The sequence below is a fragment of the Stenotrophomonas sp. S39 genome, from assembly GCF_016624665.1.
Classification (GTDB): Bacteria; Pseudomonadota; Gammaproteobacteria; order Xanthomonadales; family Xanthomonadaceae; genus Stenotrophomonas.
This window is the reverse complement of record NZ_JACVTT010000018.1, coordinates 1-54224: the sequence shown is the minus strand read 5'-3', so window position 1 is coordinate 54224 and position 54224 is coordinate 1. Positions and strand designations below refer to the sequence as shown.

31 protein-coding genes are annotated in these 54224 nt (G+C 68.6%); 23 read left to right on the top strand and 8 right to left on the bottom strand.

Going from position 1 to position 54224, the window contains the following annotated elements:
- Nucleotides 1-182 precede the first annotated feature (182 nt).
- From queF to IAE41_RS07165, 11 genes are all read left to right on the top strand, one after another.
- Complete coding sequence (gene queF / locus IAE41_RS07215; RefSeq protein ID WP_200732602.1) at nt 183-1001, top strand: NADPH-dependent 7-cyano-7-deazaguanine reductase QueF; 819 nt, start codon at nt 183-185, stop codon at nt 999-1001.
- Between the two features lie 240 nt (nt 1002-1241).
- Complete coding sequence (locus IAE41_RS07210; protein WP_200732601.1) at nt 1242-1535, top strand: LysM peptidoglycan-binding domain-containing protein; 294 nt, start codon at nt 1242-1244, stop codon at nt 1533-1535.
- A gap of 59 nt (nt 1536-1594) precedes the next feature.
- Nucleotides 1595-2104, top strand: a complete 510-nt coding sequence (locus tag IAE41_RS07205) for a hypothetical protein (protein ID WP_200732600.1) — start codon at nt 1595-1597, stop codon at nt 2102-2104.
- A 349-nt stretch (nt 2105-2453) separates the two neighbouring features.
- Nucleotides 2454-4676, top strand: coding sequence for an NADP-dependent isocitrate dehydrogenase (locus tag IAE41_RS07200; RefSeq protein WP_200732599.1), 2223 nt, complete (start codon nt 2454-2456; stop codon nt 4674-4676).
- A 251-nt stretch (nt 4677-4927) separates the two neighbouring features.
- Nucleotides 4928-5872 carry a hypothetical protein gene (locus IAE41_RS07195; RefSeq protein ID WP_200732598.1) on the top strand — a complete coding sequence of 315 codons (945 nt, stop codon included), beginning with the start codon at nt 4928-4930 and terminating at the stop codon, nt 5870-5872.
- Nucleotides 5865-6413, top strand: coding sequence for an ATP/GTP-binding protein (locus IAE41_RS07190; RefSeq protein WP_200732597.1), 549 nt, complete (start codon nt 5865-5867; stop codon nt 6411-6413). Before IAE41_RS07195 ends, IAE41_RS07190 begins: the two co-directional genes overlap by 8 nt.
- Complete coding sequence (locus IAE41_RS07185; protein ID WP_079223819.1) at nt 6406-6822, top strand: roadblock/LC7 domain-containing protein; 417 nt, start codon at nt 6406-6408, stop codon at nt 6820-6822. The genes IAE41_RS07190 and IAE41_RS07185 overlap by 8 nt, the downstream gene beginning before the upstream one ends.
- 54 nt (nt 6823-6876) lie before the next feature.
- A complete protein-coding gene (locus IAE41_RS07180) occupies nt 6877-7236 on the top strand; it encodes a hypothetical protein (protein ID WP_079223818.1) in 360 nt (119 codons plus the stop codon).
- Between the two features lie 180 nt (nt 7237-7416).
- The gene (gene aceK / locus IAE41_RS07175; protein WP_200732596.1) at nt 7417-9147 is read left to right on the top strand and encodes a bifunctional isocitrate dehydrogenase kinase/phosphatase; all 1731 of its coding nucleotides are present in this window, start codon (nt 7417-7419) and stop codon (nt 9145-9147) included.
- Nucleotides 9148-9219: 72 nt separating this feature from the next.
- Entirely contained in the window at nt 9220-10104 is an 885-nt protein-coding gene (locus IAE41_RS07170) for an energy transducer TonB (RefSeq protein ID WP_200732595.1), read from the top strand.
- Between the two features lie 91 nt (nt 10105-10195).
- Nucleotides 10196-11068 (top strand): energy transducer TonB, encoded by an 873-nt coding sequence (locus IAE41_RS07165; protein ID WP_234458358.1) that lies wholly within the window; start codon nt 10196-10198, stop codon nt 11066-11068.
- 51 nt (nt 11069-11119) lie between these two features.
- Here the strand turns inward: IAE41_RS07165 and IAE41_RS07160 are convergent, their stop codons facing one another.
- The 3 genes from IAE41_RS07160 to IAE41_RS07150 form a co-directional block, all read right to left on the bottom strand.
- Complete coding sequence (locus IAE41_RS07160) at nt 11120-12694, bottom strand: sensor domain-containing diguanylate cyclase (protein WP_200732593.1); 1575 nt, start codon at nt 12692-12694, stop codon at nt 11120-11122.
- A 108-nt stretch (nt 12695-12802) separates the two neighbouring features.
- Nucleotides 12803-13819 carry a cupin-like domain-containing protein gene (locus IAE41_RS07155; protein ID WP_200732592.1) on the bottom strand — a complete coding sequence of 339 codons (1017 nt, stop codon included), beginning with the start codon at nt 13817-13819 and terminating at the stop codon, nt 12803-12805.
- Nucleotides 13820-13930: 111 nt separating this feature from the next.
- Nucleotides 13931-16918 carry a TonB-dependent receptor gene (locus IAE41_RS07150; RefSeq protein ID WP_200732591.1) on the bottom strand — a complete coding sequence of 996 codons (2988 nt, stop codon included), beginning with the start codon at nt 16916-16918 and terminating at the stop codon, nt 13931-13933.
- Here IAE41_RS07150 and IAE41_RS07145 point away from each other — a divergent pair.
- Complete coding sequence (locus tag IAE41_RS07145) at nt 16917-17306, top strand: hypothetical protein (RefSeq protein WP_200732590.1); 390 nt, start codon at nt 16917-16919, stop codon at nt 17304-17306. The two genes, IAE41_RS07150 and IAE41_RS07145, sit on opposite strands and share 2 nt — an antisense overlap.
- A 101-nt stretch (nt 17307-17407) precedes the next feature.
- On the opposite strand, the gene IAE41_RS07140 is transcribed toward IAE41_RS07145, so the two are convergent.
- Nucleotides 17408-18415, bottom strand: coding sequence for a LacI family DNA-binding transcriptional regulator (locus tag IAE41_RS07140; protein ID WP_200732589.1), 1008 nt, complete (start codon nt 18413-18415; stop codon nt 17408-17410).
- Nucleotides 18416-18756: 341 nt separating this feature from the next.
- On the opposite strand from IAE41_RS07140, the gene IAE41_RS07135 reads away from it, so the two are divergent.
- A complete protein-coding gene (locus IAE41_RS07135) occupies nt 18757-21288 on the top strand; it encodes a glycoside hydrolase family 3 protein (RefSeq protein WP_200732588.1) in 2532 nt (843 codons plus the stop codon).
- Between the two features lie 139 nt (nt 21289-21427).
- Nucleotides 21428-22495 (top strand): hypothetical protein, encoded by a 1068-nt coding sequence (locus IAE41_RS07130; RefSeq protein ID WP_200732587.1) that lies wholly within the window; start codon nt 21428-21430, stop codon nt 22493-22495.
- A 144-nt stretch (nt 22496-22639) separates the two neighbouring features.
- Here IAE41_RS07130 and rho read toward each other — a convergent pair whose 3' ends face one another.
- Both rho and trxA read right to left on the bottom strand, forming a co-directional pair.
- Nucleotides 22640-24400: a transcription termination factor Rho gene (gene rho, locus IAE41_RS07125; protein WP_200732586.1), complete on the bottom strand. Its 1761-nt coding sequence runs from the start codon at nt 24398-24400 to the stop codon at nt 22640-22642.
- 227 nt (nt 24401-24627) lie between these two features.
- The gene (gene trxA, locus IAE41_RS07120; RefSeq protein ID WP_025878607.1) at nt 24628-24957 is read right to left on the bottom strand and encodes a thioredoxin; all 330 of its coding nucleotides are present in this window, start codon (nt 24955-24957) and stop codon (nt 24628-24630) included.
- A 523-nt stretch (nt 24958-25480) separates the two neighbouring features.
- On the opposite strand from trxA, the gene rhlB reads away from it, so the two are divergent.
- The 5 genes from rhlB to ung all read left to right on the top strand — a co-directional run bounded on the left by rhlB (nt 25481) and on the right by ung (nt 30605).
- The gene (gene rhlB, locus IAE41_RS07115; protein WP_200732585.1) at nt 25481-27220 is read left to right on the top strand and encodes an ATP-dependent RNA helicase RhlB; all 1740 of its coding nucleotides are present in this window, start codon (nt 25481-25483) and stop codon (nt 27218-27220) included.
- A 173-nt stretch (nt 27221-27393) separates the two neighbouring features.
- Nucleotides 27394-28080, top strand: a complete 687-nt coding sequence (gene ftsE / locus IAE41_RS07110; RefSeq protein WP_079223801.1) for a cell division ATP-binding protein FtsE — start codon at nt 27394-27396, stop codon at nt 28078-28080.
- Nucleotides 28081-28083: 3 nt separating this feature from the next.
- A complete protein-coding gene (gene ftsX, locus IAE41_RS07105; protein ID WP_079223799.1) occupies nt 28084-29031 on the top strand; it encodes a permease-like cell division protein FtsX in 948 nt (315 codons plus the stop codon).
- A gap of 7 nt (nt 29032-29038) precedes the next feature.
- The gene (locus IAE41_RS07100; protein WP_108747506.1) at nt 29039-29881 is read left to right on the top strand and encodes a response regulator; all 843 of its coding nucleotides are present in this window, start codon (nt 29039-29041) and stop codon (nt 29879-29881) included.
- A gap of 10 nt (nt 29882-29891) precedes the next feature.
- On the top strand, nt 29892-30605 hold the full coding sequence (gene ung, locus IAE41_RS07095) for a uracil-DNA glycosylase (RefSeq protein WP_079223795.1): 714 nt from the start codon (nt 29892-29894) through the stop codon (nt 30603-30605).
- An 18-nt stretch (nt 30606-30623) separates the two neighbouring features.
- On the opposite strand, the gene IAE41_RS07090 is transcribed toward ung, so the two are convergent.
- On the bottom strand, nt 30624-30986 hold the full coding sequence (locus IAE41_RS07090; RefSeq protein ID WP_200732584.1) for a helix-turn-helix transcriptional regulator: 363 nt from the start codon (nt 30984-30986) through the stop codon (nt 30624-30626).
- 314 nt (nt 30987-31300) lie between these two features.
- On the opposite strand from IAE41_RS07090, the gene IAE41_RS07085 reads away from it, so the two are divergent.
- The 4 genes from IAE41_RS07085 (at nt 31301) to rpoH (ending at nt 53512) form a co-directional block, all read left to right on the top strand.
- Entirely contained in the window at nt 31301-33457 is a 2157-nt protein-coding gene (locus tag IAE41_RS07085) for a DUF11 domain-containing protein (protein ID WP_200732583.1), read from the top strand.
- 109 nt (nt 33458-33566) lie between these two features.
- Nucleotides 33567-48617 carry an Ig-like domain-containing protein gene (locus IAE41_RS07080; protein ID WP_200732582.1) on the top strand — a complete coding sequence of 5017 codons (15051 nt, stop codon included), beginning with the start codon at nt 33567-33569 and terminating at the stop codon, nt 48615-48617.
- Nucleotide 48618: 1 nt separating this feature from the next.
- Nucleotides 48619-52317 carry a TonB-dependent receptor gene (locus tag IAE41_RS07075; protein ID WP_234458357.1) on the top strand — a complete coding sequence of 1233 codons (3699 nt, stop codon included), beginning with the start codon at nt 48619-48621 and terminating at the stop codon, nt 52315-52317.
- A 319-nt stretch (nt 52318-52636) separates the two neighbouring features.
- On the top strand, nt 52637-53512 hold the full coding sequence (gene rpoH / locus IAE41_RS07070; protein WP_079223786.1) for an RNA polymerase sigma factor RpoH: 876 nt from the start codon (nt 52637-52639) through the stop codon (nt 53510-53512).
- Between the two features lie 197 nt (nt 53513-53709).
- Here the strand turns inward: rpoH and IAE41_RS07065 are convergent, their stop codons facing one another.
- Entirely contained in the window at nt 53710-54147 is a 438-nt protein-coding gene (locus tag IAE41_RS07065) for a hypothetical protein (protein WP_200732581.1), read from the bottom strand.
- Between the last annotated feature and the right edge of the window lie 77 nt (nt 54148-54224).

The following is a 54224-nucleotide window of genomic DNA, read 5'->3' as shown; positions in this document are numbered from 1 at the left end:
GGGGGGCGTGAGCCGCATGGATGCGGCGACCGAGCCTCCATGGACGGGTTCACGGCGTCCCCCAGCCAACCCACCCTCCCGGCCAACCCTCAGTCCCCAGGCTTTCAGCACCCACCACGGAGGGGCTCCGCCGTTGGCCGACCCGGCCGAAGGCCCGCCCCCGCCGCGATACAATGGCACCCATGAACACCCCCCAGGACTCCAGCCTCGGTCGCGAGGTCAGTTACCCGTCGCAGTACGATCCCGGCCTGCTGTTTCCCATTCCCCGCATCGGGGCCCGCACCGAGATCGGTCTCGATGACGCCGCGCTGCCGTTCGTCGGCCACGACCGCTGGCATGCCTTCGAACTGAGCTGGCTCGACCCGCGCGGCAAGCCGCAGGTGGCCGTGGCCACCGTGCAGGTGCCCTGCACGTCGCCGCGCCTGATCGAATCGAAGTCGTTCAAGCTCTATCTGAACTCCCTCAACAGCACCCGCATGGAAAGCGCCGAGGCACTGCGCGAACGCCTGGTGGCCGATCTGTCGGCCTGCGCGGGCGCGCCGGTGCAGGTGCAGTTCGGCCTGCCGCAGCTTGTCGAGTCGCCGCTGGGCGAGTCCATCGATGGGCTGGACGTGGAGATCGACTGCTACGGCCCGCCGCAGGCCGATTATCTCGCTGCCGATGCCGGGCAGGTGGTGGAAGAGACGCTGGTCTCGGCGCTGCTGAAATCCAACTGCCCGGTCACCGGCCAGCCGGACTGGGCGACGGTCAGCCTGCGTTACCGCGGCCCGAAGATCGACCGTGCCGGCCTGCTGCGCTACCTGGTCAGCTACCGCGAGCATGCCGAGTTCCACGAGCAGTGCGTCGAGCGCATCTTCAGCGAGGTCTCCACGCGCTGCCAGCCGCAGTGGCTGGAAGTGGAAGCGCGCTACACCCGCCGTGGCGGCCTGGACATCAATCCGTGGCGCGCCAGCCACGGGATCGCCGCCCCGGCCGCGACCGTCCGCGAGCTGCGCCAGTAACCGCCGCAGGCGGTTACGGGTAGCGCCGGGCCACGCCCGGCGAGCGCAGCGGCCAGAGCAGAAGCCGCCGGCCAGCGGCCGGCGCTACCGTGGTTCGCAGACGGTTACGGGTCGTGCCGGCCGCTCTGGGCCCCGATTGTTCAGCCGCCCCCCGTGGCGGCTTCACATCTGCACCATCCCCATTTAACAACCATCATGTCACCGTGCCATCCACGTAGTCATGCAGACGGGAGTGTGTGGATGAGCACCGAGAAGAAGGCCGATTTCTCCGGCGTCACCGCCAGCGTCGACAGTACCGCCGAGCTGGTACCCAAGGCGGACTTCTCCGGCGTCACGTCATCGGTGGACAGCACCGCCGATGTGGTCAGTGTCGGCACGTACACCGTGCAGAAGGGCGATTCGCTGTCGAAGATCGCCAAGCAGCACCTGGGCGATGCCAATGCCTGGAAGAAGATCTTCGAGGCCAACCGTGATGTCCTCGACGACCCGGACAGGATTTTCCCGGGCCAGACCCTGAAGCTGCCGCCGAAATGACCGGCCCGCGCCCAGCGGCGCACGAAGGCCGTCCGACAATCCCTGGGAGGAATACCCGAATGATCAAGACCAACCCGCTTCATGCCGCCCTGATCGCCGCCCTGCTGGGCAGCGTTGCCCTGGTCGGTTGCAAGAAGAACGAAGAATCCACCAACAACAACGCCGCCCCGGCGGCGACGACCCCGGCCGAGCCGGCACCGGCACCCATGACCGGCGCGCCGCCGCCGATGGCTGAAGCCGCCGCGGTCGCCGTATCGGCCGTCACCGTGGGCAAGACCGCTGCCGCTGACAAGTCGGTGGCCCCGGCCGCACTGTTCGCGCCGAAGGACGATGTGATCGTCTCGGTGCGTACCGATGCCGCCGCGAACAACGTCACCGTCGGTGCCAAGTTGACCTTCCAGGATGGCCAGGTGGCCGGCGAGCAGAACGCTACGCTGAACGCTTCCGGTGCCGAGACGACCAACATCACCTTCAAGAACGCCAATGGCTGGCCGGCAGGCAAGTACCGCGCCGAAGTCATGGTCGACGGCAAGGCGGCCGGAACGCCGCAGGAGTTCGAGGTCAAGTAAGTCCCGCCGACTCTCTCCCGGTTGGACTCACGATGGGCGCAGCCGCGAGGCTGCGTCTTTTTTGTTTGTGGCTCCTGGGAAAGCTCCATCCACGCATGGCGTGGATCTACTGGCGGGCACGGCGGGCATGGTTGCATCCGATACCACGCAGCTGGATCACAGCGTTGCCGTGGTGCAGTACCGCAGCGTATGGGATGGCTTTGCCCCGCGCGGCTGAAAACGCGACAATGCAGGGGTTTCCCCGCCGCGCGCCCACCCTGACGGCGACGGGGGAAAGTGACACGGTTGCACGTGGCACGGCGCCTGCGCCGGCCTTCCCCTGAGAACCGCTACAGAGTCCAAGTCCCCCATGTCCAAGATCCTCTACACGCTGACCGACGAAGCACCGTTCCTGGCTACCCAGTCGCTGCTGCCGATCGTCGACGCCTACACCGCCACCGCCGGCATCGTGGTGGAAACCCGTGACATCTCGCTGTCCGGCCGCATCCTGTCGCTGTTCCCGGAACTGCTCAGCGACGCGCAGAAGGTCAGCGACGACCTGGCCGAGCTGGGCCAGCTGGCGACCACCCCGGACGCCAACATCATCAAGCTGCCGAACATCTCCGCCTCGGTGCCGCAGCTGAAGGCGGCCATCAAGGAACTGCAGGACCAGGGCTACCCGCTGCCGGATTACCCGGAAACCCCGGCCGACGACCAGCAGCGCGACTACAAGGCGCGCTACGACAAGGTCAAGGGCAGTGCGGTGAACCCGGTGCTGCGCGAAGGCAACTCCGACCGCCGCGCACCGCTGTCGGTGAAGAACTACGCACGCAAGCACCCGCACCGCATGGGCGCCTGGGCGGCCGACTCGAAGTCGCACGTCGCGCACATGGCTGCCGGTGATTTCTACGGCAGCGAGAAGTCGGCCACCGTGGCCAACGCCGGTTCGCTGAAGATCACCTTCCACGGCAAGGACGGCAGCGCCGTCGTGCTGAAGGAAAAGACCGCGGTCAAGGCCGGCGAGATCGTCGATGCCGCCGTGATGAGCCGCAAGGCACTGGCCGCCTTCATCGGCGAGCAGATCGCTGATGCCAAGGCCCAGGGCGTGCTGTTCTCGCTGCACCTGAAGGCGACCATGATGAAGGTCTCCGACCCGATCATGTTCGGCGTGGCCGTCAACGAGTTCTACAAGGACGTGCTGGCCAAGCATGCCGACGTGCTGAAGCAGGCCGGTTTCGATGCCAACAACGGCATCGGTGACCTGGCCGCGCGCCTGCCGTCGCTGCCCGAAGCCACCCGCGCCGCCATCGAAGCCGACCTGGCTGCCGAGTACGCGCAGCGTCCGGGCGTGGCCATGGTCAACTCGGACAAGGGCATCACCAACCTGCACGTGCCGAGCGACGTCATCGTCGACGCCTCGATGCCGGCGATGATCCGCGACTCCGGCAAGATGTGGAATGCCGAAGGCAAGCTGCAGGACACCAAGGCCGTCATCCCCGACCGCTGCTACGCTGGCGTCTACCAGGCCGTCATCGACGACTGCAAGGCCAACGGTGCCTTCAACCCGGCCACCATGGGCTCGGTGCCGAACGTCGGCCTGATGGCGCAGAAGGCCGAAGAGTACGGCTCGCACGACAAGACCTTCCAGATCTCTGCCGATGGCGTGGTCAAGGTCACCGACGAGGCCGGTACCGTGGTGTTCGAGCACGCCGTGGAAGCCGGTGACATCTGGCGCATGTGCCAGACCAAGGACGCGCCGATCCAGGACTGGGTGAAGCTGGCCGTCGAGCGCGCCCGCCTGAGCAGCACCCCGGCCGTGTTCTGGCTGGATGCCGCCCGCGCCCACGACGCGCAGGTCATCGCCAAGGTCGAGCAGTACCTGAAAGACCACGACACCAACGGCCTGGACATCCGCATCCTGCCGCCGGTGGAAGCGACCGCCTTCTCGCTGGACCGCATCCGCAAGGGTGAGGACACCATTTCGGTGACCGGCAACGTGCTGCGCGACTATCTGACCGACCTGTTCCCGATCATGGAACTGGGCACCAGCGCCAAGATGCTGTCGATCGTGCCGCTGATGGCCGGTGGTGGCCTGTTCGAGACCGGCGCCGGTGGTTCGGCCCCGAAGCACGTCCAGCAGTTCGTCGAAGAGGACTACCTGCGCTGGGATTCGCTGGGTGAATTCCTGGCCCTGGCCGCGTCGCTGGAACACCTGGGCAACCGCTACGACAACGCCGCTGCCCGCGTGCTGGCCAAGGCGCTGGACGAAGCCAACGGCCAGTTCCTGGACAATGACAAGTCGCCTTCGCGCAAGCTGGGTGGCATCGACAACCGCGGCAGCCACTTCTACATCGCGCTGTACTGGGCCCAGGCCCTGGCCGCGCAGGACGAAGACGCCGCAATGAAGGCCCGCTTCGCCCCGCTGGCCAAGGCACTGACCGACAACGAGCAGAAGATCGTCGACGAGCTGGCCGCGGTGCAGGGCAAGGCCGTGGACATCGGCGGCTACTACCGCCCGGACGTGGCCAAGGCCAGCAAGGCCATGCGCCCGAGCGCGACCTTCAACGCCGCGCTGGAGCAGCTGCGCGGCTGATCCATCGCCCGCAGCAGGTGACATCGAAACCCGCGCTCCGGCGCGGGTTTCTTTTTTCCTGTGGATCCGACCCCATTTCCCGGAACCGTCAATACGGCATGAAACTTGCCCACGATGGCCGTCGCAGAACGGATCAGTGCGTACCTGCGGTCGCCGTCGATCTGAGCAGTCGATCACGACGGCCGCGCGTGGCGATGCCCTAGCCTTGGCGACGCGAGACCGCCGGGGAGGCGGTCGCCCGGGGAACACGGATGGCACGCGTGCTGGTGGTGGGAACCGATCTGCAGGGCGAACAGGCCCTGCTGCAGCGGCTGCGCCTGGCCTCGGCCCTGCCCGATGGGCAGGTGTGCCGCAGCCAGGACCTGGACGACTGCGACCTGCTGGTGGTGCGCGATACGCCGGCGCTGCGCAATGCCGCGCTGCGCATGCGCGAGCAGCGGCCGCGCCTGCAGTGCTGGATCGAAGGCATCGGCGGCCAGCTGCGCGAGGGCCATGGCCGCCAGGACGTACTTGATGATGGAGCCATCGGCCGCGCGCTGCGTGGCATGCAGGGCAGCGCCGAACCCGCGCCGGTGCGCCTGGCCGACGGCGCCCATGCCATCACCCGCCTGCTGCGCGAGCGCCTGCCGCTGCGCCAGGGCCATGCACTGCTGGGCGAGAGCGGGCAGCCGTTGCTGCTGCTGGATCTGGAACAGGACCAGGCCGTACTCCTGCAGGAACCGGCCACCGTGCTGGTGGAACGCCTGGCCCAGGGCTTCGAACATCTCCATCTGGACGCGCTGACGCCGGCGCAGTTCCGGGCGCTGGCAGGCAACCGCGCGCGCCAGCCGTTGCGGCCGCTGCTGTGGCAATGGGCGCAGCGCAGCCGGCACTGGCACGCACTGGACGAGCGCCTGCGCGGTGCGGCGGTGAAGCTGCTGCGCTGGCCCGATTTCCGCGTGCTCGGCCATGACCACGATGGGTTCCGCCTGTGCTCGCTGCTGCTCAAGCGCGCGTGCACGGTGGACGAGTGCGCGGCGTTGCTGGAGCTGCCGCCGGCCGCCGTGCGTGATTTCATCCATGCCGCCTACCTGTGCGGCTACGCGCAGCTGCAGGCTGCCGCGCCGGTAGCTGCCGCGGCGCGGGGCAGCAGCGCCGACCATGGCCTGCTGGCACGCCTCTGGCGCAGCCTGCGCGGGAGCGAGCGCAATGCGTGAGCACAAGGTGGTGGTGCTTGGCGGCATGGGCAGTGGCAAGTCGACCCTGGTACGCAGCATCGCGGCCGGTGCGGTCATCGACACCGACGTCGCCAACAGCGACCGTGCGGGCGCGGACAAGGCCTCGACCACGGTCGCCCTGGATTACGCCGACATCGACCTGCCCAACGGTGAGCGCCTGCGCCTGTACGGCACGCCCGGCCAGCAGCGCTTCGACTTCCTGTGGCCGATCCTGCTGCAGGGTGCGCGTGGCGCGGTGCTGCTGCTGGATGCGCGCCGCGCCGGCGTCGCTGACGAACTGGATGCCTACCTGCAGGCGCTGCGGCCGTTTGCCGGCACGCTGGCGCTGGTGGTGGCGGTGACCCACCTGGACCAGGTGCCCGATGCGGAGCTGGACGACTGGGCCAGCCGTGCGTGCCTGGATGACCAGCCGCTGCCCCTGCTGCCCGTGGATGCGCGGGACCGCGCGCAGGGGCTGCTGCTGATGGATGTGCTGATGAGCGAAATGGAAGCACACGCACTGGTGGCCCTGCATGGCTGATGGACAGGTGGCGACGCTGCCCGATGCCGGCCAGCGCGAGCGCCTGCAGCCACTGCTGCAGGACCTGCAGCGGCGCGTGGAAGGGGTGCGCACGGTGGTGCTGGCCAGTGTCGATGGCTTCGCCCTGGTCAGTGCCGGTGCCGAAGGGCGCGGCGAGCGGCTGGCCGCGATGACCAGCGCGATGCTGGCCCTGGCGGCGGCGGTGGGTCGCGAACTGGCGCTGGGCGATCTGCAGACGCTGATGCTGGAAGCACTGGGCGGCAAGGTGCTGATGCTGGCGATCCAGGCCGAAGGCCGCGCGCCGCTGCTGCTGATGGCGGCCTGTGACCAGCGCAGCGTGATCGGCCAGGTGCTGTGGCAGAGCAGGGAATGTGGCCAGGCGATCCTGGCCGAACTCAGCGGATCGTGAGCCCGGCCGCAGGGGAACGAGGGGCTCGAACCAACACTGACAAGGGGATACGACGTGGCTGGACTGACCGAATCGCTGAATGCACTGATGGGTATCGACGGCGCGCAGGCCGTGGCGCTGGTCGACTACGAGAGCGGCATGCTGCTGGGTGAAGCCGGCGCGGGCATGGACATGGAAGTGGCCGCCGCAGGCAACACCGAAGTGATCCGCGCGAAGATGAAGACCGCCGCCTCGCTCAACCTCAATGACAGCATCGAGGACATCCTCATCTCGCTGGGCAAGGCGTACCACATCATGCGCCCGGTGGCGAAGAAGCGGGGCCTGTTCTTCTACATCGTGCTGGACCGCGCGAAGAGCAACCTCGCCCTGGCCCGGCGCAAGGTGCAGGACGTGGAATCCGAGCTGGCGATCTGAGCCACCGGCTCGGCTGCTTCTGCTCCGGCCTTTCGTAGAGTCGAGCTTGCTCGACTTCTGCCAGAAGCAGTCGAGCAAGCTCGACTCTACAGAAGCGAAGCAGCCGAGCATGGGCCCGGCTCTACACAACCCACCCCACGCCGGCGTATGGTGGATGCCCGTCTCCCTGCCGAGCCGTGCATGTCCCAGCCTGACATCGCCGCCGACCTGGCACCGCGCATCGCCGTGGCCATCCGCGATGGCTTCGAGGACTACCACGCCCGTTTTGCCGCGATCACGGCGCGGGCGCGGCTGCGCTTCGAGCAGCGCGACTGGACCGCCGCGCGGCAGGATGCGGTCGAGCGCATCGCCCTGTACGACCTGTGCATCGCCGAGCGCATGGACGCGCTGCGGCGCATGGCCGGCGATGCCATCGGCGTGCGCGCGCTGTGGCTGCAGGTGCACGCGCACTACAGCGCGCTGCTGCAGGGGCTGATCGACGCCGAGCTGTACAAGACCTTCTACAACACCTTGGCGCGGCGCCTGTTCGCGACCCGGGGCGTCGACCCGGCGCTGGAGTTCATCGCGTTCGACATCGAACCCTCCGATGCGATCACCCACCCGGTGGCGCGCCACACCTATGCGGTGTCGCCCACGCGCCCGGTGGAAGCGCTGCAGCGGGTGCTGGCCGACTACCGCTTCGACGTGCCGTATGCACACCAGCTGCGCTGCGCAGCGGCCATCGCCATCCGCCTGCAGGATGACCTCGCGCACTGGGGCGACACCCCGGTGCGCAGCATCGAGCTGCTCGACACCGTGTTCTACCGCGAACGCCGTGCCTACCTGGTCGGCCGTGTGTTCGGCGAACACCGCTTTTCGCCCTGCATCATCGCCCTGGTCAACGACGAACAGGGCCTGCGTGCCGACGCGGTGCTGACCCGCCGCCGTGACGTCGCCCATCTGTTCGGTGTCTCGCGCAGCTATTTCCAGGCCGGCCTGGCCACGGTCGGTGACGCGGTGGTGTTCCTGCGCAGCCTGCTGCCGGGCAAGCCCATCGACGAGATCTACACCGTGCTGGGCCGTGCCAAGCAGGGCAAGACCGAGCGCTACCGCACCTTCTTCCGCCACTTCAACGAACACCCGCACGAGCGCCTGGTGCACGCCGAGGGCACCCCGGGCATGGTCATGGCGGTGTTCACCCTGCCCAGCTACCCGCTGGTGTTCAAGCTGATCCGCGACCGCTTCGCCTGGCCCAAGGCAATGTCGCGGCAGCAGGTGGAAGAGAAGTACGCGCTGGTGTTCAACCTGGATCGCGTTGGCCGCCTGCTCGATGCACAGCCGTACCGTCACCTGCGGTTCCCGCGCGAGCGCTTCGCCCCGGCACTGCTGGACGAGCTGTTGCAGCAGTGCGCGCAGAGCGTGCGCGTGCAGGGCGATGAGATCGAGATCGCCCTGTGCTACGTGCAACGCCGTTTCCGTCCGCTGAACCTGTACCTGCGCGAGCAGGGCGCGCCGGCCGTGCGCGCGGCCGCGCTGGACTACGCGCAGGCGATCACCGACATGGCCCGCAACAACATTTTTCCCGGTGACATGCTGCCGAAGAACTTCGGTGTGTCACGGCATGGTCGCGCGGTGTTCTATGACTACGACGAGCTGTGCCTGGTCAGTGACTGCGTGTTCCGCGCCTGGCCGCAGCCGCGCACGCCGGAAGAAGCCCTTGCCGACGAGCCGTGGTTCCATGTCGGCCCGCGCGATGTGTTCCCCGAGCGCTTCGGGCCGTTCATGGGGCTGCCGGCGCAGGAGCTGGCCGCGGTACGCGAGCACTACCGCCACCTGTTCGATCCCGCTTGGTGGCAAGGCCTGCAGGCCCGCTTCGCCAGTGGCGATTACCCTGACACGCCACCGTATGCCGCCGATCATCGATTGGCCTGACCGACCCGGCCACTGGCCCTGCGGCGCGAAACTCGGTTAGGCTGGACCATCATTGCCAAGGATCCGGTACCGATGCGCTCATCCCTTTGTCTTGCCCTTGCCCTGGCGGTCGGCAGCGTTGCCGCCATCACCGCTTTTGATGCCCCTGCGCAGACCACGAAGGCGGTGCGCGCCACCGCCGAGGCCAGCATGGTGCTGACCGGCACCATCGAGGTGGCCACAGACGGCTCGGTCAGCAATCTCGTACTGGACCAGCGCGAGCGTTTGACGCCCACGATCGCTGGTTTCGTCGATGGCACCATCCGCAGCTGGCGCTTCGAACCGACCGTGCAGGACGGACGTGCGGTGTCGGTGACGGCACCGATCCGCGTGCGCCTGCTCGGCAAGCCTGCCGCTGACGGCACGATGGAAGTACGCATGACGGGCGTCAACTTCAACGTGTACAGCGACAAGGATACCGACACCGTGACGCGGCGCGAGATGGGGCCGCCGAGCTATCCGCAGCAGGCGTTCCGCAACGGCGTGCAGGGCGAGGTGGTGCTGCTGATCAGGGTGGACCGGAACGGCAATGCAGCCGACGTCGCCACCGAGCAGGTGAACCTGGGGGTCGTGGGGCCCGAGCGCTCCATGCGGCAGATGCGTGATCTGTTTGCCAATGCCAGCACCGCCGCCGCCCGCAAGTGGACCTTTGCACCGCCGACCACCGGCAAGGACAAGGACGCTGCCGAGTGGACGGTCCGTACGGTGGTCAGCTACACGATGAGTGACGGGCCGGGCGTCCAGCCAACGCCCTACGGCGTCTGGAAGCCCTTCATCCCGGGCCCGCGCCAGTCGGCGCCGTGGCGCCAGCAGGATGTCGCGCAGGAGGGTAGTGACCTGCTGCCGGCCGGCGGCGTGTACATGGTGGATGGTGCCAATCGTGGCCTGCGTCTGCTGACGGCACTGGCAAAGGACTGAGTCCCATCCGGTCCCTCGTGTTCCAGGGCTGCGTGGCATGCCGCGCGCTGGCAACGAGGGACCTGTCTTTCAAGCACAAGGAGTGAGTGTGATGCGATCTTCCCTTTTCCTGGCGCTGGCGCTGGCCCTCGGCGGCGGTGCCGCCTGCATCGGCAGCGCAGATGCGCAGAGCGTGCGCGAGGTGCGCAAGCAGATGGAGGCCAGCATGACGCTCAGCGGCGTCATCAACATCGGCCGCGAAGGCCAGGTCGAAGGCTTCCAGCTGGACCACCGTGACAAGGTGGCCGCCGACGTGGCGCGCCTGGTCGAGGGCACGGTCAACAGCTGGCGCTTCGAACCGGTGCTGGTCGACGGCAAGGCCGTGCGCGCGCGGACCGATGTCCGCCTGCGGCTGCTGGCGGACAGCCTGACCGGCACCACCATGCAGGTCCGCGTGGCCGATGCGAACTTCGGCCCGGTCGATGAAGAGAACACGCTGTCCAGCGACAACGTCAGGGCACTGAAGATGCGCCCGCCGGTCTACCCGGAACGGGCGGCGGCCATCCGCGGCCAGGGTGAGGTGACGCTGCTGGTCAAGGTCGGGCGCGATGGCAAGGTGGCCGACGTGGTTGCCGAGCGTACCAACCTGACCGTGGTGGCGCCGGAGCGCCAGATGCAGATGCTGCGCGACGTGCTGGCCAAGGCCAGCGTGAGTACTGCCCGCAGCTGGACGTTCAGCATTCCGACCACCGGCGAGTACAAGGACGACGAATTCTGGACCGTGCGCGTGCCGGTCAACTACGCCTTCGACGCCCGGTCGGAGCGTTACGGCCGCTGGTCGGCCTACATCCCGGGCCCGCGCCAGCAGGCACCGTGGAAGACCGGCGAAGACGAAAAGGCCACCGGTAGCGACCTGCTGCCCGAAGGCGGCGTCTACATGGTCGGCCGCAACGACGGCCCGCGCCTGCTGACCCCACTGGGCTGAGCGGCGCGGTGACGACAGCGCCGAGTATCGCCCGGCGCTTCCGTATGCAGGTCACTCCGCGTGCGGGTACACCACCACGCGGTTGCGGCCTTGTTCCTTGGCCAGGTACAGCGCCTTGTCGGCCAGCCGCAGCGCCTGTTCCACATCGGCATGGAACGTGGGGAAGTGGGCCACGCCCAGCGACACGGTGATGCTGCCGACCGGTGCGAACGGCTGCCCGGCAATCGCCTGGCGCAGGCGCTCGGCGGTCTGCTGCGCCGCCGTTACGCCGACGCCCGGCAGCAGCACCAGGAATTCCTCGCCGCCGGCGCGGCACAGCACGTCGGTTTCGCGCGAATGGCGGCGCATCTGCTCGGCGATATGGACGATGGCGGCATCGCCGACGTCGTGGCCGTGGCCGTCGTTGATCGACTTGAAGCGGTCGATATCCAGCGCCACGATCGCGAACGGCTGGCCCTGCGCCTGCAGCATCTCCAGCGCGTTCTGCAGCCCGCGGCGGTTCAGCAGCCCGGTCATCGGATCGGTGCGGCTGGCGCGGTTGAGGGTACCGATGCGGTCCTGCAGTGCGTTGAAGCTGTACAGCACCGCCTGCTTCAGCTGCGCCACTTCGAAGTACCACGCGCGGATGCCGGTGACGTGATTGATCGCATTGCCGGTGTCTTCGCCTTCCTGCACGTTGCGCGCCAGCTGCCACAGCGGCATCGAGATGCGCCGCGCGAACCACCAGGTGATCAGCAGCGACAGCACGCCCAGCGGGATCGCGTTCCAGATGACCGAGGACATCAGGCGCGACAGCGGCTGCAGGGTCGCCTCGGCCGGGCGCTGGGCGATGATGCCCCAGCCGGTGACCGGCACCGGGGCATAGCCGGACAGCTGGGCCACGCCATGGTTGTTGACCAGCTGCTGGCTGCCGGAACGACCGCCCATCACCGCCTTCACCGCCGCGTTGTCCAGCGCGTAGGTGCCCACTTCCTTCGGGTTGTTGTGGTAGATGATGCGGCCGTTGTGGTCGACCACGTACAGGTAGGACCCGTCGCGGTAGTAGTGCTTGCCCAGCAGCGTGTGCAGCGCGCTGCGCTGGCGCAGGTACAGCGTGCCGCTGACGTAGCCGAGGTAGGTGCCCTGGCGGTCGAATACCGGGTGCGACAGCGAGATCAGCAGCTTGCCGGTGGCCGATTGGTAGGGATCGCTGATCAACGGCTGGCGGCGCGCCAGTGCCTGGTTGCTGCCGAAGCTCTTGAGCACTTCGCCCTGCAGCTGCAGGGTCTGTGGTGAGGTGGCGATGACCAGGCCGCTGGCATTGACCACCAGCGAGGAGTTGAAGCTGCTGGACTGCAGCTGCAGGCGGCTGGCTTCGTCCTGCGCGTGGCCGGCATCCAGCCCGCTCTCGCCGAGCCGGGTGGCAGCGTAGGCCAGCTGCTGCTGCGCGGACAGCAGGAAGGTCTGCGTCGTTTCGGCCAGCTTGCTGGTGTAGACGCGGTTGGCTTCCAGGGTGTTGCCCACCAGTTGGTCGCGCTGCACGCGGTAGCTGGCCAGCAATGTGTTGCCGAGGGCGATGAGCGTACTCAGCAGGGCCAGCGCAAGAATCAGCTTGCCCAGGTTGAGGCGGTTGGAGATGGGTGGCATGCAGCGACTGCGCCCACTGCTGCGGCAACGCAGCCGGGCACGAACGGTGGGGGAGCCGCCATTATGGGCACATTCGCCCGCCGCAGGGACAGGCCCGGTGTCCCGGTGTCAGCGTTGCAGGCGCCGCCGCAGCGTATCGCGCACGCGCTCGGCGCCCGCCGCATCCAGCGGCGCGAGCACGCCACGCGCATCCTGCGGCACATGCGTGGCCGTATGTTCGCCCGCTTCGAACACATAGTGGTCGAGCATCGTGCGCCAGTGCGCGCGCTGTTCCGGCGGCAGGTCGCGCAGGGCGAGGATGGCCAGCATCAGCGCGTTCATCGGCGAATCCATCCACGCCGGCACCGGCCGCCACCAGCTGTTGACCAGCACGTTGAACGGTTCCAGGCCTTCCATGTGGTGCCACCACAGCGAGGGAATGAACACCGCATCGCCTGGTTCCAGCTCGGCCACCAGGGCCTGCTCCCACGCCTGGGCGAAGCGCGGGAAGCGCTGCAGGTCCGGTGCATGGAAATCGACCAGGCTGATGGCCTGCCCGGCGGGGGTGAAATCCAGCGGCCCGACATACAGGTTCTCGACCTGTGCGGGGGCGAACAGGGTGACGCGGCGGCGACCGGCCGCCACGCACGCCAGGTTGTCCGGCACGTCCTGGTGGGCGGCGATGCGCGAGCGGTTGCCGATCCAGATGCTGGCCAGCGGATCGGCGACGCCCAGGTGCAACGGGTTGGCCTGGCTGAAGCCGGGCAGGAAGCTGTCCAGCGTGGTCGAGGCGACGTAGATCGACGGCGGCGCGGGATCGCTGGCGTACTTCAGCAGGGTGGCCAGCACCACCTTCAGCGGGATCTGTTCGCGGCGGAAATTGAAGCCGCTCATGTCCTCGTTGTAGAACAGCCGCCCGTGCGTGTCGGGTGCGGCGGTGGTCGCCGTCACCGGCATCTGCCCGTGGTCGAAGCCGGCCAGGTGGGCCACCGCCTCGGCGGCGGACCGGCGCGCGGCCCTCACCAGTGGCCAGTGCGCCACCAGCCCACGGATCACCTTCGGCGTGGTCCAGGTGGGCAGCTGCGCGTGCAGCTGCGCCGGGTCCAGGCCGTGGATCTCTTCGATGGGGCGGGGCGGAGGCAACATGCGCGGGTATCCGGAGCGGAGTGGAGCCGAGCATGGGCTCGGCTCTACAGCAGTGCACAAGCCGATCCTGTAGAGCCGAGCCCACGCTCGGCTCCACAGTACTGCAGCCGGTCAGAACTTGTAACGCACGCCGAACATGTAGCGCGGGCCGGTCTGGGTGGCGTAGCGCAGCATGTTGGTGTGGCGCGAGTAGGTGCGCATGGTCTCGTCGGTCAGGTTGATCGCTTCCAGGCTCAGGGTCAGCTGCTCGCTCACCGCGTAGCTGATGTTCAGATCGAGCTGGCCGTACGCCGCGGTGTAGTTCGGGTTCGGGCCCTGGCCGCCGATGCCGTTGAGGAACTTGTCGCGCCAGTTGTAGGCCGCGCGCACCTGCCAGGCGTTCTTGTCGTAGAACGCGACCAGGTTGGCCGAGTCGCTCAGGCCGATCATCGGGTACTGGTCGCCCAGGCTGAGGTTGTTGAAGGTCAGCCCGGACTTCACCTTGGTGTAGTTGGCCGCCACGCCGAAGCCGGATTGGCCGAACAGGTGCTGCACCGCCACTTCCCAGCCATCCAGGTGGTCCGAGTGCTGGTTGGCCGGCACGGTGATGTCGAAGCCGGCGATCGGATCGGTCGGCAGACCTTCGATGGTGCCGGTCAGCTGGCCGGCCGAGTTGACGCCGGTGAAGTTCACGCCGGGGTCGCCGGCATGGTTGGTGAAGATGTAATCGCGGATGCAGGGCATGTCGGTGCCGCCGCACGACGCCAGTGCCTCGTTCCAGTAGGCACCGCCGACGGGCGTGTGCAGGTTGCCGCTGTTCTCGCGCACCACGGTGTCGCTGATGAAGTTCTTGACGTTCTTGCGGAAGAAGCCGGCCGAGGCGTAGCTGGCCTCGCCGTAGTACCACTCCAGCGAGAGGTCGAAGTTGTCCGAGATCAGCGGCTCCAGGCTGGGGTTGCCGCGGCTGCCGCTGCCACCCTGGGTGCGCACGATGTCGGCCAGCGACTGGCCGCTCTGGATCTGCGTCCAGCTCGGGCGGCCCAGCGTGCGGCTGTAGCTGCCGCGCAGTGCCAGCGATTCGCTCAGGTCCAGCTTAAGATCGACGTTGGGCAGCACGTAGTCGTACTTGCCGCGGCCGCCGATGAAGCTGCTTTCCGGCGCGTAGACGATGTTCAGCTCGTTGGCCGAGCCCCAGCTGATGCCGGTCGGCACGCGCACCATCGCGTTGGATTCCACTTCGGTCTGCTCGTAACGCACGCCGGCCGCCACGTGCAGTGGCATCGACCAGTCAAAGGTGGTGCGGTACTGCAGGAAGGCGCTGCGCGTCTTCTCGGTGGTGCGGATGTCTTCGGAGTACTCGCTCGGTGCGTAGTAGCAGGTCGGGCAGGCCGGATCGGCAGCGGTACCGACCTGGGCGGCGCGGTCGATCAGGCGGTCGAAATCGAACACCAGGAACTGGCCGGTCAGGCGCGGATCGCTGTGCCCGGAGAAGGCCTTGAAGTACTTGGCCATGTTGTCGGCGTACCAGATGTCATCGGCATAGTCGGCCGGCGAGCCGAGGCCGCCCCAGGTATTGCGCTGCATGATGGCCGAGGCCGAGCGGTTCTCCACCTGGGTGTGGCCGATGCCGAAATCCAGCGCCGAATAGTCGGCGAAGCGGAACGTACCGCGGCCCTGGTACTGCTGCACCTCGGACTTGTTGTAGCTGTTCTGGAACACCGAGCCGGTGACCAGCGCATCGGAGGCCTGCACGCCGCCCGGGGGCAGGGCGATGTTGATGATCGGCAGGTCACCGCTGTAGTCGACGGTGGTCTTGCCGCGCACGAAGGCAGCCACGCCAAGCACGCCGGCCGAGCCGTAAGGGCTGTCCGGCTGCGATTCGGCGGTGGAGTTGTGCGCATCGAACGACAGGTCCAGGGCGTCGTTCACTTCCCAGTCCACGTTGAAGCCCAGCGAGTGCATGCCGGTCTTGGTGGCCAGCCGCGCGCCGCCCATCGACACGTCCGAATTGGTCATGTCTTCGCTATAGATGATCGGTGCAGCCACCGGGCCATTGGTCCAGGTGCTGTCGCCCGGGCCGTAGTTGAACCACACCGACAGTTCGCTGCGCTGCTGCTGCACCTTGTTCTCGACATAGGTGTAGTCCAGCGTGGTGGTGACATTGTCGGTCGGCTTCCACTGGAACGTGGCCTGCGCGTTGGTGCGCTGGCGCTGCACGCCGTTGACGTTGTAGGCGGTGTTCTGCGGCCGCCCATACACATCGTTCGGGCCCGGCCGGTTGGTGATGCGGTCCGAATAACCCTGGCCCGGCTGCGGCAGGGTGCGCCCATCGGTGGTGTTGTTGCCGTAGAACGTCGCCCAGCCCTCGGCCACGGTGGCCTGGTTGAAGCCGGAATCGCGCTCCTGGTGGCTGGCACTGAAGGCCATGCCGAAGCGGTCGTCGGCATAGCGCTGGCTGAAGATGCCCGACAGTTCGCCGGTGACGTTCGACCCCTGCAGCGTGCGCGGCAGGTTGTCGTTGGAGGAATCGTTGACCGCCTTCAGGCCGAGGCTGATCACCGGCTCCGATTCCAGCGGCCGCAGGGTCTTGATGTTGATGGTGGCGCCGATGCCACCGGCCGGGTTGTCGGCGCGGCTGGTCTTGTACACCTCCACCGCGGAGATCGATTCGGAAGCGAGGTTGGCGAAGTCGAACGAGCGCGAACCGTTCAGGCCGGCACCGCCGTTGCCGAGGTTGGACGCGGGCATCTGGCGGCCGTTCAACAGCACCAGGTTGTAGTCGGGGCCGATGCCGCGCACGGTCACCTTGGAACCTTCGCCGCTGGAGGTGCGGTCGATCGACACGCCGCTGATGCGCTGCAGCGATTCGGCCAGGTTGGTATCCGGGAACTTGCCGATGTCCTCGGCGACGATGCCATCGACCACGCCCTGGCTGTCGCGCTTGAGGTTCATCGACGACTGCAGGCTGCCGCGGATACCGGTGACCTGCACGGTATCGAGCGTGGCCGGGTCGGGCGTGTCGCCGGCAGGTGCGTCCTGCGCCCATGCCGGTGCGGCGAGCGCTGCGAGCAGCGCGGAAGTGAGCATCGTCTTGCGAGGTACTGCCTTGTACGTCTTCATGGAAGCTCCCTCCCCAGGGAATTCGGTTGTGTCGTTGCGGCGTTGTCTCGATCGCGGGTTACTGCACGTGGCCGGATTGGAGCGACGGTTGACAGCGTTGTCAACAAACTGCCATCAAGTGCGCCTGGCCAACGCCTGCGTGGGCCGCGATGTAACCGTTGCCATGCACCTGCTCACGCCGATGAATTGCCTTTGGCTGCGGCATCTGCAGCGTTTTTTCAGGCATGACAGCGCTGCCAATCGATCGGCGGAAAAACGTTGTGCGGTGCAGAACGAAACTGCGCGGATGCCGCGCCAGGGCGCTTCAGCATGGAGGGAGGAGAGGACTGACAGCGCTGGACAACGGCAATGGCCGGTGGATGTCGTGCATGTCCACTGGATGGCTTGAATCACTGACCGGGAGGACAGGTTCTGGACATGGTGACGACTGTCAGCGGACAGCGCGTGCGGCGAAGCCACAACGGGCGCGTTGGCCCGCTGCGGCAGGGCTCAGCGTCGGCGCGGCGCGGCGGTAGACTCGCGTTCCAGCACCGCGTGCTCGACGGTGATCATGCGCCCGGCCGCATCGGCGCGGATGTGCTCGATCAGCTGCTCGGTGGCCAGCCGGCCCATGTGCGCGGTCGGCTGGCGCACGGTGGTCAGTGCCGGGTAGATGTGCCCGGCAATCGGCGTGTCGTCGAAGCCGCACACCGACAGATCGCGCGGCACGCGCAGCCCGCGCTCGCCGGCCACGCGGTAGACCGCAGCGGCCATGTCATCGTTGGCCGCGAAGATCGCCGTCGGCGGATCGTCGAGGTCGAGCAGGACGTTGGCCGCGTCCACGCCGGACTCGAACGAGAACTGGCCGTTGGCCACCAGCTGCGGATCGTAGGCAATGCCGGCCTCGCGCAGCGCCTGCCGGTAGCCGGCGTGGCGCCACTGGCAGGCACCATGCGCGCGTGGCCCCTTGATGTGGCCGATGCGGCGGTGGCCCTGCGCAACCAGGTGTCCGATCAGTTCGACCACGGCGGTGGTTTCATCCATGCGCACGCCGATGCGGCCTTCCGGATGGCGTGGCGCGATGCAGGCGAAGGGAATCTCCTGTTCTTCCAGCCAGGACAGCACCACCTCGTCATCGGTCAGCGGCGGGATCAGCACCACGCCGTCGGGGCGCGAATTCTCGAACAGCGCGGCCAGGTCGGGCAGGGTGCGGCGGCCGGTGCCGACCGGGCCCAGGATCAGGTTGTAGTGCTGCGCATGACAGGCTTCCAGCATGCCGCTCTGGATTTCCATCAGGTAGTTGCGCGAGGGATTGTTGTAGACCAGCGCCAGTGCGTACGAGCGCTGGCCCGCCAGGCTGCGCGCGGACAGGTTCGGCTTGTAGCCCAGCCGTGCCACGGCCGCCAGCACGCGCTCGCGCGTCTGCTCGCGCACGTTCGGCTCGTGGTTGAGCACGCGGGACACGGTCTTGATCGAAACCCCGGCAACGGCGGCGACATCCTCGATTCGACTGCGCATGGTGCGATGGTTCCTCCTGGAAGGCGGCGGGCACGCGGCGATGGTAGTGCGTGCTGGCCCGGTCGATGTTGCCGAAGCAGGCGGATGGTGCCACGACAGGAGGGGCGCTGGCACGTCCCGATTCCGTGTCGCGATGCAGCACCCGCGCACTGCGATGGCGCGTCGATGATGCGCCAGGCCCCGTGGTTGCGGGACGCCCGGCACGTTGCCCGCCAACAACGATTGACAGCAGCGGGGTCGCCTTATATGACAGCGCTGTCAGGAGCGGTGCGCAAGCGCCCATGCCGGCGTGCGGTCGCAGACACGCGCGCCAGGAATTTCATCCACGGAGGTAGAGCCCAGTGAATCGCCCCACCCAGACCCTTCTTGCCAGCTGCCTGTTGGCCGCCCTTGTCGCGCCCGTCGGTGCCGCACCGGCCAGCGGCGAACGTCTGCAGGACTGGCCGCGCGTGCACAGCGCGATCACCCCCGACGCGCAGATCGAAAGCCGCGTGCAGCAGATCCTTTCGCAGATGACGCTGGCGCAGAAGATCGGGCAGATGACCCAGGCCGAGATCAAGACGATCACGCCGGAGCAGGTGCGCCGCTACTACATCGGCTCGGTGCTCAATGGCGGCGGCTCGTGGCCGGGCATGGACAAGCACGCCAGCGTGCAGGCGTGGCTGGAGCTGGCCGATGCCTACCATGCCGCCTCGCTGGCCACCGATGCGAAGACGCCGGTGCCGGTGATCTGGGGCACCGATGCGGTACACGGCCACAACAACGTGCTGGGCGCGACCCTGTTCCCGCACAACATCGGCCTGGGCGCCGCCGGTGATCCCGAACTGATCGAGCGCATCGGCGAGGCGACCGCGCGGTCGGTGCGCGCCACCGGCATCGGCTGGGTCTTCGCGCCCACCCTGGCCGTGGCCCACGACCCGCGCTGGGGCCGCACCTACGAAAGCTATTCGTCCGACCCGGCAGTGATCCGCAGCTTCGCCCACGCCTACGTGAAGGGCGCGCAGGGCGCCTTCAAGGATGACGGCAACGTAATCACCACCGCCAAGCACTACCTGGGCGACGGCGCCACCGACAGCGGCCGCGACCAGGGCGAGGCGCTGGTCGACAAGGCGACGATGATCAACGTGCATGCGCAGGGCTACTACGGCGCGCTGGCCGAAGGCGCGCAGACCGTGATGGCCTCCTTCAACAGCTGGAACGACCGCGCGGGCGGTGTCGACTACGGCAAGATGCACGGCAGCAAGGCGCTGCTGACCGATGCGCTGAAGGACAAGATGGGCTTCGACGGCTTCGTCGTCTCCGACTGGAACGGCATTGCCCAGGTGCCGGGCTGCCGCAACGACAGCTGCGCGCAGGCCATCAACGCCGGCATCGACATGGTGATGGTGCCCGATGACTGGAAGGCCTTCATCGACAACACCACCGCGCAGGTGCAGAAGGGAGAGATCCCGATGGCGCGCATCGATGACGCAGTGACGCGCATCCTGCGGGTGAAGCTGCGTGCCGGGCTGTTCGAACACAAGCCGTCTGACAGCCGCTACGCCGGGGATGCCACCGCCGTGCAGCACCGCGAGCTGGCGCGGCGTGCGGTGCGCGAATCGCTGGTGCTGCTGAAGAACGAAGGCAAGGTGCTGCCGCTGCGCCGCGATGCGCGCGTGCTGGTGGTCGGCAAGGGCGCCGACAACATCGGTGACCAGTCCGGTGGCTGGTCGCTGACCTGGCAGGGCACCGAGAACAGGAATGCCGACTTCCCCAACGCAGATTCGGTGCTGGGCGCGCTGCGCGCCGAACTGGGTACGGACAAGGTCAGCTTCAGTGCCGATGGCCAGGGCATCGATCCGAAGGCGTTCGACGTGGTGCTGGCGGTGATCGGCGAGACGCCGTATGCGGAAACCAACGGCGACATCCTCGCCTCGGACACGGTGAGCCACAGCCGCGCCTATCCGCAGGACCTGGCCGTGCTGAAGGCCGCCGCAGCGGCCGGCAAACCGGTGGTGACGGTCTATATGTCCGGCCGGCCGATGTACACCAACGACCTGCTGAACCTGTCCAGCGCCTTCGTCGCGGCCTGGCTGCCGGGCACCGAAGGCAAGGGCGTGACCGACGTGCTGGTGGCGGGCAAGGGCGGCAAGCCCGCGCACGACTTCCGTGGCCGCCTCAGCTTCCCGTGGCCGGGCGTGCCGTGCCCGGCACCGATCGACCAGCCCGATGCGAAGAAGCCGTCGCTGTTTGCGCTGGGCTATGGCCTGAGCTACGCCAAGGGCGGCAAGGTCGCGCGCCTGGACGAAGCCAACCCGGACAGCTGCGGTGAAGTGACCGTACTGCCGATCTTCAACCGTGCCGACACGCCGCCGTTCGCCCTGCACGTGGCCGCCGCGGGTGCGACCCAGCCGCTGGGCAGCGATCTGAACGCCACGCTGCGCTGGCCCACCGCCAAGCCGGTGGTGCAGGTGCGTACCGTGCAGGTGAACACGCAGCAGGACGCCAAGGAAGTGACCTGGCTGGCCCCCGCGCAGCTGATCGCACGCAGCACCTCGCGCCGCAACCTGGGCGCACTGGCGCGCAGCAACGGCGCGCTGCAGTTCGATGTGCAGCTGGTGAAGCGACCGGCCTCGCCGGTGAAGGTGACCATGCAGTGCGGCAGTGGCTGCGAGGGCGGGGTGGATATCGCGCCGCTGCTGGGCAAGCTCTCGCCCGGCCAGAAGCAGACGGTGACCGTGCCGCTGGCGTGCTTCGCCAAGCAGGGCGTGGCACTGGGCGCGGTGGAAGCCCCGTTCGTGGTGACCGCCGACACGCCGTTCGCTGCGGCGTTCACCCAGGTCAAGCTGACCGCCAATACGGCCAATGCCGAAGGTGCGGTGGCCTGCCCGTAAGCCACGCGGTTGCGCCGGGTGATGGCCGGCGAGCGGATCAAAGCTTGATGTCGTTCCGTCCACGTGTCCTGGTGCGCCGTTAAACTGGCGCACCAGGAAGCGATCCGCGTGTCGTGCGGATCCACAGACAAGGACGACCATGCGCCGTTTACTCCAGAGCGTGAGGCTGCAGCCTCATGGTTCCACCATCGATGTCACCTGCGTCACCGACGCACGCGCGCTGCTTGAGCTGGTACGGCAGGGCGCGTACGCGCAGGCTTCGGCGATGATGGCCGGGATCCACGAAGGCAGCCAGGTGGATTTCTACGCCTACCTCGGCAAGCAGGTGCAGGCGCCTGCGCTCGCCGCGCAATGGCACGCACACGCGCCCGATTCCATCGATGCTGCACTGCTGCTGGCCTTTGCCGAGCTGGGCGAAGGCTGGCGCCTGCGCGGCGAGACCTACTTTCATGAAATCCCCGAAGCGCGCCGGCGCGCCTTCCCGCTGAAGTTCCAGGCGGCGCAGCGGCTGTTCAAGGCACTGGCCGAGCGTGCGGACGCACCGCCGCTGGCGTTCTATGGCCTGCTGCACTGTGACGTGGTGTGCGACATCGAACGTGAGGCGCGCAGCGAGCGCTTCGCGCACGTGATGGCGCTGGCGCCGTACCACGCACCCTCGGTCTACATGCTGGCCAAGGCCAGCATGGAAAAGTGGGACGGCAGTGACGAGGAGATGTGGGCGTACCTGCGCTGGATCAGTGACAACGCCCCGCCCGGCCGCGATGCCCATGCGGCGATCGCGGCGCACGTGGTGGAATGGACCTACCCGTGGATGGACGAGTGCGATGCGCCGCTGGAGATCGTCGGGGTGGTGCGTACCGCCAACGTGCCCGGCCTGGCCGACCTGGTGCGCAAGGCGCTGCTGGACTGGCTGGACGTGCAGCCCGCCGGCCTGGAGCGCGCGCTGGCGGCCTGCACCTCATCGCGTGAGCGCCGCCATCGGGCCGAGTTCGCCCTGGCCCTCTACCTTGTTGGTGCCTGGGACGAGGCGCGCGTGGTGATGAAGGCGCAGGGCGGCAAGGTGCCGGTCGAACCGTGGTGCTACCTGGCCTATCGCGGCAGCAGCATGCTCAGCGAAATGCTGGGCGGCACGCTGCGCTGTGCCGGCCTTGCCCACGACCGCATCTGCCGGGACCTCGGCCTGGACCCGCGCGAGGTCTGCGCGTAGAGGCCTGCCGCCGGGCATGGCCCGGCGCTACCGGTAGATCCACGCCGCCGGGCATGGCGCGGCGAACGAAGTAGATCCACGCCATGCGTGGATGCCTGCCGCCGCGAAAGCCAAAAAAAAGCCCCGCAGTGCGGGGCTTTCTTCTTATCGCTTCATGGAACCGAAGAACTCGTCGTTGGACTTGGTGTTCTTCATCTTGTCCAGCAGGAATTCCATCGCGGCCATTTCATCCATCGGATGCAGCAGCTTGCGCAGGATCCAGATCTTCTGCAGCAGTTCCGGTTCGATCAGCAGGTCTTCGCGGCGGGTGCCCGAACGATTGATGTCGATGGCCGGGAACACGCGCTTTTCAGCGATGCGACGGCTCAGGTGCACCTCGCTGTTGCCGGTGCCCTTGAACTCTTCGTAGATCACCTCGTCCATCTTCGAGCCGGTGTCGACCAGCGCGGTGGCGATGATGGTCAGGCTGCCGCCTTCTTCCACGTTGCGCGCGGCACCGAAGAAGCGCTTCGGGCGGTGCAGGGCGTTGGCGTCCACGCCGCCGGTCAGCACCTTGCCCGAGCTCGGCACCACGTTGTTGTAGGCGCGGGCCAGGCGGGTGATGGAGTCCAGCAGGATCACCACGTCCTTCTTGTGCTCGACCAGGCGCTTGGCGCGCTCGATGACCATTTCGGCCACCTGCACGTGGCGCGCGGCCGGCTCGTCGAAGGTCGAGCTGATGACCTCGCCGCGCACGGTGCGCTGCATTTCGGTCACTTCTTCCGGGCGCTCGTCGATCAGCAGCACGATCAGGTGCACGTCCGGGTGGTTGGTGGTGATGGCCGTGGCCACCTGCTGCATCATCATCGTCTTGCCGGCCTTCGGCTGGGAAACGATGAGCGAGCGCTGGCCCTTGCCCTGCGGCGCCATCAGGTCGAGGATGCGGCCGGTGATGTCTTCCGACGAACCGTTGCCGCGCTCCAGGGTGAAGCGGCGACGCGGGAACAGCGGAGTCAGGTTCTCGAACAGCACCTTGTTCTTCGACGCTTCGATCGGCTCACCGTTGATGGTGTCGACGATGTTCAGCGCGAAGTAGCGCTCGCCGTCCTTCGGGAAGCGGATGCGGCCGGAGATGTGGTCGCCGGTGCGCAGGTTGAAGCGGCGGATCTGGCTGGGCGAGATGTAGGTGTCGTCCGGGCCGGCCAGGTAGCTGGCCTCGGCCGCGCGCAGGAAGCCGAAGCCGTCGGGCAGGATTTCCAGCACGCCGTCGGCGGCGACGCCGTCACCGTGGCGGGTCAGCACCTTCAGCAGGGCGAAAATGACGTCCTGCTTGCGGGCGCGGGCGACGCCTTCGGAGATCTGCAGCTGCTCGGCGATTTCCAGCAGCTTCTGCGCCGGCATGCGCTTGAGGTCGCTCAGCGAGTAGACCGGGAAGCCTTCCGGCACGTTGGCGTGCGGGCGCGGCACGAAGGGCTGCTGCTCGCCACCGTCCTGCGGCATGCCGTCTTCGCGGCCACGGCCACCACGGTCGCGGTCGCGACGGTTGCGGAAGCGGTCACGGCGGTTGCCCTGGCCCTGATGGCCGTTCTGGCCACCCTGGTTGTAGGGATTGTTGTTCTGGCCCTGGTTCTGGCCGCCACCCTGACCACCCTGGTGGTTCTGCTGGCGGGGCTGGCCGGATTCGCGGCCTTCGCCGCCATCACCGCCGCCGGAGGCGGGGGCTTCAGCAGCGGGCGCGCTCGGCGCGGGGGCGGCTGCGGCCGGAGCCGGCGCTTCGGGCGCGGGTGCCAGCGGCAGGGTCGGCTGCGCGGGCGCAGCGCTGGTTTCGGCGGCGGCCGGAGCGGCTGCCTTGCTCACGCGGGGCTTGCGCACGCGCTTTTCGGCGGGCGCATCGGCGCTGCCGGTTTCGGGAGTGTTATCGGACAAGAGCGTTATTCCTCGCTTGAAGGTGCGAGCGCCCGGCTGGGGCGGCGAACGTTGGGAATGGGTCTGGAAGAAACTGCGTCCAGAGGGTGCGGCACGCGAACGCGGCCGGATATGCCGACACTATCATCGGCCAGCGGCGCCGTGCAAGGGTCACCGGGTATTGCATTCATGCGGGCGCCGGGCGCCCAGCGGCAGCCGCGGTCAGCGGCTGCCGTGGAACAGCAGGATCAGGCCAGGGCCTTGTCCAGCAGGCCGGCCAGCTGGGCCTTGCCCACCGCACCGATCTGCTCGCCGACCTTTTCGCCGTCCTTGAAGACGACCAGGTACGGGATCGAACGCACGTGGTACTTGGCGGCCAGCGCGCGGTTGTTGTCGACGTTGACCTTGGCGATCTTGGCGCGCCCCTGGTAGGCGTCGGCCAGTTCGTCCAGCGCGGGGGCGATCATCTTGCAGGGGCCGCACCACTCTGCCCAGAAATCGACCAGCACCGGTTCCTTGGAATTCAGCACGGCGCTATCAAAGTCGGCATCGCCGACGTGTACAACCTTGTCGCTCATCTTGGTTTCTCGTCTTGGATTGCACCCGGCCAGGCCGGAGGTGGGTGAACTGGGCCATGCCCGGTGGCGCGACCCTCGTCGTTGCCTCGCAGCGGTCTGCCGCGGTGCGTTCGGCGCGATGCCTGGACGCTCACGGCCGGCAGTGTACCCCTATCGCGCGGCGGGGACAGTTGCTGGCTGGAACCCAGCGTATCGTGATCGTGTCCCAGCCCGGTATGTGTCGGATTTCACTGTCTTCGAGGAGATGGGGGTGGCACCGGGGCAGGGCCAGTGGCCGGCACAGGGCCGTTCAAGTGGCGTGTGGCTGGGTGAAGGCCCCGTGCGGGCGCGCCGTCTCCCGGTCCCTTGAGACGGGCGGTTCCGGTTTGCCGGCCCGAGTGCGTTAAACTGGGGCATTGTGCGGCGTGCGGACCGGGTGGTCCCCGCCTGCCAACCCGCCGCAGGGGCCGCAGTTTGCGACGGTGCCCCTAGACGATGAAGTGCCAGCCGCCCCGTGGGCCGGCGGCCATACCAAGACGGACTCATGAGCGACAAACCGCTGACCGATTTGACCTTCTCCTCCTTCGAGCTGCATCCGGCCCTCCAGGCCGGCCTTGAAGGAGCCGGATTCACCCGCTGCACCCCGATCCAGGCGCTGACCCTGCCGGTCGCGCTGCCCGGCGGTGATGTTGCCGGCCAGGCGCAGACCGGCACCGGCAAGACGCTGGCCTTCCTGGTCGCTGTCGTGAACCGCCTGCTGACGCGTCCGGCACTGGCCGACCGCAAGCCGGAAGACCCGCGCGCCCTGATCCTGGCACCGACCCGCGAACTGGCCATCCAGATCCACAAGGATGCGGTGAAGTTCGGTTCCGACCTGGGCCTGCGTTTCGCCCTGGTCTACGGCGGCGTCGATTACGACAAGCAGCGCGAACTGCTGCAGCAGGGCGTGGACGTGATCATCGCCACCCCGGGCCGCCTGATCGACTACGTGAAGCAGCACAAGGTGGTTTCGCTGCACGCCTGCGAGATCTGCGTGCTGGACGAAGCCGACCGCATGTTCGACCTGGGCTTCATCAAGGACATCCGCTTCCTGCTGCGCCGCATGCCCGAGCGCACCACCCGCCAGACCCTGCTGTTCAGCGCCACCCTCAGCCACCGCGTGCTGGAGCTGGCCTACGAGCACATGAACGAGCCGCAGAAGCTGGTGGTCGAAGCCGAGACCATCACTGCCGCGCGCGTGCGCCAGCGCATCTACTTCCCGGCCGATGACGAGAAGATCCCGCTGCTGCTGGGCCTGCTGTCGCGCAGCGAAGGCGCGCGCACCATGGTCTTCGTCAACACCAAGGTGTTCGTCGAGCGCGTGGCGCGTTCGCTGGAAAAGGCCGGCTACCGCGTCGGCGTGCTGTCCGGCGACGTGCCGCAGAAGAAGCGCGAGAGCCTGCTCAACCGCTTCCAGAAGGGCCAGCTGGAAATCCTGGTGGCCACCGATGTGGCGGCCCGCGGCCTGCACATCGATGGCATCAAGTACGTCTACAACTACGACCTGCCGTTCGACGCCGAAGACTACGTGCACCGCATCGGCCGTACCGCGCGCCTGGGCGAAGAGGGTGATGCGATCAGCTTCGCCTGCGAGCGCTACGCGATGGGCCTGCCGGACATCGAGGCCTACATCGAGCAGAAGATTCCGTCCGAGCCGGTCACCAAGGAACTGATGACCCCGCTGCCGCGCCCGGAACGCCCGGCCCCGGCCGAAGGCGAGGAAGGCGACGACAACGAAAGCGTCGGCCAGATCTTCCGCGAAGCGCGCGAAGCCCGCGCCGCCGAGGAAGAGCGTCGTGGCGGTGGCCGCAGTGGCGGTGGCCGCAGTGGCGGCCGTTCCGGCAGCGGCGGCGGTGGCCGTGGTGGCCGCGACGGTGAGCGCAGTGGCGAACGCCGCCCGCGTGGCCCGCGCAAGCCGCGCGTGGAAGGCGAGCAGGCTGCTGCGCCGGTCGCCGGTGCCGAAGGCGCCGCTGCCCAGGCCCCGCGCCCGCCGCGCCCGCCGCGTGCAGAAGGCGCACCGGAAGGTGCCGCCGATGGCGAGCACAAGACGCGCAAGCGTCGTCGTCGTCGCCACGGCCGTCCGGTCGAAGGCGCCGAGGGCGTGCAGAACACCGCAGGCAATGGCGCCAGCCCGGTCACCCCGGTGCAGGTGGTGGCCAAGCCGGTGCGTACCGCCGCCGACACCGGTGATTCGTTCCTGACCCGTATCGGCCGCAAGATCCGCCGGATGCTGTCGGGCAGCTGATCGGCGCTGCCGATCAGCGGGTAGCACCCGACCGTTGGTCGGGTGGCTTTAACGGCGTGCCGACCAACGGTCGGCACCCACCACCAACGGTCGGCACCCACCGGACCGGAAGGTTTTCGTCGGGCATGGCCCGGCGCTACCGATCCGTCGCGTCGGTCCTGCATAATCGGGGCATGAGTGTCCTGCGCTTCGACAATGTCAGCAAACAGTACGCCGGTGGCCACGAAGCCCTGACCGATGTCAGCTTCGAAGTAGCCCCCGGCGAAATGCTGTTCGTCACCGGCCATTCCGGGGCGGGCAAAAGCACCCTGCTCAAGTTGATCCACCTGGACGAGCGGCCCAGCCGCGGCGCGGTGGTGTTCGACGAGCGCAACCTGCTGAAGGTGCGCGGCGGTGACATCCCGCGCCATCGGCGCGCGGTGGGCGCGGTCTACCAGGATCACCGCCTGCTGATGGACCGCTCCATCGCCGAGAACGTGGCGTTGCCGCTGATCCTGCGCGGCACCCGCCGCGGCGATATCGCCAAGCGCGTGCGCTCGGTGCTGGAACGCATGGGCCTGGGCCACCGCGAAAAGGCACTGCCCTCGCAGTTGTCGGCCGGTGAGCAGCAGCGCGTGGGCATCGCCCGCGCGATCGTCGGCGAACCCAAGCTGCTGGTGGCCGACGAGCCGACCGGCAACCTCGACCCGACCCTGGCGGCGGAGATCATGGCCCTGTTCGCCGAGCTGCCCTCGCGCGGCACCAGCGTGCTGGTGGTCAGCCACGACCTGCCGCTGCTGCGCCGCATGCGCAAGCGCGTGCTGATCCTCGACCATGGCCGGCTGGCGGACGACATCTCGCCGCAGGACCTGGCGGAGTAACGCATGGGCAAGAACGAAAACAGCGAAGCCGCCGCACCGTCGCGCCTGGGCGTGTGGTTCCACCACCACGCCCACAGCGTGGTGTTCAGCCTGGGCCGCGCCTGCCGCAAGCCGTGGGCCACCCTGCTGACGGTGATGGTCATGGCGCTGGCGCTGGCATTGCCGCTGGGCCTGTCCATCGCCCTGGACAACCTCAAGCAGTTCGCCGGCAGCGTGCAGCAGTCGCGCGACATCAACGTGTTCCTCAAGGCCGATGTCGATGGCCCCGGCGCGCTGCGCCTGGCGGGCGAGCTGCGCGACCGCCAGGACGTGGCCAACGTGACCGTGCGCACGCCCGAACAGGGCCTGCAGGAACTGCGCGACGCCGGCCTCGGCGAAGCCATCGACGCACTCAACGACAACCCGCTGCCGTCGCTGCTGGTGGTCACCCCGGGCCAGGGGCAGGATGACGCCCGCCTGGCGCGCGCGCTGGAAAGCCTGCCCGGTGCCGACCTGGTGCAGCACGATGCCCTGTGGCGGCAGCGCCTGGATGCCTGGCTGGCCTTCGGTGCGCGCCTGGTGCAGGTGCTGTCGGCGCTGCTCGGTGCAGGTGCCGCGCTGGTGGTGGGCAATACCGTGCGCCTGGACATCCAGGCCCGCCGCGAGGAAATCGGCGTGCTGCAGCTGCTCGGCGCCAGCGATGGTTTCATCCGCCGCCCGTTCCTGTACCTGGGCGCCTGGTATGGCCTGGGCGCCGGTGCGGTCGCGCTGGCCCTGATCGGCGTGGCCGGTGCCGCCCTGCGCACGCCGCTGGCCGAACTGTCGCGCAGCTACGGCAGCCCCTTCGTCCTGCACGGCCTGGACCTGCTGCATGGCAGCCTGGTGCTGCTCGGCACCCTGCTGCTGGGCTGGCTGGGTGCCTGGCTGGTGACCGGCCACTTCCTCCGCCAGACCCGCCCCACCGACACCTGAGAACGGCATGCAACCGCAAGCGTTGAAGCACCTTGAAGGGCCCGCGACGCGGGTGATGGTGGTCGATGGTTCCAAGCTGGTGCGCAGGCTGATCGCCGACGTCCTGCAGCGTGACCTGCCGGGCGTGGAGGTGATCGGCTGCGACAGCATCGAGGAGGCGCAGAAGGTGCTGGAGCAGGGTCCGGTGGACCTGGTGACCACCTCGCTGACCCTGCGCGATGGCGACGGCCTGGCGCTGGCCAAGCGCGTGCGCGAAGCCGCCGGCCAGGCCTACGTGCCGGTCATCGTGGTCTCCGGCGACGCGCAGCAGCACCTGGAACAGCGCCGCTTCACCGAGTACGTCACCGACTATTTCGACAAGGCGCTCGGCCACGAGGCGCTGGCGACCTTCATCCGCGGCTACGTGCAGCCGCAGACCATTCCCGGCGCCACCATCCTCTATGTCGAGGACAGCCGCGTGGTGGCCGAAGCGACCAAACGCATGCTCGAGCGGCAGCAGCTGAACGTGATGCACGTGGTCAGCGCCGAGGAAGCCTTCACCCTGCTCACCGCCGAATCGCTGGGCCGCAGCCGCCACCGCATCGACCTGGTGCTGACCGACGTCACCCTGAAGGGTGAGCTGAGCGGCCGCGACGTGGTGCAGCGCGTGCGCGTGGATTTCGGCTACGGCAAGCGCCGCCTGCCGGTGCTGGTGATGACCGGTGACGGCAACCCGCACAACCAGACCGGGCTGCTGCAGGCCGGCGCCAATGATCTGGTGCTCAAGCCGATCGAGGAGCGCCTGCTGGTGACCAAGGTGCTGTTCCAGCTGCGGCTGGCACGTTTGAACGATGGACCCCTGTTGCGATAGAAGTGGCGTGATGATGGATGACGTAGTGGATACCCCGGCGATCCAGCTGGAACCGAGCTGGAAGCAGCATGTCGGTGATTACCTGTTGCAGCCGCAGATGCGCGAGCTGTCCGCCTTCCTGCGCCAGCGCAAGGCTGCCGGTGCAGCGGTATTTCCGCCGGGCCCGCAGATCTTCGCCGCCTTCGACGCCACGCCCTTCGAGCAGGTGAAGGTGGTGATCCTCGGCCAGGACCCGTACCACGGCCGTGGCCAGGCCCACGGCCTGAGCTTCTCGGTGGCGCCGGGCGTGCCGGTGCCGCCGTCGCTGCTGAACATCTACAAGGAAATCGAGGGCGACCTCGGTATCGCCCGCCCCGACCACGGTTGCCTGGTGCCCTGGGCGCAGCGCGGCGTGCTGCTGCTCAACGCCGTGCTGACGGTGGAGGAGGGCCAGGCCGGTGCCCACCAGGGGCGTGGCTGGGAAGGCTTCACCGACCACGTGGTGGACGTGCTCAACCGCGAGCGCGACGGCCTGGTGTTCATGCTCTGGGGCGCGTACGCGCAGAAGAAGGGCAAGGTGATCGACACCCGTCGCCACCGCGTGCTGAAGTCGCCGCATCCCTCGCCGCTGTCGGCGCACCGCGGCTTCCTCGGTTGCCACCACTTCTCGATGGCCAACGAGTACCTGCAGCGCCAGGGCCAGGCACCGATCGATTGGTCACTGCCTCCGCGCGCCAGTCTCTGACAGCGCGCGGGCCCGACCCTACTCGGTCAGCATTTCAATGATGGCGTGGGCGACCTGGCGCTTGCGTGGCGGCAGTCGCCGCAGCAGGGACAGGATCGCGCTTTCCTGCGGGCTGCGTGCCGGGTCGATTGCGACAGATTCCGGAGCGACCAGCTCGCCGTCCTCGGGACGCCCAGGGCCACGACCGGTGGCTAGCCACTCAAAGTGGACCTGCGTCACAATCGCGAGTTTCGAGAGATGCTGCACACTGGGAACGGTACCGCCGTCACGTTCCCACTGAGCCACGGCGCTGCGGCGAACCCCGCAATGCAACGCCAACTGTGTTTGAGAAAGGCCAGCCGTTAGTCGGGCCCGGCGGATTCTGTCGCACATCGCCTGCATATTTCACCCCCTCTCCATGTTCGGTAAGCGCTGCTTCCCTGACAGCAATACTTTTTCTGCGTGTACAGAATTGCTGTCCCTTTCTGCACTTCAAGAGGCTTGCGCGTCGTTCCTGCGCGCCCGCAAGCGCCTCTTCCCCCCGATTTCACGCCGTCTTGTTTGACGGCCTTTCGTTGCCCCGGATTAATCGAACCGAACCGGAAATGAACGCAGTCCCACGCAGGGAGCGACACCGGCGGAGCGATTACTCCAGGACGACGCGCTGATCACGTCGCCACGGCGTGCCTCTGCCAAAAATCGGCGGAGAACGATGCATGGTTAATGTGAAGGGCGTGAAAGCATCGTCATTGCGCTGGCAGGCGCTGGTGATGCTTGTGGTGCTGGCAGTGCTCTCCTGCCTGGGCCGCGCACAGGCCCAGTCCGCCTGCACCGCCGGGGCCTGCGTCAGCGCTGGACCGCGCCTGGTGTCGGTTGATTCCACCCAGAGCCCGATCCTCAACCTGCTGTTCAGCGCACTGCTGCCGGGCACCAGTCTCACGCTCAGCGTCGCCGACTGGAACAGCCTGGCGGGCGCCAACGTCAACCTCAATGCACTGCTGACCCAGCTCAATGGCGGCGTCACCGTCAGCGACCCCAGCCAGGTGCTCAACACCAACATCACCCTGGGCCAGCTGCGTGCGGCGATGGTGCAGGTGCTGCAGGCCGATGGCCAGACCGCTGCGGCCAACGTACTGAACGTGCTGCCGCTGGGCGTGGCCGGCACGTCCGGCAGCATCCGCCTGGCCGACATCCTGCAGGTCGCGCTGCCGACCGGTTCGCTGGCCACGGTGCGCCTGAACGTGCTCGACCTGCTGACCGGCGGCGTGCAGCTCTACAACTTCCGCAACGTGCTGACCACGCCGACGCCGATCACGGTGAACACTGCGGCACTCGGTCTGAACGGCGTGGCCAACGTACGCCTGTGGGCGCAGGTGATCGAACCGCCGAGCTACAACTGCGGCACGGTGGGCGCGGCATTCCACAGCGCGGCCATCCGCATCAAGCTCGACATGGACCTGGTGCAGGGCCTGAACACCGGCACCCTGACCGCCGCGTTGAATGGCCTCAACCTGCTCGGCGTCTCGCTGTCCAACACCAGCATCAGCGCCGACGTGCTGCACCTGCAGGTCTACGCCGATGTCGCACGCGCCGAAGGGTCGATCTCGGCGGTGAACCTGGTCGGCAACGCGGTGACCCTGCAGGCGCGCCCGGGCCTGGTCAACCTGTATGTCGGCCAGATCAGCGATGCCACCTTCTTCAACCGCAGCACGGTGCTGACCGAAACGGCGCTGACCACCGCCACCCTGACCAACCTCAGCGTGAAGGTGCGGGTGGGCGTGACCCTGCTGGGCGCCACGGTGCCGGTGGCCGACATCACCATCCCGATCGCGGTGGGCATCCGTGGCTTTGCCACGGCGACACCGGGCCTGCAGAGCGCAAGTTTCACCGGGCCCTACCCACAGACGCGCACGCTCACGGCTGGTACGGTCAGCGCGGCCACGCTGGTCTCCACGCTGGTCAACTCACTCAACATCCAGCTCATCAGTGGCAATCCACAGGTGACCCTGCTGGGCTCGTTGTCGCTGCCACTGCCGGTGGCCGACCTGGTCAACGGCATCGTCAACACGCTGCTGACGCCGGTGCGCACGCTGGTCAATGCGGTGGTGACGCCGGTGCTGACCGCAGTGCTCGGCGGCGTGGTCGACAACCTGCTGGCCCTGCTCGGCATCCGCGTGGGCCAGGCGGTGTTCACCGTGGAAGGCGTGACCCAGGCCTGCGCCGCCACCCTGCAACTGGTGAAGGACCTGCAGCCGACCAGCGACAGCGGCCGCTTCAACCTGTCCATCACCTACAACGGCAGCACGGTGGGCTCGGCCAGCAACGTCGGCAACAACGGCGCCACCGCGGCGATCATCACCGTGCCTGGCGGCAGCTATGCGCTGGCCGAGGCGGCGGCGGCCGGTACCACGCTGACCCGCTATGCCAGCACCTGGCAGTGCACCGACCAGAACAACACCGTGGTCTCGTCGGGCAGCGGCGGCAGCTTCACCCTGCAGGCGCCGGCGATGACCGCCACCGCCACCACCCTGGTGTGCCGCATCACCAACCGCACGCGCCAGGCCGATCTGTCGATCACCAAGAGCGATGGCAGCGGCACCTATACGCCCGGCGGCACCGCGACCTACACGCTGCAGGTGGTCAACAACGGGCCTGATGCGGTGACCAATGCGACGGTCACCGACACCCTGCCCAACGGCACCACCCTGCGTGGCGCGTGGACGTGCAGTGCGACCAGCGGCAGTACCTGCGCGGCGGCCAGCGGCGGCGCGGCAGGCGGCAATGCGGTGAACGTGGGCGTGAACCTGGTCAACGGTGGCCAGGCAACGATCAGCGTGCCGGTCAGCTTCAGCAACAACCCGGGCGCCTACTAGCGCGCGGTGCAGTGCAGTGCGCGCGGGGAATGCCCTGCGCGGGGGAAGGACAGGACCACCGATGCCGGATGCCTGGAACAGGCGACGGCGTGCATTCGAGGACGGACGCATGGCAGCAGTGGGCAGGCAGGGCAGGGCAGGCAGGGCTTCGGCCGGCATCGCGCATGCCATGGCCGTGCTGGCATTGCTGCTGCCGCCGCCGCTGCTGGCGCAGAGCTACCCGAACCCGTTGAACAACACCGCCACGGTGACCGCACCGACCGACGTGGCCGACCCCACGCCGGGCAACAACAGCGCCACCGATACCAACGCCCTGGCCCTGCAGGCGCAGCTGAGCGTGAGCAAGACCCTGGTCAGCGCCAGCCCGGTGGCCGCAGGCGGGCCGGTGCAGTACCGCATCCAGGTGAACAACGCGGGGCCATCGGCGGCCAGCGGCGTGGGCGTGGTCGATACGGTGTCCTCGCTGCTGACCAATGTGGCCTGGACCTGCCAGCCGACCACGGCGGCGTCTTCCTGTGCGCAGCCCAGCGGCAGCGGCAACGCGGTGAACGTGCTGGTCAGCGTGGGCGTGGGTGACAGCGTGGTGCTGCTGGTGAACGGCACGGCGCCGGCCGCGACCCCGGCCACGGTGCCGGCCAACAGCGTTTCGCTGGTGCTGCCGTCGGGTACCACCGACCCGACCCCGGGCGACAACAGCGCCACCACGCCGGCCGTGCCGGTGCAGGCCAACGCGCTGGTCGCGGCCAACGACAGCTTCACCACGCCCGTTTCCTCCACCACCGGTGGCAGCACGCCGACGGTGCTGGGCAACGACACCCTGAACGGCCAGCCGGTGGTCGGCGGCAACCTGATCATTTCGCTGCAGAACGCGCCGGCGGGCTTCACCATCAACAGCGCGGGCGTCATCGCGGTGCCGGCCGGTGCCGCGGCAGGCGCAACGTCGATCGGCTACCAGATCTGCGAGAACGCCTCGCCGACCAACTGCGCCACCGCCACCGCGAGCCTGGTCATCGCGCCGACGGCCGTGGCTGACAGCTACAACGTGAACGCGGGCACCCCATCGCTGACCGGCAACCTCGCCGCCAACGACAACGCGCCGGCCGGCGCCACCTACAGCCAGACCGGTACGCCGGTGGCCGGGGCAACCATCAGCAGCACCGGCACGCTGACCTACGCGCCGGCCGGCAACATCGTCCAGCCCGTGCAGATCAACTACCAGGTGTGCCTGCCTGCGCCGAATGCCAGCGTCTGTTCGACGGCGATCGCATCGGTGGTGGTCGATGCCAACGTGCTGGAGGCCAACGACGATACCTTCGCCGCGCCGCTGCTGCCGGGCGCGGGTGGCACCACGCCCAGCGTGCTGGGCAACGACACCTTCGACACCGCCCCGGTCACGCCGGCGCAGGTGACGCTGAGCCTGGTCGGTGCGCCCAGCGGCTTCTCGATCAATCCCAACGGCACCATCGTCGTGCCGGCCAGCGCTGCTGCGGGTCCGCGGGCGTTGACGTACCAGATGTGCGATGCCAACGCGGCCACCAACTGCGCGACGGCCACTGCCAACCTGGTGGTCAGCCCGGATGCGGTGGACGATGCGGTCAGCACCCCGGGCGGGGGTCGCCCGGTGACCGGCACCCTGTCCGGCAATGACAACTTCGCCAGCGGCTCGGTCTTCACTCTGGGCACCCAGGCCACCCGCGGCACGGCCGTGGTCAATGCCGATGGCACCTTCACCTACACCCCGGCCAACGCGAGTACCGGGCCGGATACCTTCACCTACCAGCTCTGCCTGCCGGCACCGAACGCCACCGTCTGCGATACCGCCATGGTGACCGTGAACGTGGCTGCCAACCAGCTGGCCGCCGCCGACGACCTGTTCGCCACGCCGCTGCAGCCGGGCACCACCACCGCCGTCAGCCTGCTCGGCAACGACACCCTCAACGGCACGGCGGTGGCCCCGGCGGGCGTCAGCCTGGCATTGAGCGGTGCACCGGCCAGCATCACCGCCAACGCTGCCGGCCAGCTGCAGGTGGCCGCCGGTGCCGCAGCGGGCGCCTATGCCTTCACCTACCAGATCTGCGAACTGCCGGGCGGCACCAACTGCGCCACCGCCAACGTGCAGCTGGTCATCGCCCCCGATGCGGTGGACGACAGCTTCACCGCGACCGCGGGCGTGGCTCTGGGCGGCTCCGTGGCCGGCAATGACAACGTGCCTGCGGGTTCGCAGTTCAGCCTGCTGGCTGGCGCCGCACACGGCACGGTCAGCGTCGCTGCCGATGGCGGCTTCAGCTACACCGCGCAGGGCACGTATTCGGGCGCGGACAGCTTCCGCTACCAGGTCTGCCTGCCGGCGCCCAATGGCGGCATCTGCGATGCAGCCACGGTGACGTTGAACGTGGCGGTCGCCGCCGTGGTGGCGGGCAATGACGACTTCACCGCTGCGCCGGTGCCCGGCACCGGCGGCACCACCGCCAGCGTGCTGGCCAACGACACGCTCAACGGTGTGGCGATCGACGCAGCGCAGGCCACCCTGTCGCTGATCAATGCGCCGCCGGCCGGCTTCACGCTGGCGCCCACCGGCGAACTGCAGGTGCCGGCAGGCGCTCCCGCCGGCCCGCTGAGCCTGACCTACCAGCTGTGCCAGGCCGGCACCAGCAACTGCGCCACCGCAACCATCGCCGTGGTGATCGCGCCGCAGGCCGTGGCCGACAGCTTCACCACCCAGGTCGGTCGCGCGGTCAGCGGCAATGTATCGGTGAATGACCGCGTCGCTGCCGGCAGCACCTATGCCGTCACCGGCACCGCGCCGCAGGGGCTGGTGTTCAACGCCGATGGCAGCTTCACCTACACGCCGCCGGCGCAGTTCACCGGCACCACCACCTTCAGCTACCAGGCCTGCCTGGCCGCGCCGTTCAACACCGTCTGCAGCACCGCCACGGCCACCATCAACGTCAACGCCGGCACGCTGGTCGCCAATGACGATGACTTCCGCGGCAGCCTGCTGAATCCGGCCACCGGTGGAACCACCATCAGCGTGCTGGCCAACGACACCATCAACGGTGCGATTCCGCCGGCCCCGGCCGAAGTCATCCTCAGCCTGCTGGGTGCGCCCAGCGGCTACGTGCTCAATCCCAATGGCACGATCTCGGTGCCTGGTGGCGCCGCTGCGGGTGCGGTGAACTTCGGCTACCGCCTGTGCGAGGCCGAGTTGCCGACCAACTGCGATGACGGTGCGGTGCAGCTGCTGCTGGCACCGGTGGCGGTGAATGACAACGTCAGCACCGCGGTGGGCGTGCCGGTCAGCGGCAATGTCGGCAGCAACGACAATGTCCCCGCCGGTGCCACCTTCAGCGTTACCGGCACCGCGCCGGCGGGCCTGGTGCTGGATGCTGGCGGTGCGTTCACCTACACGCCGCCGGCCGGCACGCAGGGCATCGTCACCTTCGCCTACCAGGCCTGCCTGCCGGCGCCGAACGGCACGGTGTGCGCGGGCGCGACGGTTACACTCAACGTCAACGCCGGCACCCTGGTCGCCGGTGATGATGACTTCCGTGCCACGCCGATCGGTGCCGGTGGTGGCAGCACGTTGTCGGTGCTGCTCAACGACAGCCTCAACGGTACCCAGCCGCCGGCATCGGCCGATGTGCTGCTGAGCCTGGTCGGTGCGCCGTCGGGCTTCACCCTGGATGCCAATGGCGTATTGAACGTCGATGCGGGCGTGCCGTCGGGCGCGCTGACGCTGACCTACCAGCTGTGCGAAACCGCGCTGCCGAGCAACTGCGATTCGGCGCAGATCCGACTGGTGGTGTCGCCCACCGCCGTGGCCGATGTGTTCTCCACGCCGGCCGGGCAGCTGCTCTCGGGCAGCGTGGCCAGCAATGACAATGCGCCGGTGGGCGCGGTGTTCACGGTGTCGGGCACCACGCCGGACGGCCTGCAGCTGGGCCGCGACGGCACCTTCCAGTACACGCCGCCGGCCGGTTTCACCGGGCCGGTGAGCTTCAGTTACCAGACCTGCCTGCCGGCACCGGACGGCGCGCTGTGCAGCACGGCCGGGGCGACCATCAACGTCAACGCCGGCACCCTGATGGCGATGGACGACGACTTCAGCGCGACGCCGCTGGCGCCGGGCGCGACCAGCAGCACCAGCGTGCTGGTCAATGACAGCCTCAATGGCAGCGTGCCGCCGCCGGCGGGCAGCATCACCCTGGCCCTGGTGGGCGCGCCGTCGGGCTATGCGCTGACCACGGCCGGCCTGCTGCAGGTGCCCGCCAGCGCCGCCGCCGGCGCCACGGTGCTGAGCTACCAGATCTGCGAAACCGCTGCGCCCAGCAACTGCGCCAGTGCCAGCATCCGCCTGGTGGTGACGCCGTCGGCGCAGAACGACAGCTATTCCACGGCCGCCGGCCAGCCGTTGAACGGCAGTGTCGGTGACAACGACAACGTGCCGGCCGGTGCGGTGTTCACCATCGTCGGCGCCACGCCGGCCGGCCTGAGCTTCGGCGGCGGTGGCAGCTTCACCTACCTGCCGCCGGTCAACGCGGCCAGCCCGGTCACCTTCACCTACCAGGTCTGCCTGCCGGCACCGAACACCGCGCTGTGCGCCACCGCCACGGCCAGCATCAACATCACGGTCGGCAGCCTGGCAGCCAACAACGATGATTTCAGCAGCGCGCCGATCAATCCGGTGACCGGTGGCAGCACGCCGTCGGTGCTGCTCAACGATGCACTGAATGGCAGCACGCCGCCGGCCGCCGCCGATGTGCTGCTGAGCCTGGCTGGTGCACCGGCCGGCATCAGCCTCAACCCGGATGGCACCGTGAGCGTTGCCGCGGGCGTGCCGGCCGGTGGCCGCACGCTGACCTACCAGCTGTGCGAAGCGGCGGCGCCGGGCAACTGCGCCACTGCCACGCTGCGCCTGGTGGTGGCACCGTCGGCCGTCGACGATGCGCTGTCCACGCCGGCCGGCGTGGACCTGGCCAGTTCGGTGGCGGGCAACGACAACGTCGGCAGCGGCGCGCAGTTCAGCGTGGTCGGCACCCCGCCGCCCGGGCTGCAGTTCAACGCCGATGGCAGCTTCATCTTCGCCCCGGCGACGGGCTTCAGCGGTGCGGTCACCTTCAGCTACCAGGTGTGCCTGGCCGCGCCCGACAGCGGCGCCTGCGCCACTGCCACCGCCACCCTCAACGTCAACAGCGGCACCCTGGTCGCGGTGGATGACACCATCACCGCACCGGTTGCTGCTGGCAGCGCCACGTCCAGCGTGCTGGGCAACGACACGCTCAACGGCGCGACGCCGGCGGCGGACGAGGTGGTGCTCAGCCTGGTCGGTGCACCGTCCGGTTTCTCGATTGCCGCCGATGGCACGATCGCCGTGGCCACCGGCACCGCATCGGGCGCCACCTCGCTGACCTACCAGGTCTGCGAAGCGGCCGCCACGACCAACTGCGCCACTGCCAACGTGGCCCTGGTGGTCGCGCCGGCGCCGGCCAACGACGCCTTCGCCGTGCAGGCGGGCCTGTCGGTCACCGCCAACGTGGCCAGCAACGACGGCATGCCGGTGGGCTCGACCTTCGCCGTGCAGGGCACGCCGCCGGCCGGCGTGACCTTCAACGCTGATGGCAGCTTCACCTATGCGCCGCCGGCCGGCACCACCAGCCCCACCAGCTTCGTCTACCAGGCCTGCCTGCCCGCGCCGAACAGTGCGGTATGCGCGACCGCCACGGCGACGCTGAACATCAACAACGGTGCCCTGCTGGCCAACAACGACAGCTTCGGTGCGATCGCGCCGGGTGCTGCCACCGCCAGCGTGCTGGCCAACGACACCCTCAATGGCATCAGCCCGCCGGCACCGGCCAATGTGGCACTGACGCTGGTGGGCGCACCGGCCGGTTTCAGCATCAGCCCCACCGGCACGGTGTCGGTGCCGGCCGATGCGGCCAGTGGCGCCACCACGCTGACCTACCAGGTGTGCGAAACGGCGGCGGCCAACAACTGCGCCACCGCCAGCATCGCACTGGTGGTGCGGCCGACGCCGCAGAACGACACCATCAGCGTGCAGGCCGGCCAGGCCAATACCGGCAACGTCGCCGGCAATGACGCGATGCCCGCCGGTTCCACCTGGAACGTGCCGTCGCCGCCGCAGGGCCTGGTGTTCAATGCCAATGGCAGCTTCACCTACACGCCGCCGGCGGGCACCCTGGGCCCGGTCACCTTCAGCTACCAGGCCTGCCTGCCCGCGCCGGATGCCGCGGTGTGCGGCACCGCCACGGCAACCCTCACCATCGCCGTCAGTGCCATCGTCGCCACCGACGATGCGTTCGCCGCGCCGCTGACGGCCGGCTCGGTGACGCCCAGCGTGCTGGCCAACGACGTCCTCAACGGCGTCACCCCGCCGCCGTCGGCGGCCGTGCAGCTGCTGCTGGTGGCGCCGCCGGCCGGCTTCATCATCAACAACGATGGCAGCGTGCAGATTCCGGCCAGCGCGCCGGCCGGCGCCACCACGCTGACCTACCAGCTGTGCGAGACCGCATCGCCGACCAACTGCGCCACCGCGGCCATCACCTTCGTGGTGACCCCGGCGCCGCAGGCCGATGCGTTCGCGGTGCAGGCCGGCGCGAGCCTGACCGGTGCCAGCGTGGCCACCAACGACAACCTGCCGGCGGGCTCCAGCTGGGCCGTGCAGGGCACCCCGCCGGCCGGGCTGGCGTTCACTGCCGATGGCAGCTTCAGCTACACGCCGCCGGTGGGCACCCTCGGGGCGGTCACCTTCACCTACCAGGCCTGCCTGCCGGCGCCCAACACGGCGGTGTGCAGCACCGCTACGGCCACCATCAACGTCAACACCGGCACCCTGGCCGCCGCCAACGACAGCTTCAGCGGCATCGCGGCCGGCGGCACCACGGCCAGCGTGCTGGCCAACGACAGCCTCAACGGCACGCCGCCGGTGGCCGCCAGCGTGCAGCTCAGCCTGGTCGGCGCGCCGGCCGGCTTCGTCATCAATCCCGACGGCACCATCGCCGTGCCGGGTGGCGTGCTGTCCGGCGCCACCACGCTGACCTACCAGATCTGCGAAGCTGCCGCGCCGAGCAACTGCGACACCGCTACGGTGGCGCTGGTGATCACCCCCTCGCCGCAGGCCGATGCCTATTCGGTGCTGGCGGCGGGCACCATCAGCAACGGCAACGTGGCCGCCAACGACAACCTGCCCACCGGCTCGCAGTTCTCGGTGCAGGGCACCGTGCCGGCCGGCCTGTCCTTCAACAACGATGGCAGCTTCACCTACACGGCGCCGGCCAATACGCCCAGCCCGGTGACCTTCACCTACCAGGCCTGCCTGCCTGCGCCGGATGCGGCGCTGTGCGGCACGGCCACGGTGACGCTCAACATCAACGACGGCACGCTGGCGGCGGCCGATGACAGCTTCACCGTCGCGCCGGGCGGCAGCACCGGTACCAGCGTGCTGGCCAACGACTCGCTCCACAACGTTTCGCCGCCCGCCGCCGGTACGGTGCTGGTCAGCCTGGTCGGCGCGCCGGCCGGCTTCGTGCTCGCGGCCGATGGCGTGCTGACCGTGCCTGCCGGCATCGTGTCCGGCCCGCTGACCCTGACGTACCAGGCCTGCGAAGCGGCATCGGCCGGCAACTGCGACACTGCCAGCATCGCGCTGGTGATCCTGCCGGCACCGCAGGCCGATGTGTTCGGCGTGCAGGCCGGGCAGGTGCTGTCGGCCAGCGTGGCCGGCAACGACAACATGCCGGCCGGTTCCAGCTGGACGGTGCAGGGCGCCACGCCGGCCGGCCTGGTGTTCAACACCGATGGCAGCTTCAACTACACGCCGCCGAGCGGCGTCACCGGCGCGGTCACCTTCCTCTACCAGGCTTGCCTGGCCGCACCGAATGCTGCGAGCTGCGCCACCGCGCAGGCCACGCTGAACGTCAGCAACGGCACCCTGCTGGCCGGTGACGACACGCTGGCCGGCATTGCCCCGGGCGGCACGTCCGCCGCCAGTGTGCTGGCCAACGATTCGCTCAACGGCGTCAGCCCGCCTGCGCCGGGCGACGTGGTGCTGAGCCTGGTCGGTGCACCGGCCGCGTTCACCCTCAATCCGAACGGCACCATCACCGCGGGCAGCGGTGCGATGTCCGGCCCGACCACGCTGACCTACCAGATCTGCGAAGCCGTGGCGCCGGGCAACTGTGCCAATGCCAGCGTCACCGTGGTGGTCAACCCGGCGCCGCAGGACGATGCCGCCGCCGTGCAGGTGGGGCAGAGCCTCAGCGCCAGCGTGGCCAGCAACGACAACATGCCGGCCGGTTCCAGCTGGAGCCTGCCGGGCACGCCGCCGGCCGGTTTCAGCTTCAACGCCGATGGCAGCTACACCTATGCGCCGCCGGCCGGGACCAGCGGTCCGGTGGTGGTGGCCTACCAGGTCTGCCTGCCGGCACCCAACGCCAACCTGTGTGGCACCGCCACGCTCACCCTCAACATCAACAACGGCGCCCTGGTCGCCGCCGATGACACCCTGTCCGGTGTGGTCGCCGGCAGCACCTCCAGCGCCAGCGTGCTGGCCAATGATTCGCTCAATGGTGTGTCGCCGCCGGCCGATGCCACGGTGGTGTTGAGCCTGGTCGGCGCGCCGGCCGGCTATGCGATCACCCCGCAGGGCACGATCAGCGTGCCGTCCAGCGCGGTCTCCGGCCCGGTCACCCTGACCTACCAGATCTGCGAAGCCGCTGCGGCCAACAACTGCGACACCGCCAGCGTCATCGTGGTGGTCCGTCCGTCGCCGCAGCCGGATGCCTTTGCCGTGCAGGTCGGGCAGACGCTGTCGGACAGCGTGGCGGGCAACGACAACGTGCCGCCGGGTGCGCAGTACAGCGTGCAGGGCACCGCGCCGGATGGCCTGGTGATGACCGCCACCGGTGCCTTCACCTACACGCCGCCGCCGGGCCGCCTGGGCGTGGTCACCTTCGACTACCAGGTCTGCCTGCCTGCGCCGAACGCGGCAGTCTGTGGCGTCACGACCGCCACCCTCACGATCAACAACGGCACCCTCGTGGCCGGCGACGACAGCTTCAGCAACATCGCGCCGGGCAGCACCGTGGGCACCAGCGTGCTGGCCAACGATTCGCTCAACGGCGTGTCGCCGCCGGCTGCCGGTACGGTGACGCTGGCCCTGGTCGGGGCACCGGCCGGCTTCTCGATCAGTGCCGATGGCCTGGTCACCGTGGGCACCGGCGTGCAGTCCGGCCCGACCACGCTGACCTACCGGATCTGCGAGGCCGCCTCGCCGGCCAACTGCGACACCGCCAGCGTGCTGGTGGTGGTCAGCCCGGCGCCGCAGCCGGATGCCTTCGCCGTGCAGGCCGGGCAGACGCTGGCCAACAGCGTGGCCGGCAACGACAACATGCCGGTGGGTTCCACCTGGAGCGTGCAGGGCACCGCACCGGCCGGGCTGACCTTCGACGCCAATGGCAGCTTCACCTATGCACCGCCGGTCGGCACCGCCGGGCCGATCACGGTGACCTACCAGGCCTGCCTGCCGGCACCGGACGCGGCACTGTGCGGCACCACCACGTTCACCCTCAACATCAACAACGGTGACCTGGTGGCTGGCGATGACGTCATCAGCGGCGTGGTTGCCGGTGGCACGTCGGCCGCCAGCGTGCTGGCCAATGACCGCCTCAATGGCGCCAGCCCGGCCCCGGCGGCCGATGTGCGGCTGTCGCTGGTGGGCGCACCGGCCGGCTTCACCCTCAACCCGGATGGCACGATCAGTGTCGGCAGCGGCGTGCTGGCCGGTTCCACCACGCTGCGCTACCAGCTGTGCGAAGCGGCGGCGGCCAACAACTGCGATACCGCCAGTGTCACCGTGGTGGTCAGCCCGACGCCGCAGGCCGATGCGTTCTCGGTGCAGGCCGGCCAGCAGCTGGTCAACAACGTGGCCGGCAACGACAACATGCCGGCCGGTTCGACCTGGAGCCTGCAGGGCACGGCGCCGACCGGCCTGGTGTTCAACGCCGATGGCAGCTTCAGCTACACGCCGCCGGCCGGCACCCTCGGTGCCGTGACCTTCAGCTACCAGGCCTGCCTGCCGGCGCCGAACGGCAGCGTCTGCGGCACCGCGACGGTCACCCTCAACGTCAACACCGGCACGCTGCTGGCCGGCGATGACAGCTTCAGCAACATCGCCCCGGGCACGGCTACACCCAGCGTGCTCGGCAACGATGCGCTCAATGGCGTGACGCCGCCGCCGGCTGCGTCGGTGTCGCTGAGCCTGGTGGGTGCGCCCACCGGCTTCGGCATCAATCCCGATGGCACGATCAGCGTCGGCAGCGGCGTGGTGTCGGGCAGCACCACGCTCACCTATCAGATCTGCGAAGTGGCGGCGTCCAGCAACTGCGCCACCGCCAGCGTCAACGTGGTGGTGAGCCCGGCACCGCAGGCCGATGCCTTCAGCGTGCAGGCAGGGCAGTCGGTGAACAACAACGTGGCCGGCAATGACAACATGCCGGCCGGCTCGACCTGGAGCGTGCAGGGCACCGCGCCGGCGGGCCTTGTGTTCAACAGCGACGGCAGCTTCAGCTACACGCCGCCGTCGGGCACGACCGGCCCGGTCAGCTTCACCTACCAGGCCTGCCTGCCAGCACCGGATGCGGCGCTGTGCGGCACCGCGACGGTCACCCTCAACGTCAACAGCGGCACCCTGGTGGCGGGCAACGACAGCTTCACCGGTATCGCCCCGGGCACCGCCACGCCCAGCGTGCTGGCCAACGATTCGCTCAATGGCGTGTCGCCGCCGGCCGCTGGCAGCGTCACCGTCAGCCTGGTCGGTGCACCGGCCGGCTTCACCATCGCCGCCGACGGCACGATCAGCGTCGGTACCGGCGTCACTGCAGGCACCACCACGTTGACCTACCAGGTCTGCGAAGCGGCGGCCTCGAGCAACTGCGCCACCGCCACGGTGACCGTGGTGGTCAGCCCGACGCCGCAGCCCGATGCCTTCAGCGTGCAGGCCGGGCAGGTGCTCTCCAACACGGTGGCGGGCAACGACAGCATGCCGGCCGGCTCCAGCTTCAGCGTGCAGGGCGCGACGCCGGCCGGGCTGGTGTTCAACACCGACGGCAGCTTCACCTATGCGCCGCCGGCCGGCACCACCGGCGTGGTCGGCTTCACCTACCAGACCTGCCTGCCCGCACCGAATGCGGCGCTGTGCAACACCGCCACGGTCAGCTTCAACATCGGCACCGGCACGCTGCTGGCGGCCAATGACAGCTTCAGCGGCATCGCCCCGGGCGGTACCACGTCCAGCGTGCTGGCCAATGACTCGCTCAATGGCGTGTCGCCGCCAGCCGCCGGGACGGTGACGCTGGGCCTGGTGGGGGCGCCGGCCGGCTTCGCCATCAATGGCGATGGCACCATCAGCATCGGCGGTGGCGTCACCTCCGGGGCCACCACGCTGACCTACCGCGTGTGTGAAGCGGCAGCGCCCAGCAACTGCGCCACCGCCACGGTCAACGTGGTGGTCAGCCCCGTACCGCAGGCGGATGCGTTCAGCGTGCAGGCCGGGCAGACGGTGTCGAACTCGGTGGCCGGCAACGACAACCTGCCGGCCGGCTCGACCTGGAGCCTGCAGGGCACCGCGCCTGCCGGCCTGGTGTTCAACGCCGATGGCAGCTTCACCTACCAGCCCCCGGTGGGCACCACCGGTGCGGTCACCTTTACCTACCAGGCCTGCCTGCCGGCACCGGATGCGGCGCTGTGCGGCACCGCCACGGTCACCCTCAACGTCAACACCGGCACCCTGGTGGCCGGCGATGACAGCTTCCCCGGCATCGCTCCGGGCGGCACCACGCCCAGCGTGCTCGGCAACGACTCGCTCAATGGCGTCACCCCGCCGCCGGCGAACACGGTGACCCTGGGCCTGGTCGGCGCGCCGGCCGGCATCAGCATCAACCCCGATGGCACGATCAGCATCGGCAGCGGCGTGCCGTCCGGTCCGACCAGCATCACCTACCAGGTGTGCGAAGTGGCCGCGCCCAGCAACTGCGCCAACGCAACGGTGAGCGTGGTGGTCAGCCCGGCGCCGCAGCCGGATGCCTACAGCGTGCGCGCGGGCCAGGTGCTGTCGAACACGGTGGCGGGCAACGACAACATGCCGGCCGGTTCGACCTGGAGCGTGCAGGGCGCAACGCCGCCGGGCCTGGTGTTCAACGCCGATGGCAGCTTCACCTACACGCCGCCGGCCGGCACCCTCGGCGCGGTCACCTTTACCTACCAGGTGTGCCTGCCGGCACCGAATGCCGCGCAGTGCGGCACCGCGTTGGTCACCCTCAACGTCAACACCGGCACCCTGGTGGCGGGTGATGACAGCTTCAGCGGCATCGCCCCGGGCGGCACCACGCCCAGCGTGCTGGGCAACGACTCGCTCAACGGCACCTCGCCGCCGGCGGCCGGCACCGTCACCCTGACCCTGGTGGGCGCACCGGCCGGCTTCGGCATCAACCCGGACGGCACGATCAGCATCGGCACCGGCGTCACGTCCGGGCCGACCACGGTCACCTACCAGGTCTGCGAAGTGGCCGCGCCCGGCAACTGCGCCACCGCCAGCGTGACCGTGGTGGTCAGCCCCGCGCCGCAGCCGGATGCCTTCAGCGTGCAGGCCGGGCAGACCCTGGCCAACAGCGTGGCCAGCAACGACAACATGCCGGCCGGTTCGGTGTGGAGCGTGCAGGGCGCGGCCCCGGCGGGCCTGCAGTTCAACGCCGATGGCAGCTTCACCTACACGCCGCCGGTGGGTACCAGCGGGCCGGTCAGCTTCACCTACCAAGTCTGCCTGCCCGCGCCGAACGCGGCCCTGTGCAGCACGGCCACCGTCACCTTCAACGTGGGTGGCGCGGCCAACGTGGTGCTGGCGGTGAACGATGACTTCAGCAGCACGCCGGTCGATCCCTCGGTGGGCGGCACCATCGCCCGCTCGGTGCTGGACAACGACAGCTTCAACAACGTCTCGCCGCCGCCGGTGGGCAGCGTGGTGGCCAGCCTGACCGGCAGCACGCCGGGCTACACCATGAACAACCAGGGCCAGATCATGGTGGCCCCGGGCGTACAGGCCGGGCAGGTGCAGCTGGCCTACCAGCTGTGCGAGAACGGCGTGCCGACCAACTGCACCACCGCCATCGCCACCGTGCTGGTGCAGGGCCCGGTGGGCGCACTGCTGGCGGTGGATGACACGGGTGGCCCGGTCGGGCCGGAAGGGCGCACCCGCCTGCTGAACGTGTTCGCCAACGACACCTTCAACAGCGCCGCGCTCGACCCGGCCCAGGTCAACTTCGTGCCGGTGGCCACCAATGCACTGACCTTCAGCGCCGATGGCTGGGTGGACGTGGCTGCGGGCCTGGCGCCGGGCAGCTACAGCACCACCTACACGCTGTGCCTGGTCAACCAGCCCACCGTCTGCGACGTCGGTACCGTCACCGTGACCGTCATCGCCGCCGAGCCGGGCGTGGTGGCCGAGGATGACCGCATCGACATGCCGCAGAACGGCGTGGTGGACATCGACGTGCTCGGCAACGACCGCGTGGATGGCACGCCAGTGGATCCGGCCACGGTCACTGTCACCATCACCGCGCCGCCGCCGTATGGCGATGCCACGGTGCTGCCGAACAAGCACATCCGCTTCGCGGTGCTGGCCAACTTCGCCGGTATCCAGAGCCTGGATTACCAGGTCTGCGATGTCGCCGATCCGTCGATTTGTGCCAGCGCATCGGTGGCCATCGTCGTCGAGCCGAACGTGCTGACCCTGGTCGATGACGCGGTGACTGCCGAAACCAGCGGCCCGCTGCTGATCAACGTGCTGGCCAACGACACCACCCGCAGCGCGCCGCTGGACCCGGCCTCGCTGCAGGTGGCGGCCGCGCCCGCGCATGGCACCGTGCAGTGCGCCAACGGGGTGTGCACGTACACGCCGGCCGCGGACTTCAGCGGAACCGACAGCTTCCGCTACCGCGTCTGCGACCTGAGCGTGCCGACCCCGTTGTGCGCCGAAGCCAACGTGGCGGTGACCGTGGCCGGCCAGCAGGCCGTGCTGCGCCTGACCAAGGTGGCCGCCAAGCGCAGTGCGCAGATCGGCGACCTGGTGCGCTACACCGTCACCATCGACAACGTGGGCGAGGTCGATGCCAACGGTGCCACGCTGCTGGATACGCTGCCGCCGGGCTTCACCTTCGTCAGTGGTGGCTTCGCGGTGCGCGATGCCGACAACGATGCGCGCACCAGTGGCGTGCAGCCGCTGCGCATCGACGGCATCGACGTGCCGGTGGGCGAGCGCGCCACGGTGGTGTACTACCTGCGCGTCGGCGCAGGTACCGGCACCGGCGTACACACCAACCGCATCACCGCCATCGACGGGCAGAACCGCAGCATCGGCAACGTGGCCACGGCCGACGTCGATGTCAGCGTGGATCCGCTGCTGGATGAAAGCCTGATCATCGGCAGCGTGTTCGACGACCGCAACGGCAACGGCATCCAGGACGACGGCGAACGCGGCATCCCGGGCGTGCGCGTAGCGGCGGTGGAAGGCCTGGTGATGGAAACCGATGCGTTCGGGCGCTACCACCTGGTCGGCATCCCGGGCGGCGAAGCACGCGGCCGCAACTTCATCCTCAAGGTCGATCCGTCGACGCTGCCGGCCGGTGCGCGCTTCACCACGCCCAACCCGCTGGTACGGCGCATCACCCCCGGCCTGCCGGCACGCTTCGACTTCGGCGTGCACATGCCCGACGGTGCGCTGAGCCGCGAAGGTACGCCTGCCGCCGTGATGCCCCGCCCGGCGCGGGTGGAACTGGGCCAGGCGCTGTTCGCGCCGGGCAGCGCCACGCTGGCCGCCGACCGCGCCAGCGTGCTGGACAAGGCCGCCCAGGCACTGCTGGCGCGCGGCGGTGGCCGCGTGCTGCTGGTCGCCACGGCGGGCGAGGAAGCCCTGGCCCAGCAGCGTGCGCAGGCGGTGCGTGGCGCACTGGCCAGCCGCCTGCCGGCCGACGTCGCCGCCGCCACCCGCATCGAGGTGCATGGCGGCGATGGCCGCGTCCTGCAGCAACTGACGATCGAACCGCCCAGCGGGCCACCGCCGGCCGGCCCCAACAGCGGGGAGGGGCGCTGAGATGAAGACCCACCACCGGAGCCCTGCCCTGATCGTGCGAGCCCTGCTTCCCCATGCGATGTCCTGCAGCGTGTTCGCCCTGCTGCTGGCCGCTCCCCCGGTACTGGCCCAGCAGGCCGCGCCGATGGCATCCAGCGACGTGCGCTGCGAGGGTGACACCTGCCGCAGCGACGACGGCGAACTGCTGCGGATCGGTGATGACGCCGACACGCCGCTGCTGCCACTGCCGGGCCAAGCCGATCCGTCCGCCGCCGGCAGCGTGCCGCTGGCACCGGCGGTCACCCCGGACGTGTCCGCGCGCGGGGGCCAGTTCATGGCCGAACTGCCCAACGGCGGCGTGGTGTGGGCCACCGAAGACCCGAGCATGGTGCCACCCAGCCTGAGCGTGCAGGCCGCCGCCACCGTACCGTTCGAAAACGGCCGGGTGATCCGCCCCCTGCGCTTCCACAGCTACAACAACTACGCCTCCTTCATCGAGAAGCTGGAAGTCACCCTGTACCGCGGCACCGACACCGACCTGGTGACGCCGCTGGCGCGCATCGAGCTGCCGTCCGACTACGTGGGCGATGCCGAGTGGGATGGCACGGTGCCGGAACAGTTCAAGCTGCGTACCGGCGATGAACTGATCTACGTGGCGCGCGCGTACGGCGCCGGCGGTTCGTTTGATGAAACGCAGATCCAGCGCATCCAGCTGGTCACCCCGGCCGACTTCGACCGTGGCCTGCAGGTGACCCGCGACAACGTGCAGAAGACCCTGGGCCAGGCGCTGGACGGGGCCAGCGCACAGGACCTGCAGGTCAGCAACAGCATCTACGGGCAGAGCATGCTGCGCCTGCAGAACATTCCCATCCACGGCTCGCGCGTGCGCCTGTACGGCCGCAACCTGGAACCCAACAGCCGGGTGCGCATCAACGGCCAGGATTTCCCGGTCGACCTGGAGCAGAAGTTCGCTGCCGAGTTCCTGGAGCCGGTCGGCCAGCACCGCTATGACGTGCGGGTGGAATCGCGCGATGCACCGTCCGCGCAGCGCCAGCTGGACGTGGACGTGACCGGACGCTACCTGTTCCTGGTCGCCATCGCCGATGTCACCTTGTCGAAGAACAGTGCCAGCGGCAACGTGCAGCCGCTGGCCGCCGATGACCGCGACACCGATGGCTTCCTCAGCGAAGGCCGGCTGGCGTTCTACCTGAAGGGCAAGATGCGCGGCAAGTACCTGGTGACGGCGCAGGCCGACACCCAGGACCGTGAACTGAAGTACCTGTTCCGCGATTTCAGCCGCGCCGATGCGCAGGATGTGTTCCGCCGCCTCGATCCGGACCTGTACTACCCGGTGTACGGTGATGACTCCACCACCTACCGCGACGTCGATACCCAGGGCCGCCTGTACCTGCGCGTGGACTGGGACCAGAGCCAGGCCCTGTGGGGCAACTTCGCCACCGGCATCACCGGCACCGAATACGGCCAGTACGTGCGTTCGCTGTACGGCGGCGCGTTGAACTGGCGTTCGCTGTCGGCCACGCCGCTGGGCGAAGCGCGTTCGCAGTTGAAGGTGTTCGGCTCGGAAGCGCAGTCGGCGCCGGGCCACAGCGAATTCCTCGGCACGGGCGGCAGCCTGTACTACCTGCGCCACACCGATCTGCTGCCGGGCTCGGAACAGGTGGTGCTGGAAGTGCGCGACCGCACCACCGGCCGCACCGAAACCCGCGCCACCCTGCAGGAAGGCGTGGACTACGAGATCGACGACCTGCAGGGCCGGCTGATCCTGACCCGCCCGCTGGCGCAGCTGACCCGCGAGAACGTGCGCAGCATCACCCGCGACATGCCGCTGGATGGCTACGACCAGCTGCTGCTGGTGGACTACGAATACGTGCCGCTGGGCTTCAGCAGCGACGATGTGACCTATGGCGCGCGCGGCCGCCAGTGGATCGGCGATCACGTCGCGGTGGGCGGCACCTGGGTGGAAGAGAACCGCAGCGGCGAGAACTACAGCCTGAAGGGTGCCGACCTGACCCTGCAGGCCGGCCGCGGCACCTACCTGAAGATGGAACAGACCCGCACCGATGCCACCGCAGCGCCGGTGTTCTATTCGGACAACGGCGGCCTCAGCTTCATCCGCCGCAACCCCTATGAAGGCCGCCGTTCGGGCAAGGCCTCGGCGGTGGAAGCCCGCGCCAACCTGCGCGAGCTGGGCTGGACCAGCCAGGACTGGAGCCTGGGCGCATGGTGGCGCGACGTCGACGCTGGTTTCTCGGTGGCACGCCAGGACACCGGCCTGCCGATCCAGGAATACGGCGCGGAATTCCTCGGCTACCTCACCGATGATTTCAGCCTGTACGGCCGCCACACCCGCACCGAGCAGGGCGAACTGGCGCTGGAGCAGAGCCAGCTGACCGCCGAATGGCGGCTGGGCAACGATGGCCAGCTGACCGGCGAACTGCGCCGGGTGCGCGAGGAACAGGAACTGCAGGACGTCTCGGCGCTGCTGGCGGCGATCGGCTACCGGCAGCGCTTCGGTTCCTCGTGGGAGCTGTACGGCACCGGCCAGGTGACCCTGGACGATGACGGCGGCGCTTATGAGAAGAACGACCTGCTGACCCTGGGCGCGCGCTACCTGTTTGGCGACCGCAGCAGCGTGGGTGCCGAACTCAGTGGCGGCAGCCGCGGCCATGGCGGCAAGGTCGATGCCGAGTACCGCATGGCGCCCGACCACAGCCTCTACGGCAGCTACAGCTACAGCACCGACCGCACCGGCACCGATCCGTTGTTCGACAGCGGCCTGCAGAGCGGCTGGACGGTCGGCCAGCGCTGGCGCCTGAGCAACCAGGTGAACGTCTACAACGAAAGCCAGTACCTGAAGGACCGCCGGCAGGACAGCGCGGGGCTGGTGCACACCTTCGGCATGGATTTCTATCCGGCGCAGGGCTGGAACCTGGGCTTCACCCTGATGGATGGCGAGCTGGAATCCACCGTCGGCCGCATCAACCGCCGCGCGTACAGCGTCAGCGGTGGCCGCACCGATGCGGTGGCGCAGTGGAACAGCAAGCTGGAGTACCGCCGCGACAGCGGTGCCGAGCAGCGCGAGCAGTGGGTGACCACCAACCGCCTGCTGTACAAGCTCAACGAGGACTGGCGCTTCGCCCTGCGCGCCAACTACGCCGATACCCAGGACCGGATCAACCCGGTGGCCGATGCCAAGCTGGTGGAGACCAACGTCGGCTTCGCCTGGCGCCCGCACGACAACACGCGCTGGGCCGGCTTCGGCAAGTTCACCTACCTCTATGACGTGGCCTCGCTGGGGCAGGAAGGTGGCAACCTGTACGACCAGCGCTCGCAGGTGCTGTCGCTGGAAGGCATCCGCCAGATCGGCGAGCGCTGGGAGATGGCCGCCAAGCTGGCCTCGCGCTGGGGCGACTACCGGACCGGTCGTGGCGAGGGCGCCTGGCTGGACAGCCGCGCCGACTTCGCGGCCCTGCAGCTGCGCTACCGCCTGTTCGCGCAGTGGGAGGGGCTGGCCGAGCACCGCTGGCTGAAGGTGCGCGACGGCGGCGTGCGCAAGGGCTGGCTGCTGGGCGTGGACCGCCGCGTGGGCGAGAACTTCAAGGTGGGCGTAGGCTACAACTTCACCGAGTTCAGCGACGACATGACCGAGCTGAAGTACGACCAGAAGGGCTTCTTCCTGAACATGGCCGGGTACTATTAGCGTCGCCTGCCACGCATGGCGTGGCACTACCGGGGTGGCGGATGTGGCCGTTTGCCTGGCTGGGCTGAACGACCGGCAACATTGCCGGGCTGAATGGGGTGGGCCGATGGGATTTTGCGGCCCAAAACGACCATTCATGCACTTTGTTCGGGGCAAGTAATTGATTTTGCTTGTATTCGACCATGGTCGAGCCTGCTCGCCATTGTCATCAATACGCGATAGGGTAGGGATGTTGAATCGCCCATTGTTCCGTTGACGGAACACTGGAACTTCCTCCCGCTTTAGCAGTCCAAAAGCCGGACTGCTAAGATGAGCCCCTATGAGCCAGAACACCTCTACTGCCCTTGTGGCAAACAATCTCCCGATTCCCAGTGCGCTCGGTTCGCTGGACGCCTACATCGGTGCCGTGCACCAGATTCCGGTGCTGTCGGTCGATGACGAACAGGACCTGGCCCGTCGTTTCCGCGACGGTGACGATCTGGACGCCGCACGTGAGCTGGTGCATTCGCACCTGCGCTTCGTGGTGCACGTGGCCCGCGGTTACAACGGCTACGGTCTTGCGCTGGGCGACCTGATCCAGGAAGGCAACATCGGCCTGATGAAGGCGGTCAAGCGCTTCGACCCGGACATGGGCGTGCGCCTGGTGTCCTTCGCCGTGCATTGGATCCGTGCAGAGATGCACGAGTTCATCCTCAAGAACTGGCGCATCGTCAAGGTCGCCACGACCAAGGCGCAGCGCAAGCTGTTCTTCAACCTGCGCAAGTCGAAGACGCGCCTGGGCTGGATGAACGCGGCCGAAGTCAGCGCCGTGGCCAAGGACCTGAACGTGTCCGAGCGCGAGGTCATGGAAATGGAGTCGCGCCTGTCCGGCCGCGATATCGGTTTCGATGCACCGACCGACGAGGACAACGACCACGCCCCGCCGTCGCCGGCTGCGTTCCTGGTGTCCAACGACGAAGATCCGTCGATGGCCTACGAGCGTGAAGACAGCGAAGACAACCAGATGCAGCTGCTGCGCGAAGGCCTGGCCGAGCTGGATGCACGCTCGCGCGACATCATCCGCCGCCGCTGGCTGGATGCCGACAGCAAGGTGACGCTGCAGGAACTGGCCGATGAGTACGGCGTGTCCGCCGAGCGCATCCGCCAGGTCGAAGCGAACGCGCTGAAGAAGATGAAGGCGCTGTTCACCGCGTAAGCGGGAAGACGTTGGAATGAAGAAGGGCCCGGCAATGCCGGGCCTTTCTTGTTTGTGGGGCGCGCGCATCCACGCATGGCGTGGATCTACCCCGGCGGTACGGCATCCGTGGACCCACACCAGACGTGGCGATACGGCATCCAGTAGAGCCACGCCACGCGTGGCTGCTCTGCGACCGTGCCGTGACGCGATCATCTTCAGAAGCGCGACTGGACTGCCTCGATCAGGTCACCGACCGACAGCGACGGGCATTGCCCGAAGTCCACGGAATCGAATGTCGCAAGACGTGCCATGACCTGCAGTTCTCCGCGCAGTGCGGAGTACTGGATGGCAGTGGCGGGGGTGGCAACGCGCCTGTAGTCATGGCCGGTCCAGTCGTAGACGTGGATGCCGCGCGAGGCCATGGCCAGATAGTCATCAGGCCGGGGAAGCGTCACGTGCATCACGGCGTCCCCAACCACGGGAAGGTCCACCAGCATCGTCTCAACCTGGAGGATGTCCACGACGGCGTCTGCCAGAAGCACGGCCGGGATCTCGCCTTTGCCCGCAGTGACGAAGGCGGCAACCGCACCCGTGCGGTCCACGCCCAGCCATGTGCAATCGATGTCTTCGGGATAGTCCTGCAGATGGGGCATGTCGCCAACTCCTGATGCCGGGGCTTCATCCACGCATGGCGTGGATCTACCCCGGCGGTACGGCATCCGTGGACCCA

Coding starts and splice junctions, on each gene's coding strand:
- ftsX (WP_079223799.1), top strand. CDS start 28,084: ATGGGCAAGAACGAAAACAGCGAAGCCGCCGCACCGTCGCGCCTGGGC.
- IAE41_RS07080 (WP_200732582.1), top strand. CDS start 33,567: ATGGCAGCAGTGGGCAGGCAGGGCAGGGCAGGCAGGGCTTCGGCCGGC.
- IAE41_RS07150 (WP_200732591.1), bottom strand. CDS start 16,918: ATGAAGACGTACAAGGCAGTACCTCGCAAGACGATGCTCACTTCCGCG.
- IAE41_RS07140 (WP_200732589.1), bottom strand. CDS start 18,415: ATGCGCAGTCGAATCGAGGATGTCGCCGCCGTTGCCGGGGTTTCGATC.
- IAE41_RS07085 (WP_200732583.1), top strand. CDS start 31,301: ATGGTTAATGTGAAGGGCGTGAAAGCATCGTCATTGCGCTGGCAGGCG.
- IAE41_RS07165 (WP_234458358.1), top strand. CDS start 10,196: ATGCGATCTTCCCTTTTCCTGGCGCTGGCGCTGGCCCTCGGCGGCGGT.
- IAE41_RS07190 (WP_200732597.1), top strand. CDS start 5,865: ATGCGTGAGCACAAGGTGGTGGTGCTTGGCGGCATGGGCAGTGGCAAG.
- ung (WP_079223795.1), top strand. CDS start 29,892: ATGATGGATGACGTAGTGGATACCCCGGCGATCCAGCTGGAACCGAGC.
- trxA (WP_025878607.1), bottom strand. CDS start 24,957: ATGAGCGACAAGGTTGTACACGTCGGCGATGCCGACTTTGATAGCGCC.
- IAE41_RS07205 (WP_200732600.1), top strand. CDS start 1,595: ATGATCAAGACCAACCCGCTTCATGCCGCCCTGATCGCCGCCCTGCTG.
- IAE41_RS07185 (WP_079223819.1), top strand. CDS start 6,406: ATGGCTGATGGACAGGTGGCGACGCTGCCCGATGCCGGCCAGCGCGAG.
- IAE41_RS07100 (WP_108747506.1), top strand. CDS start 29,039: ATGCAACCGCAAGCGTTGAAGCACCTTGAAGGGCCCGCGACGCGGGTG.
- ftsE (WP_079223801.1), top strand. CDS start 27,394: ATGAGTGTCCTGCGCTTCGACAATGTCAGCAAACAGTACGCCGGTGGC.
- IAE41_RS07160 (WP_200732593.1), bottom strand. CDS start 12,694: ATGCCACCCATCTCCAACCGCCTCAACCTGGGCAAGCTGATTCTTGCG.
- IAE41_RS07090 (WP_200732584.1), bottom strand. CDS start 30,986: ATGCAGGCGATGTGCGACAGAATCCGCCGGGCCCGACTAACGGCTGGC.
- IAE41_RS07200 (WP_200732599.1), top strand. CDS start 2,454: ATGTCCAAGATCCTCTACACGCTGACCGACGAAGCACCGTTCCTGGCT.
- IAE41_RS07075 (WP_234458357.1), top strand. CDS start 48,619: ATGAAGACCCACCACCGGAGCCCTGCCCTGATCGTGCGAGCCCTGCTT.
- IAE41_RS07145 (WP_200732590.1), top strand. CDS start 16,917: ATGGAAGCTCCCTCCCCAGGGAATTCGGTTGTGTCGTTGCGGCGTTGT.
- IAE41_RS07210 (WP_200732601.1), top strand. CDS start 1,242: ATGAGCACCGAGAAGAAGGCCGATTTCTCCGGCGTCACCGCCAGCGTC.
- IAE41_RS07130 (WP_200732587.1), top strand. CDS start 21,428: ATGCGCCGTTTACTCCAGAGCGTGAGGCTGCAGCCTCATGGTTCCACC.
- queF (WP_200732602.1), top strand. CDS start 183: ATGAACACCCCCCAGGACTCCAGCCTCGGTCGCGAGGTCAGTTACCCG.
- IAE41_RS07170 (WP_200732595.1), top strand. CDS start 9,220: ATGCGCTCATCCCTTTGTCTTGCCCTTGCCCTGGCGGTCGGCAGCGTT.
- aceK (WP_200732596.1), top strand. CDS start 7,417: ATGTCCCAGCCTGACATCGCCGCCGACCTGGCACCGCGCATCGCCGTG.
- IAE41_RS07155 (WP_200732592.1), bottom strand. CDS start 13,819: ATGTTGCCTCCGCCCCGCCCCATCGAAGAGATCCACGGCCTGGACCCG.
- IAE41_RS07195 (WP_200732598.1), top strand. CDS start 4,928: ATGGCACGCGTGCTGGTGGTGGGAACCGATCTGCAGGGCGAACAGGCC.
- rhlB (WP_200732585.1), top strand. CDS start 25,481: ATGAGCGACAAACCGCTGACCGATTTGACCTTCTCCTCCTTCGAGCTG.
- IAE41_RS07065 (WP_200732581.1), bottom strand. CDS start 54,147: ATGCCCCATCTGCAGGACTATCCCGAAGACATCGATTGCACATGGCTG.
- rpoH (WP_079223786.1), top strand. CDS start 52,637: ATGAGCCAGAACACCTCTACTGCCCTTGTGGCAAACAATCTCCCGATT.